41 protein-coding genes and 1 other RNA gene (2 of these 42 only partly in view) are annotated in these 57,671 nt (G+C 56.7%); 16 read left to right on the forward strand and 26 right to left on the reverse strand.

The features are described from left to right. The 7 genes from BLT00_RS20120 to BLT00_RS20150 all read left to right on the forward strand — a co-directional run. Positions 1-823: the 3' portion of a (Fe-S)-binding protein gene (locus BLT00_RS20120; protein ID WP_063322994.1), read on the forward strand. The gene continues 2 nt to the left of window position 1, outside the view; the window shows 823 of its 825 coding nt (coding positions 3-825); its start codon straddles the left edge of the window (only 1 of its three bases is visible, at position 1); its stop codon occupies positions 821-823. Continuing rightward, entirely contained in the window at positions 820-2,277 is a 1,458-nt protein-coding gene (locus tag BLT00_RS20125) for a LutB/LldF family L-lactate oxidation iron-sulfur protein (protein WP_092146126.1), read from the forward strand. Before BLT00_RS20120 ends, BLT00_RS20125 begins: the two co-directional genes overlap by 4 nt. After that, on the forward strand, positions 2,274-2,945 hold the full coding sequence (locus tag BLT00_RS20130) for a LutC/YkgG family protein (protein ID WP_092146128.1): 672 nt from the start codon (positions 2,274-2,276) through the stop codon (positions 2,943-2,945). The genes BLT00_RS20125 and BLT00_RS20130 overlap by 4 nt, the downstream gene beginning before the upstream one ends. After that, complete coding sequence (locus BLT00_RS20135; protein WP_092146130.1) at positions 2,942-5,752, forward strand: FAD-binding and (Fe-S)-binding domain-containing protein; 2,811 nt, start codon at positions 2,942-2,944, stop codon at positions 5,750-5,752. Before BLT00_RS20130 ends, BLT00_RS20135 begins: the two co-directional genes overlap by 4 nt. A gap of 128 nt (positions 5,753-5,880) precedes the next feature. Then, entirely contained in the window at positions 5,881-6,159 is a 279-nt protein-coding gene (locus tag BLT00_RS20140; RefSeq protein WP_063322997.1) for a hypothetical protein, read from the forward strand. 92 nt (positions 6,160-6,251) lie between these two features. Next, positions 6,252-6,648, forward strand: a transfer-messenger RNA (tmRNA) gene (ssrA, locus tag BLT00_RS20145). A 185-nt stretch (positions 6,649-6,833) separates the two neighbouring features. Next, positions 6,834-8,090 carry an integrase domain-containing protein gene (locus BLT00_RS20150; protein ID WP_092146132.1) on the forward strand — a complete coding sequence of 419 codons (1,257 nt, stop codon included), beginning with the start codon at positions 6,834-6,836 and terminating at the stop codon, positions 8,088-8,090. Positions 8,091-8,257: 167 nt separating this feature from the next. Here the strand turns inward: BLT00_RS20150 and BLT00_RS32195 are convergent, their stop codons facing one another. The 17 genes from BLT00_RS32195 to BLT00_RS20235 form a co-directional block, all read right to left on the reverse strand. Beyond that, positions 8,258-8,527, reverse strand: a complete 270-nt coding sequence (locus BLT00_RS32195; protein WP_092146134.1) for a hypothetical protein — start codon at positions 8,525-8,527, stop codon at positions 8,258-8,260. Then, positions 8,524-9,504: an integrase domain-containing protein gene (locus BLT00_RS20160; protein ID WP_092146136.1), complete on the reverse strand. Its 981-nt coding sequence runs from the start codon at positions 9,502-9,504 to the stop codon at positions 8,524-8,526. Before BLT00_RS20160 ends, BLT00_RS32195 begins: the two co-directional genes overlap by 4 nt. After that, positions 9,488-9,853 (reverse strand): hypothetical protein, encoded by a 366-nt coding sequence (locus BLT00_RS20165; protein ID WP_092146138.1) that lies wholly within the window; start codon positions 9,851-9,853, stop codon positions 9,488-9,490. Before BLT00_RS20165 ends, BLT00_RS20160 begins: the two co-directional genes overlap by 17 nt. Beyond that, positions 9,840-11,246, reverse strand: a complete 1,407-nt coding sequence (locus BLT00_RS20170) for a YfjI family protein (protein WP_065945472.1) — start codon at positions 11,244-11,246, stop codon at positions 9,840-9,842. The genes BLT00_RS20165 and BLT00_RS20170 overlap by 14 nt, the downstream gene beginning before the upstream one ends. 1,069 nt (positions 11,247-12,315) lie before the next feature. Beyond that, the gene (locus tag BLT00_RS20175) at positions 12,316-12,561 is read right to left on the reverse strand and encodes a LasR-specific antiactivator QslA (RefSeq protein WP_371856954.1); all 246 of its coding nucleotides are present in this window, start codon (positions 12,559-12,561) and stop codon (positions 12,316-12,318) included. Between the two features lie 76 nt (positions 12,562-12,637). Beyond that, positions 12,638-14,689 (reverse strand): protease Lon-related BREX system protein BrxL, encoded by a 2,052-nt coding sequence (gene brxL, locus BLT00_RS20180; RefSeq protein ID WP_204375879.1) that lies wholly within the window; start codon positions 14,687-14,689, stop codon positions 12,638-12,640. After that, entirely contained in the window at positions 14,686-17,007 is a 2,322-nt protein-coding gene (pglZ, locus tag BLT00_RS20185; RefSeq protein ID WP_032902477.1) for a BREX-1 system phosphatase PglZ type B, read from the reverse strand. The genes brxL and pglZ overlap by 4 nt, the downstream gene beginning before the upstream one ends. 336 nt (positions 17,008-17,343) lie before the next feature. Beyond that, positions 17,344-19,017: a DUF262 domain-containing protein gene (locus tag BLT00_RS20190; protein ID WP_092146140.1), complete on the reverse strand. Its 1,674-nt coding sequence runs from the start codon at positions 19,015-19,017 to the stop codon at positions 17,344-17,346. Between the two features lie 41 nt (positions 19,018-19,058). Then, entirely contained in the window at positions 19,059-19,841 is a 783-nt protein-coding gene (locus BLT00_RS20195; RefSeq protein ID WP_032902479.1) for a hypothetical protein, read from the reverse strand. 56 nt (positions 19,842-19,897) lie between these two features. Continuing rightward, complete coding sequence (locus BLT00_RS20200) at positions 19,898-20,332, reverse strand: hypothetical protein (protein WP_092146142.1); 435 nt, start codon at positions 20,330-20,332, stop codon at positions 19,898-19,900. Then, positions 20,325-21,002: an ADP-ribosylation factor-like protein gene (locus BLT00_RS20205; RefSeq protein WP_032902481.1), complete on the reverse strand. Its 678-nt coding sequence runs from the start codon at positions 21,000-21,002 to the stop codon at positions 20,325-20,327. Before BLT00_RS20205 ends, BLT00_RS20200 begins: the two co-directional genes overlap by 8 nt. Positions 21,003-21,063: 61 nt before the next feature. Next, complete coding sequence (locus BLT00_RS20210) at positions 21,064-24,366, reverse strand: Eco57I restriction-modification methylase domain-containing protein (RefSeq protein WP_092146144.1); 3,303 nt, start codon at positions 24,364-24,366, stop codon at positions 21,064-21,066. Positions 24,367-24,511: 145 nt separating this feature from the next. Continuing rightward, positions 24,512-27,976 carry a BREX system P-loop protein BrxC gene (gene brxC / locus BLT00_RS20215; RefSeq protein ID WP_092146146.1) on the reverse strand — a complete coding sequence of 1,155 codons (3,465 nt, stop codon included), beginning with the start codon at positions 27,974-27,976 and terminating at the stop codon, positions 24,512-24,514. 28 nt (positions 27,977-28,004) lie between these two features. After that, a complete protein-coding gene (locus BLT00_RS20220; RefSeq protein WP_032902484.1) occupies positions 28,005-28,550 on the reverse strand; it encodes a hypothetical protein in 546 nt (181 codons plus the stop codon). Beyond that, entirely contained in the window at positions 28,543-29,403 is an 861-nt protein-coding gene (locus BLT00_RS20225; protein WP_204375880.1) for a hypothetical protein, read from the reverse strand. The genes BLT00_RS20220 and BLT00_RS20225 overlap by 8 nt, the downstream gene beginning before the upstream one ends. 87 nt (positions 29,404-29,490) lie before the next feature. Further along, positions 29,491-30,540 (reverse strand): ADP-ribosylglycohydrolase family protein, encoded by a 1,050-nt coding sequence (locus BLT00_RS20230; protein ID WP_092146148.1) that lies wholly within the window; start codon positions 30,538-30,540, stop codon positions 29,491-29,493. A 10-nt stretch (positions 30,541-30,550) separates the two neighbouring features. Then, positions 30,551-30,805, reverse strand: coding sequence for a hypothetical protein (locus tag BLT00_RS20235; RefSeq protein WP_032902487.1), 255 nt, complete (start codon positions 30,803-30,805; stop codon positions 30,551-30,553). Between the two features lie 118 nt (positions 30,806-30,923). Between BLT00_RS20235 and BLT00_RS20240 the strand changes: the two genes are divergently transcribed. The 5 genes from BLT00_RS20240 to BLT00_RS20265 all read left to right on the forward strand — a co-directional run bounded on the left by BLT00_RS20240 (position 30,924) and on the right by BLT00_RS20265 (position 39,733). Beyond that, positions 30,924-31,796, forward strand: a complete 873-nt coding sequence (locus tag BLT00_RS20240; protein WP_092146150.1) for a BrxR family helix-turn-helix transcriptional regulator — start codon at positions 30,924-30,926, stop codon at positions 31,794-31,796. A gap of 1,484 nt (positions 31,797-33,280) precedes the next feature. Then, entirely contained in the window at positions 33,281-33,703 is a 423-nt protein-coding gene (locus BLT00_RS20250; RefSeq protein WP_092146152.1) for a hypothetical protein, read from the forward strand. Positions 33,704-33,774: 71 nt separating this feature from the next. Continuing rightward, complete coding sequence (locus BLT00_RS20255; protein ID WP_092146154.1) at positions 33,775-35,532, forward strand: dynamin family protein; 1,758 nt, start codon at positions 33,775-33,777, stop codon at positions 35,530-35,532. Further along, positions 35,529-37,766 carry a dynamin family protein gene (locus BLT00_RS20260; protein WP_092146156.1) on the forward strand — a complete coding sequence of 746 codons (2,238 nt, stop codon included), beginning with the start codon at positions 35,529-35,531 and terminating at the stop codon, positions 37,764-37,766. Before BLT00_RS20255 ends, BLT00_RS20260 begins: the two co-directional genes overlap by 4 nt. Further along, positions 37,763-39,733: a dynamin family protein gene (locus BLT00_RS20265; RefSeq protein ID WP_092146158.1), complete on the forward strand. Its 1,971-nt coding sequence runs from the start codon at positions 37,763-37,765 to the stop codon at positions 39,731-39,733. Before BLT00_RS20260 ends, BLT00_RS20265 begins: the two co-directional genes overlap by 4 nt. Before the next feature lie 170 nt (positions 39,734-39,903). On the opposite strand, the gene BLT00_RS31925 is transcribed toward BLT00_RS20265, so the two are convergent. Further along, on the reverse strand, positions 39,904-40,041 hold the full coding sequence (locus BLT00_RS31925; RefSeq protein WP_158265819.1) for a hypothetical protein: 138 nt from the start codon (positions 40,039-40,041) through the stop codon (positions 39,904-39,906). 151 nt (positions 40,042-40,192) lie between these two features. Here BLT00_RS31925 and BLT00_RS20270 point away from each other — a divergent pair, with 151 nt between their 5' ends. From BLT00_RS20270 to BLT00_RS20280, 3 genes are all read left to right on the forward strand, one after another. Next, entirely contained in the window at positions 40,193-42,286 is a 2,094-nt protein-coding gene (locus tag BLT00_RS20270; protein WP_092146160.1) for an AAA family ATPase, read from the forward strand. Positions 42,287-42,381: 95 nt separating this feature from the next. Continuing rightward, positions 42,382-43,395, forward strand: coding sequence for a helix-turn-helix transcriptional regulator (locus BLT00_RS20275; protein WP_072341014.1), 1,014 nt, complete (start codon positions 42,382-42,384; stop codon positions 43,393-43,395). Positions 43,396-43,451: 56 nt separating this feature from the next. Beyond that, positions 43,452-43,988, forward strand: a complete 537-nt coding sequence (locus tag BLT00_RS20280) for a GIY-YIG nuclease family protein (RefSeq protein WP_092146162.1) — start codon at positions 43,452-43,454, stop codon at positions 43,986-43,988. A 28-nt stretch (positions 43,989-44,016) separates the two neighbouring features. On the opposite strand, the gene BLT00_RS20285 is transcribed toward BLT00_RS20280, so the two are convergent. After that, positions 44,017-44,769 (reverse strand): SIR2 family NAD-dependent protein deacylase, encoded by a 753-nt coding sequence (locus tag BLT00_RS20285; protein WP_072341008.1) that lies wholly within the window; start codon positions 44,767-44,769, stop codon positions 44,017-44,019. A 305-nt stretch (positions 44,770-45,074) separates the two neighbouring features. Next, positions 45,075-45,692, reverse strand: a complete 618-nt coding sequence (locus BLT00_RS20295; RefSeq protein ID WP_139209648.1) for a tetratricopeptide repeat protein — start codon at positions 45,690-45,692, stop codon at positions 45,075-45,077. A 145-nt stretch (positions 45,693-45,837) separates the two neighbouring features. Here BLT00_RS20295 and BLT00_RS31930 point away from each other — a divergent pair, with 145 nt between their 5' ends. Then, positions 45,838-46,002, forward strand: coding sequence for a hypothetical protein (locus BLT00_RS31930; protein WP_175456232.1), 165 nt, complete (start codon positions 45,838-45,840; stop codon positions 46,000-46,002). Here BLT00_RS31930 and recD read toward each other — a convergent pair. The 6 genes from recD to BLT00_RS20325 all read right to left on the reverse strand — a co-directional run. Further along, on the reverse strand, positions 45,990-48,083 hold the full coding sequence (gene recD / locus BLT00_RS20300) for an exodeoxyribonuclease V subunit alpha (RefSeq protein ID WP_092146166.1): 2,094 nt from the start codon (positions 48,081-48,083) through the stop codon (positions 45,990-45,992). The genes BLT00_RS31930 and recD overlap by 13 nt on opposite strands. Continuing rightward, the gene (recB, locus tag BLT00_RS20305) at positions 48,080-51,754 is read right to left on the reverse strand and encodes an exodeoxyribonuclease V subunit beta (protein ID WP_092146168.1); all 3,675 of its coding nucleotides are present in this window, start codon (positions 51,752-51,754) and stop codon (positions 48,080-48,082) included. The genes recD and recB overlap by 4 nt, the downstream gene beginning before the upstream one ends. Further along, a complete protein-coding gene (recC, locus tag BLT00_RS20310) occupies positions 51,751-55,221 on the reverse strand; it encodes an exodeoxyribonuclease V subunit gamma (RefSeq protein ID WP_092146170.1) in 3,471 nt (1,156 codons plus the stop codon). Before recC ends, recB begins: the two co-directional genes overlap by 4 nt. Positions 55,222-55,421: 200 nt before the next feature. Beyond that, positions 55,422-55,790, reverse strand: a complete 369-nt coding sequence (locus BLT00_RS20315) for a RidA family protein (protein WP_092146172.1) — start codon at positions 55,788-55,790, stop codon at positions 55,422-55,424. A gap of 26 nt (positions 55,791-55,816) precedes the next feature. Continuing rightward, positions 55,817-57,049 carry a D-amino acid dehydrogenase gene (locus BLT00_RS20320; RefSeq protein ID WP_092146174.1) on the reverse strand — a complete coding sequence of 411 codons (1,233 nt, stop codon included), beginning with the start codon at positions 57,047-57,049 and terminating at the stop codon, positions 55,817-55,819. Continuing rightward, positions 57,049-57,671, reverse strand: the 3' end of a protein-coding gene (locus BLT00_RS20325; protein ID WP_256572782.1) for an amidase. Its footprint extends 739 nt past the window's final position; the window shows 623 of its 1,362 coding nt (coding positions 740-1,362); its start codon lies off the right edge, out of view — the gene reads right to left on this strand; the stop codon is at positions 57,049-57,051. Before BLT00_RS20325 ends, BLT00_RS20320 begins: the two co-directional genes overlap by 1 nt.

The raw sequence follows: 57,671 nt of genomic DNA on the forward strand, positions 1-57,671 counted from the left end.
GAGCGAGCTTTTTTATAACGCCGTGCCGAACGCGACCCGTGTCGCCCCGCCACTGCCCGAGCCTCGGCAGTACCCCAGCGAAAAACCGCAAAGGGTCTACCTGTTCGGCACTTGCGTGGTCGACCTGTTCTATCCCGAAGCCGGGATGGATGCGATTCATCTGCTGGAGCGCGAAGGAATCCGGGTGGACTACCCGCAAGGGCAAAGCTGCTGCGGCCAACCGGCCTACACCTCGGGCTACACCGAGCAGGCGCGGACGGTGGCACGGGCGCAGTTGGCCCTGTTTGCCGAAGATTATCCGGTGGTCGTGCCCTCGGGCTCCTGCGCCGGCATGCTGCGCGAGCATTACGCCGATCTGTTCAAGGATGAGCCCGACACGCTCAAACAGGTTCAGGCCCTGGCGGCCCGGACCTATGAACTGGCTGAATTCCTGCTGTTCGTCTGCAAGGTGCAGTTGAACGATAGCGGCGAACCCGTGAAAGTCGCGCTGCACACGTCCTGCTCGGCACGGCGTGAAATGAACACCCATCTGCATGGCCGTGCGTTGTTGGCGCAGCTGCGCAATGTGGAGCGAGTTGAACACAGCCATGAAAGTGAATGCTGTGGCTTTGGTGGGACGTTCAGCGTTCGCATGCCGGATATTTCCGGCGCGATGGTGGCCGACAAGACCCGAGCGCTGAAGGAATCCGGCGCGCACAAGGTCATCAGTGCCGATTGTGGCTGCCTGATGAACATCAACGGCGCACTGGAAAAACAGCAGGAAGCGTTACGCGGCCAGCATCTGGCGAGCTTTCTCTGGCAGCGTAGCGGAGGTGTTGCATGAGCACGCCAACGCTGATCCCGACTGTAGAGGTGCAGGAAGATTTTCGCGCCCGGGCCCACAAGGCTTTGGACGACACGCAACTGCGAAACAACTTTCGCAGCGCGATGGATTCACTGATGACCAAACGGGCAACGTCTTTCAGCGATGCCCACGAAAGAGAACACCTGCGAGTGCTCGGCAATGCCGTCCGCGCCCGTGCGTTATCCAAGCTGCCCGACCTGCTCGAGCAACTTGAAAGCAACCTGACCCGTAACGGTGTGAACGTGCACTGGGCGGAAACGGTGGACGAAGCCAATGGCATCGTCCTCTCGATCATCCGCGCTCACGAGGCGCGGCAAGTGATCAAGGGCAAATCGATGGTCAGCGAAGAGATGGAGATGAACCATTTCCTCGAGGCTCGGGACATTGAATGTCTCGAATCCGACATGGGGGAATACATCGTCCAGCTCGACCACGAGAAGCCTTCACACATCATTATGCCGGCGATCCACAAGAATGCCGGTCAGGTCGCGTCCTTGTTCCACGACAAACTCGGCGTGGAGTACACCAAGGACGTTGACCAACTCATTCAGATCGGTCGCAAGGTATTGCGGCAGAAATTCTTCGAGGCCGATATCGGCGTCTCCGGCGTCAACTTCGCCGTCGCTGAAACCGGCACGCTGCTGCTGGTGGAAAACGAAGGCAACGGACGCATGTCCACCACCGTGCCACCCGTGCACATCGCTGTGACCGGCATCGAAAAAGTGGTGGAGAACCTGCGCGATGTCGTGCCACTGCTCTCACTGCTGACCCGCTCGGCCCTCGGACAGCCCATCACGACCTACGTCAACATGATCTCCGGGCCACGCAAGGCCGATGAGCTGGACGGCCCCCAGGAAGTCCACCTGGTCCTGCTCGATAACGGTCGCAGCCAGGCGTTTGCCGACAGCGAACTGCGCCAGACGCTGAACTGCATTCGCTGCGGCGCCTGTATGAATCATTGCCCGGTCTATACCCGAATCGGCGGCCATGCCTACGGCGAGGTGTACCCGGGGCCTATCGGAAAAATCATCACGCCGCACATGGTCGGCCTGGCCAAGGTGCCGGACCACCCGAGCGCCTCTTCGCTATGCGGCGCCTGCGGTGAAGTGTGCCCGGTGAAGATTCCGATTCCGGCCCTGCTGCGGCGGTTGCGGGAAGAGAACGTCAAGGCGCCGGACAGCCCCCATCAGGTGATGCGCGGCCAGGGCAGCAAATACTCGCCCAAGGAACGCTTCATCTGGAATGCCTGGGCTCGGCTCAACAGTTCGCCACGGTTGTATCGACTGTTCGGGTTCCTCGCCACGCGCCTGCGCGCCCTGGTGCCCAACAACGTCGGCCCCTGGACCCAGAACCACAGCGCCCCCAAACCCGCCGCCCGCTCATTGCATGACCTGGCCCGCGACCACCTGAACCAGCAGGGAGACCGCCGATGAGCGCCAAGGACAATATCCTCGCCAAGCTGCGTAAAAGCCTGACAGGCACCACGCCGGTTGCCGACAACTTCGACGTCGAGCTAGTGACGCAGACCTACCGCTATGCGCCCGAGGAACGCATCCCGCAATTGCGCAAATTGATGGAAGCGGTGCACACCGAAATCCACCTGACGTCCGACGAAGGCTGGCCGACCCTGCTCGCGCAATTGCTGCGCGACCGTCAGTTGCCGAGTCTGCTCATCGCCCCGACCACCGCGCACGGGCAAAAAATCACACAGTTCTGGGCGAACAATCCGGACCTGCCAACCCTCAAGGCCTACGACCGCCCGATAGAAGAGTGGAAAGCCGAGTTGTTCAACGACACTCCCGCCAGCCTCACCGGCACCCTTGGCGCCATCGCCGCCACCGGCAGCCTGATTCTCTGGCCAACCCGGGAAGAACCGCGGCTGATGAGCCTGGTGCCACCGGTGCATTTCGCCCTGCTCAAGGCCAGCGAGATCCGTGACAACTTCTATGAAGTGCAGCAGGAATTCGAGTGGGCCCAAGGCATGCCCACCAACGCCCTGCTGGTATCGGGCCCGTCGAAAACCGCCGACATCGAGCAAGTCCTGGCCTACGGCGCCCATGGTCCGAAGGATCTGGTGGTTTTGATTCTGGAGGACCAATGACCCTTCCGGCCTCTTTCCTACACGACGTTCAACAACTGATCCCGCAAAAGCGCCGTTTCGACGATCCGCTGTCGACTTTGGCCTTCGGTACTGACGCCAGTTTCTATCGGCTGATTCCGAAACTGGTGGTACGCGTCGAATCCGAAGATGAAGTGATTGTCTTGCTGAAACTGGCCCAGCGCGACCAGGTGCCCGTCACCTTCCGCGCCGCCGGCACCAGCCTGTCCGGGCAAGCCATCAGCGACTCGGTGCTGATTGTGCTGGGGGATAACTGGAACGGTCGCGAGATCCGCGCGCAAGGCACGCAGATTCGCTTGCAGCCCGGCGTGATCGGCGCCCAGGCCAACGCCTGGCTGGCCCCGTTCGGGCGCAAGATCGGCCCAGATCCGGCGTCGATCAACGCCTGCAAGATCGGCGGCATCGTCGCCAACAACGCCAGCGGCATGTGCTGCGGCACGGCGCAGAACACCTATCACACCCTGGCCGGCATCCGCCTGGTACTGGCCGATGGCACACGCCTGGACACCGAAGACGACAACAGCGTGGCGGCTTTTCGTACAAGCCATGGCGAACTGCTGGAACGCCTCGCCACCCTCGGTCGCGAAACCCGCGCCAACACCGAATTGGCCGCCCGAATTCGTCACAAGTACCGTCTGAAAAATACCACCGGCCTGTCACTCAATGCCCTGGTGGATTTCGACGAGCCTGTGGATATCTTGAGCCACCTGCTGGTCGGCTCCGAAGGCACCCTCGGCTTCATCAGCGCGGTGACCTACAACACCGTTATCGACCATCCGAACAAAGCTTCGGCGCTGATCGTATTCCCGGACGTGGAAACCTGCTGCAACGCCGTCACCGTGCTGAAAAGCCAGCCAGTCTCGGCCGTGGAACTGCTGGACCGCCGCAGCCTGCGCTCGGTGCAGGACAAACCGGGCATGCCGGATTTCGTACAGCATCTGTCGATCAATGCCTGCGCCTTGCTCATCGAATCCCGCGCCGCTTCCTCGTCTTTACTGCAAGAACAACTGGTCCGGATCATGGCTTCACTGGCCGGCTTCCCGGTGGAAAAACAGGTCGACTTCACCGAAGACCCACGGGAAAACGCCCGGCTCTGGGCCATCCGCAAAGACACCTTTCCAGCGGTGGGCGCGGTCCGTAAAACCGGAACCACGGTGATCATCGAAGACGTGACCTTTCCGGTGGAACAACTCGCCATTGGCGTAAACCGCCTGATCGAGCTGTTCGACAAACATCACTACGACGAAGCGATCCTTTTCGGACACGCGCTGGAAGGTAATCTGCACTTCGTCTTCACCCAAGGCTTCAACAACCCTGAAGAAGTCGCACGCTACCAGGCGTTCATGGATGACGTGGCGCAGTTGGTGGCGGTGGAATTCGGCGGCTCGCTGAAAGCAGAGCACGGCACCGGGCGCAACATGGCGCCGTTCGTCGAGCTGGAATGGGGCAGCGATGCCTATCAACTGATGTGGCAGCTCAAACGCCTGCTCGATCCCAACGGCATCCTCAACCCGGACGTGGTGCTCAGCGAGGATCCGCAAATCCACCTCAAGCACCTCAAGCCGCTGCCGGCCGCCGATGAGATCGTGGACAAGTGCATCGAGTGTGGTTTCTGCGAACCCGTGTGCCCGTCCAAGGACCTGACCTTGAGCCCGCGCCAGCGCATCGTGATCTGGCGAGACATCCAGGCGAAGAAACGCGCCGGCACGGACACCGCCGAACTGGAACAGGCCTATCAATACCAAGGCATCGACACCTGCGCCGCGACGGGCCTGTGCGCGCAACGTTGCCCGGTAGGCATCAATACCGGCGAGCTGGTGAAAAAACTGCGCAGCCGTGACGCGACGAAGACGAAAACCGCTAACTGGATTGAAGGAAATTTCGCCACCACATTGCAAGGCGCGCGCTTCGCCCTGCACGTGGCCAATGGTGCGCGGATGCTGCTAGGCGCCCCCCGCCTGGCGAAACTGTCGGCTTCGTTGACGCGGCTGTCCAAAGGCCAGGTCCCACAGTGGACCAACGCCATGCCCCAGCCGGAAAAGGCCATCCGTTTCAGCCCCACCGTGTCGGATGAACGCCCGCGCGTGGTGTACCTGGCGGCTTGCGTATCGCGGGTCATGGGCCCGGCGGCCGGGGATAAAGAGCAGATGTCACTGTATGAAAAGACCCAACGGCTGCTGGAAAAAGCCGGCTACCAAGTCGTCTTTCCCGACAATGTGGACAGCCTTTGTTGCGGCCAACCTTTCGCGTCCAAAGGCTACGCCGAACAAGCCGAGCACAAACGCCAGGAACTGATCGGCGCACTGCTGCACGCCAGCCGCGGCGGACTCGATCCGATCTATTGCGACACCAGCCCCTGCACGTTGCGCCTGGTCCAGGACCTCGGTGAGGTGCGCCTGGACCTGTATGACCCAGTGCGCTTCATCCGCACCCATCTGGTGGACCGTCTCGACTTCACTCCCCAAGAGGCGCCCATCGCGGTGCACGTCACGTGCAGCACCCAGCACCTTGGCGAAAGCCAGGCGCTGATCGACTTGGCGCGCAAGTGCAGTAAAAACGTGGTCATCCCGGAAGGCATCCATTGTTGCGGTTTCGCCGGCGACAAGGGTTTCTCCACACCCGAGCTGAACGCCCACTCGCTGCGCTCACTGAAGGACGCGGTACAGCATTGCAGCGAAGGGATTTCCACCAGCCGCACGTGTGAGATTGGTCTTACGCAGCACGGCGCAATCGACTACCACGGGCTGGTCTACCTCATCGATCGGGTCACCCAGGCCAGGGCGACCTGAAGAAAAAATAGAACCCTGGCGCACGGGCACAGTCCACTGATCAAGTCCCGCAAACGCGGGACCTTCCAAAAACTGGTAGCCGTCCTGATGGCCAGCGATGCCTGGTCCCTCAGTTCAAGGAGAGACACATGAAACGCTCTGTACTGCTAGGTCTGTTCGTCACTGCCTCCATGCTAGCGTCGTCTTCGTTTGCCGCCGATCTCTGTGATACCAACCTGAAAGCCATCGAGAACGCGAAGAGCCAGTATCAGGGCTCGGATATCGAGGCTAAAGTCGAGGCCAGCGTCCAGCAAGCCAAGGCCCATCAAGCCCTGAACACCAAGGAAGGCACCGAGAAATGCATCTCCGAAACCACCCAGACCATCCAGGAGATCCAAAAGGTCAGCACAGACGGTAAAAGCTCCTGACCGCTGGGCCAACCTTCGGGTTGGCCTCAGACGCGGATTGGCGTACACTGCACATGCCTGCCGCTCCTACAGATTCATGGAGCGACAGGTTCGGGGCCGTTTAGGATTCGACGCCGGTTGCGAAACTTTAGGTGCATGCCGAGTTGGTAACAGAACTCGTAAATCCACTGTTGCAACTTCTATAGTTGCCAATGACGAAAACTACGGCCAGGACTACGCTATCGCTGCGTAAGCAGCCTTAACGCCTGAGCTTCTGGTACCTTCGGGTCCAGCAATCATTAGGGGATGTCTGTAAACCCAAAGTGATTGTCATATAGAACAGAATCGCCGTGCAGTACGTTGTGGACGAAGCGGCTAAAACTTACACAACTCGCCCAAAGCACCCTGCCCGTCGGGTCGCTGAGGGTTAACTTAATAGACACGGCTACGCATGTAGTACCGACAGCAGAGTACTGGCGGACGGGGGTTCAAATCCCCCCGGCTCCACCACTTCAACATCTAAAGACGTCCACGGACGTCTTTTTTTGTGCCTAAGATTCAGTGAATACGGGGGTTTCAGGGCTTTTTGGGGCTTTGGAGGTTTTTTGAGTTCCAGGCGCTTTGGTATCCCAGGTGGTATCCCGGGCTACCAGGTGCTATTTTCAGGATACCAAAACGGTGCTGGAGGTAGCCCCATGCCTACTAACGCAACCCGCCTCTCTGATCGCCAGCTCAAGGCAGTCAAGGCAACTGGTAAAGACTTCGTCCTCAGCGACGGCGATGGCTTGCAGCTTCGAGTACGCGCCAGCGGCTCGATGATGTGGAATTTCAATTACCGCGAGCCGTTAACCAGAAGCCGTATCAATATGGCGCTCGGCCCATACCCCGACCTCTCATTAGCGAATGCTCGGAAGAAAGCAGTCGAGGCGCGAGAGCTACTTGCTCAAGGCATCGATCCCAAAGCCCAGCGCGATGAGCAAAGGCAAGCCAGACTGGCTGAGACCGAACACACCTTCGAGAAGATAGCCACTGCCTGGTTCGAACTGAAGAAAGACTCAGTGACGCCAGCGTATGCCGAGGACATTTGGCGTTCACTCACGCTGCATGTTTTTCCGAGCATGAAATCGACGCCGCTCTCTGAAGTCAGTGCTCCTATGGTGATCAAGCTCCTTCGCCCGATTGAGGCCAAAGGCAGCCTCGAAACAGTGAAGCGTCTGAGCCAACGACTCAACGAGATCATGACCTACGGGGTCAATTCAGGACTGATCTTTGCGAACCCCCTCAGTGGCATTCGGGCGGTGTTCAAGAAACCCAAGAAAGAGAACATGGCCGCGCTACGACCTGACGAGCTTCCGGAGCTCATGATGGAAATCGCGAATGCCAGCATCAAGCGAGTCACGCGCTGTCTGATCGAATGGCAGTTGCACACGATGACCCGCCCTGTCGAGGCGGCCACCACTCGGTGGGCAGACATCGATTGCGACAAACGCATTTGGAGCATCCCACCGGAGCGTATGAAAAAGCGTCGCCCGCATACCATCCCGCTGACTGAACAAGCGCTCGCGCTACTGGAGACACTCAAGCCCCACAGCGGCCACAGAGAATACGTGTTCCCGGCAGATAGAAACCCGCGTACCCACGCTAATAGCCAGACAGCCAACATGGCGTTGAAACGAATGGGCTTTCAGGACCGCTTGGTCAGCCACGGCATGCGCTCCATGGCCAGCACAATCCTGAACGAGCACGGATGGGATCCGGAGCTAATCGAAGTCGCGCTGGCGCATGTCGATAAAGACGAAGTTCGAAGCGCCTACAACCGAGCGGATTACATCGAACGCCGGCGTCCGATGATGGCTTGGTGGAGTGACCATATCCAGAAGGCGGCCACCGGCAGCCTCTCGGCATCTGCCATCAATCAACCCAGGGACCGCAACGTCGTGCCTATACGCTGAGAATCCAAAGATTGGCGACGCCGACGACAATCCGTGTCGCGCAGCAAGGCGACAGAAGTGACGACTGTCGCCAAATCTGTCGTATGCCTGCGCTTCTTTGGCCAAGCCCCTGAGTATGGGAAGGCTCCGCATTCCCATACTCAGGGGCTCACGCTTAAAAGCGTCTATCAGATAACAACGAATTGCGCCTTTCTGCGGCGGATTAGCCCTGCTGTTAATTCGTAGTAGTAGACGGTCGCTGGAGCTGAGCAACGCAGAGAGTGTTCGAAAAACCATTTCACGTGCTTCTCCTTCCAGGACCAGGGAGTTGCGCAACTCCAGCGTTCACGAATTACTTCGTGCATCCTTTCTGCTTGCCTGATGTGCCGCTGCCGCGTGGCATGCGCACCTTTGAGCACGGGGCTCAGAAACAACGCCATATCGAACTCGGACGTCATCGCCGACCTCCGATGTAGGCACTCACCACATCGATGCGGTTATGTCCCAACTCGTGGCTGATCTGACGTCGTGCACGCTGATCAAGCTCTCGATTTTCTCGGTGATCACGGCCGCCATTTACCGGTGCAGGGAAGCCGGTCAGTTGCTCATAGCGCTCACAGGCGTAAGCCGCTCTCAGTTCATGAAAGCCTTTCAAACCCTGCTCATGCAGGAGGTCCCGTGCCGGCCGCACGACTTTTTGTATGAAGTCTTTGTAGCTTTCATCGGGTGCCAACAAATTCCGACTGCCACTGGGTGACGCCTCGCAGGCCCTAGCCAGGGCGCCGCGGACTTGATCAGTGACTGTAATCCAACGCGGTGCGGACGCGCCTGATCGACCGCCTTTGGTGCCGTCCTGGATATTGATCTTGCCCAGTCGTTGGGCTTCTCGTTGCAACCGTGGCAGGTCCGCCAAGATCGCTTCACGCAGGCGCATACCAGTCTCACGGGCTATGAGCACGATGGCATTCACTCTCGATTGCTGTCGCTCTGTCAGCGCTTGCGCAATCAGCCTGACCTGCACACGGTCTTGGCCTTGCGGGGCCTCACTACGCACGCTTGAGCGCTGCAAGCCCAGCGCCTTGCTCGGACTGGGGATTTTGACGCACTGATCACCGCGCAGAGCGGCCATCGTTCGGTTAACGCTGGACAGGCGGTTTTGCGCGGTGGCGATGCCGACGTTGCCCTGATCGACCTGCTCCCGCATGTGAGCGGCGTACCGCATGAGGATCTCGCGGTCGATCTGTCGCGCGTCGTTGAGTCCCGGTCCTTCATTGGATCGACACCACTGCACGAATGCCTGCCAGCGATCGCTATGGGCTTTGACGGTAGCAAAATGGCCGTCGCCAAACAGATCTTTCAGGGCTTGCGGCCCGGCATAGCTGAGCTGGCGACCGAAGCCAAAATTACACCCAGTTCGCTTACCGACCCGAGCCATTTTTCTGCTCCTGATCGACTGCAGTGAGAGCATGCAAAAGGGCTCGCCAGTGAGCACTCACGATGGCGAACTGGTCCCAATCAGTCGGGCGAAAACACAGCCTGTTGTCGGTGACGTAGAGATGCGCGCCCTCCTCTTTTAACCATTGGATGATGGCTGTCGTCGAGGCAATAGTTTTGTGGGTGGTGGCGACAGCGGCGACAGCGGCGACAACCCTTGTCCTGCCTGGCTTTAAGTGTGGCGACAAAGTGGCGACAGTAGCGGCGACGGTAGCGGCGACAAATCGCACTTTCGGCTCCTTTTGGCGCTGAGCCAGATGGTTACGCAACGCTTCATCAAGATTGAACATGGCGCACCTCGAAGGTGTGGCCGTCGGTGATCAGCCACTGATGATCAATCAACTCGACCAGCAGCTTGGCGGCGTGACGACTGCTCTTACGGGCAAAGCGGGGACCGTTGCGGTTCAGCTCCCGAATACTGAAGCGTTTCCAATCCTTGACCTGCAGCCAGCGCAGCAGCCGGTCCGCCTCCTCCTTTACCCGGCACACCGGTTCCTGTTCGGTCAGGCGCTGGATCTCGGTGAGGTAGTAGCCGACTAAAGCGGAGGCCCGTTGGATATGGTCGACCTCTACCACACCGCTCTCCTCCACGACTGCCAGGATGCCAGCGACGCGCAGCAGGTTATCGGCGGCCTTCGATCCGCTAGGCCGTACGCTGGCCAGCTCGCCAAACTCACCCAACTGGGCTTCGATGGCATCATGTAGATCAATCCAGCGACGGCGGGCCAACGGACTGAGGCTAAGCGGTGATAGCTGCAAGGCACCGTCAGTGGAAAGTGACCAGGGCTGATAAAACAGGGCCGAAAGGCGGCGGTGATATCGCTTCAGGGCGGCGTCTTTGGATAAGTCGACAGCCTGGTAGCTGCGTTGTCCGGCCAGGCTGGTGGGCCAGGTCATCAAGCAGCGACCGAGGATGCCTTGCCCCTGCAGCAACGGGTCACTGAGTAACTGCATGGCCAAGTACGGTTGCAGCATGAGGTGCAGGCTCAAGCGCCGGTCATAAGCCCGCAGGCTTTCACCGGCCATGGAGCGAGCACGATCAATCGGGCTACCGTCCCAGAGCGACGATAAGGTCGTCACGGCTTTCAAACGGTTATCCCGATTCATGGTGCTGCTGCCGAGGAACTGCCCCCCTTCATCACAGAACAGCCCCATGCTGGGCAGGTCATGGCAGAGCCCCTTAATCAGGGCCTCGATAGTCGGGTCCGTGGTGATCAGCCGAGGGGCCGAGGGCTCAGCTTCGAGCGGTATGCCGTTTGTGGGATTGGCATCGGCAGGATTGATACGCTGCGCCTGTCGCTGTGCGGCACGGTACCGGGAGAGCTGTTCGCGGTGGCGCTGCCACTGTTCACGCTCCCATTGCCGTGCTGGCAGCAACGCAAATCGGTCTGCCGCCGTTTTACGATCACCGGACGCGGCCACCGTGATCAGGTACAGCGACAGCGGATAATTTCTCCCGTCGAGCTGTAAGCCCGCATGACCTTGAGTGGCCAGCGCCGAGGCAGCCAAGATCGATTGTGCAGCCAGTGCCTGAGGCACGCCAATCACTTCGGCCATGCGCTCCACCGCAGGCCCAAGAATTCCACCCAACGCCTTAACTGGATAAGGCTCGGCCGCGGGATTCGACTCGATTAACGGTCGAGGGGATCGTGGTAGTTCAAGCTTCGGATCTAACTGCTGCATGGGCCCTCTCCTCGGTGATTGCTGGTTGTCCTCACGTACTCCCGCCACTGCTGTTGAGTGTTATCAGGGATCAAGGCCCCTGCGGCCTGTGAGGTGTTCACTGACGCGGAACGAACGGCTCCTTACGACCGGGAGCGAGGGCATGAACCCATGAATCTGGCCTCCTTAGTCGCATCCGAAGATGCGGGCGGGTGAAGGCTGTGCCGACTGACGAGTTCGGCACCTGGAGATCCTGAGCAGGAGAAGGCAACGACATGGACACCTGGGGCATGCCTGACTGTCAGTCAGGTGCAGCCTTTCCAAAGGCTGCGGCACCGGTGCCTGTGTCGATGCGGATGGCGACGAATCGGATTTGTCAGGCCGATTGTCACGAGGAGAGTTGCGGCAATGCCTTGTAAGACGTGGCTTGCAGCAGTGGTACGAGCGCCCGTCTCTTTCCAGGAGAAAGAGACGGGCGCGGTCTGGCGCAGCGAGGTGTACCGAAAGGTGAGGTTGCTGCAGCGCAGCGAGGTAGGTCCATCGTCTGCCGCAGTGGACAGATAAGTCGAGTAGGCATCCATCACTCTTGGGGAGTGACCGTGCGAGCCGCCGGACGCTGTATCGCACTTGGGGGGAACCACCACAGAAGTGGCGTAGCCTTAAAGGTTCTGGCTACCTGGGCTGGTGCTGTCAACGACAGCGATCCACGCGCCAATTGTTATACCGGCTCGAAAAGACGGTCAAGCATTCCGGGTAAAGTGGGCAAGAAGTGGCGACTGTCGCCACTTTGTCGCCACGCTCCAGACCCCGTCCTACTTGGGTTGTCGCCGGTGTCGCCAGTGTCGCCACTTCTCTGGCCATGGCCCCACGACAAGATCCGCTCTGACACAGGAACTGCACTGCGCTCGATAACGATCGCGAGTAATTTCTGACGGGTAAACGACGGTGTGACGCTAATCAAATTTGAAATGGGAGGGTGGAACGAGGCGGCTTCAAGAAAGAGCGAGTGAACCCTCCGATCGGCGCGATCAAAGATCGCTGGATCGGAGGGTTTGGCGGGAAAAGCAAATCTCAAACGTCAAATACAGCCTCAAGCATCAAAGTTGGTTGATTGGGAGATGGCGGCTTCACGCCGTGTGATTAGCGTTTGCTGCAAACGCAGCAGAAAACCGGCCTCGAACGCTTCCTGAGAATCACCTGGGCGATGACGCTTTCGGTTCTGCGCCAGTGCCCACCACAGCGGCAGTGATGAGCCGTCAAGCCAAGTCTCCGCACAACGAACGCCGTCCTCAATCATCGGGCCAAACTCATTGCCCCACGGGGTTCGGATAATCAGACTATTCGAGTCAGAAGAGCACCGCTCATTTAAACTTCATTTTTATTTGAGAGAGCAAACTCGTCCATCCACGCAACTACTCGACTATGGCCTTTAAGAAAGCATCTCGCGCGTCCTGATAAAACTGAATGTCGATTTTGGTCGCCATATCATCAGAAAGATCGTGCAGTTGGCGACGACAGGTGACAGGCATAAGCAGTGTGCTTGCGCCCTTTTCAACCGCCAACTCAGCAATAGTCACCGGGTTATGGACAGGCTCGATGGATCCACCCAGATTGATCTCGCCAACCACAATAAGCCCGCCACGCACGGACTTTTTCAGCAGCCCGCTACACATGGCAATCAGTGCCGCGACGCCCAACTTTGATCCGCGCTTTGCAGCATCGAAGGCACGTAGCTGGATGGTAAACTCGTGAGCACGAGGATCACGATCACCTATTAACTGAGCAGCCCTAGCGTACAAGTTCTGCTCTGCGTAACGCACCGACTCCTTAAAAGGCGCGGGCACCGGGTTATTGAGAATTTTTACTCCTGAACCAGGCCCTTCATTGACTTCAATTCGATAGAGTCCCACGTTATCGTCAACGTCGGCACCACCTTCGCTGATGGTCCAGATCTGACCAGGCTCTAGGGGATCACCGCCAATCTCGTTATCGGCGCGCAGTTCTGGAGTGGCCACAAACTTCTCTACACCATCGTCACCGATGAAATAGCTGAAGTGGGTGTTCCTAAATTCGGCCGAACCTATACGTTTTTGCTGCTCCTTGACCCGGCGACGCACCTCAAGCGCCAGCCGAACGGCCCACTCAAGATCTTCATCCGAAACCTCCATGGAGGCATCAGGATAGAGCAGCTTGAGCAGACCGGAGACCGTCTTGTTCACTGCATTGGTGTCGCGGCCGCTAAGCGCCCCGCCCAAGTGCACTCGGTTTTGCATGACACTGACCCGGCTCTCATAGCGCAAACGGCTCAGGCACTCGGAGAAGAAATCGCTGACCAGGCCGAAATGGTCGGTGGTCAACTCACGATTCATCTTCGGTACGTCCCAACCTGGCAGAAAGCAATGAATCCGGTCCATCCAGGCGGTATCGTCACGCATCTCCGGAGGCAACGGGCCGAACAGGTGTCCGACACGTTGCTGATGCTCCACATCGACATCGAAGTTGCCCACGAACACCAGTGAACCATCAGCGCGAATGCTTTCCTTGCCGCGGCTGAACTCACCAGACTCCATATAGCCCTTCATGATATTGATACCTTCCTTCGAGTCGAAGGAAATACCGCTGATCTCGTCAAAGCAGACTACGTCGTATTGGCAAACCAGGCCGCGCTGGCCGCTAGCATTGTTGACGAACATCTTGGCAATGGTCGCCTTCCCCCCAGAGATCAGGTGTGCGTAAGGCGAAACCTGTTGAAACAGGTGGCTTTTACCCGTTCCACGAGGACCCAGCTCAACCAAGTTGTAATTGCGCTCTACAAAAGGAACCATGCGCAATAACAAAGCATCCTTCGCCCGCGGATTCAGATTATCCGGCTCAAGACCAATGGAGCGTAAAAGGAAATCTTTCCACTCAGCACTGCTGAATACCTTGCGCGCCTCACCCAGGCTGTCCAACACATCACGCTTGGAGAGCTGAATTGGCCGCAGATCCTGAACACCGAATGGATTGCCTCGCTCTTCTGCAATGGCTGCGTCGTACTCCAGCGTGATTTCAGCGTAAAAGCCACCGGTCAACAGACGCTCATTGTCATCCACCAGCTTGTCTGCGATACGCACATTGTTAAGTTGTACGCTGGGCAGACTTACCAGATAGCCATTGTCCTTCTGACTAAAGCGGGCACTCACCAAGTCAATCAGCTTAACCGTACCATTCTTATAGGCACGAGCTTTGAACAGCTCCTCTTCGCCAGCCTTGACGGTACGCGAGGAGAGTTGGCGTTCAACGATTTCGATGCCTTCCTCGATCTCCTCCGGATCGGTACTGGCGCAATAACGCCCCAGCAGAAATTCAACCACGTAAGTAGGCACCGGAAATTGGCGGGCAAAGGTACGGACGAGGTCTTTGCGCACGATATAACCCTCGAAAGCTGTCGCGGCCTTCGAGTCGAGGACATCTAGTTCAATCACGCTTCATCTCCCACCAAAGTCGCCTGTCGTGCCAATACATTACCGGCCTCATCCAGAACCACCACCACAGATGCTGCACCTACCTGCTCATCGTCCTCCACCAGTAAGCTGCATTTACCCCCCTTCAGAGCCTTGGACCGCACAATCGAGCTCGCCGCATCAGCGGGACTGCTGCGCAAATCCACTTGGAGATTTTCAGCGCTACTCTGCGCTTCAACTCGGCAAGTCAGCCCCAACCACTGAACCTTGGTAATCGTCGCCAGAGCGAGGTTCTTGGCTGGGGCTACGGTGTTGATCACTTCCAGGATTGGGGTCAGACACTCCTGTAGGCTCAGACCGCCATGGTCGTAGTAACGACCAGCCAGGAATGCACTGGCGCCAGGCGCCACTGCAATCGTTTGTGCAGGACTCCAATACCAATTGACCGTAGGCAGACCTGTCTGCACGGTATCTTTGATTTCCGCGCAACGTGCCCAGCGGATCTCTGTGAGATGCTTGGGCAGGTCAACTTTGCTCATAGGCAGGGGTGTCAGCAACCACCCATGGTCAGTAACGATCCGTACTTTTCGCCAACCTGCTTGCAACAACTCCTGCACCCGCAAGTACACATCCTGCAGGAGTGAATCAATGCGGCCAGCCAAACGCAGCTTATCTGTGTGTCCAGCCTCGTCGATATTGCCAGTCTGTACCCAAGCACGCCCTTTAGGATCACCGTTTTCATCAGCTGCAAGCACCTGCCAACCACTCTCTTCCATCAGCTTGCGCAAGTAATATCCACTAAAGGGCTTGTCTTCGTTTTTCAGGCTGGGCTGAAAATCGCTGTCAGTATCGCGCCCTGTAAGCTGTTGGTGAATTGGCAAGATCGCTGCTTTTGCTGTAGCCGTGACCGAGGGCAATGCCGACCAGTTATAGCCGTGCCTAACCTCTCCCAGCGCCTGTAACTGCAAGGCAAAGCGCTGTGCCACGTCGTAGCGCAGACCATCAACGAAGAACACAACCTCACCAGCAGTCTGGTAGGCCGCAACTGCTTCGTTAACTCCTCGACTACCGGGATACCCTTTAAGCCTCACTAATTGCTGAAAGTTGAGCGCTGTCTCATGCAACCAAGGGGTATATAGGTTATTCAGCAACTCTTGCACCACAGCCTGCAACGAAGGCTCACGAGCCATTGCCAAGGCGCGTAGCAACGCATCATCAACCTTCCAGTAATTGTGACGGTAATGCTCAGCCATCTCTTCAGGACTTGTTCCTGAGAGACCGCTATCGCCAACCAGCCCGGCAATCAACACCAGAGGCTCAAGCAGCCGAGCCACAGGCGCTAAACCCATTTCTGCCCACACCCAACTCCGGCGCACGCCATGATGCTGTTCAAGCGTGATTAGGCGCTGACGTATCAAGGACGATCCTTGCCCAACTAGAGACTTGAGCTGCTTCAACAACTCAGCTTCTTGCTGGTGGTTGTAGTTTGGGAAACTCGACACATCAGCTGCCAAATCAGGCTGACAGCGCATTAATAAGGCTGGCAAACGAGAATAAGCCGCAGTATTTTCGGCAAAGCGTTCCCAAACCCTCGCCCAAGCCCCCAGCCGACCACAGAAATTTTCTGCAGCGACGAGGTCTCCGTCGCGCTCAGGGTGGACCTGAAACTCGCTATGACAAATCCCTACAAATGCTTCCCAACGCGGCCCAGCCCAGTTCTCTTGTACGGCCTTGGAGTCGGACATCCAGGTCAAGACGTCTCGCACCGCATCGGTACTGAGCAACTGATTGAAATCACTTGCCTCAAGTCGATGATTCTGTAATTGAGCTATCTCACTGTCCAGTAACGGCTCTAAAGCACGCAACAAAGCTGCTTGGGTCTTGCTATCTTGAGCCACATCCAACGCCAGACCGCCACTGCGAGAAACAAGAAATGCATTAAGCGTCCAGTCCTTGGCATTTACCTGGCTCCATAAGGTTCCGCGATATTGCAATTCGGCCAAAGGCTGCAAATCGGCTGGACAGGCTGAAATTGCTCGAAGATCCTGACGACTAACGCCAGGTAAATAGATAATTGGAATGAGACCAGTAGGCAATGAAACTTCAGGCAAGGCATCGGCAAGCACGCATTTGAGCCAGATGGCCGGACCTTGCCGACGCTCTGGTTTAAAGCTACCAAGACAGAAAAGCTCGGGTAATGCACTCTGCAACTGAGTCATTACCGGTAGCCACTCACGCTCCTTGTCAGTCCAAAGGATTGCCGCTGGTGCAACCTGAGCACTCGCGTTGTACTGCGCTGCTGAACGCAGGCTTTTAATCAGGGCTTCAATTACTTTCATTACTGTTGCTCGCAATCCATATGTACTGGCCGGTCGTCAGCATCGTCAGATCCTGAGGGATGATCCATTGCGCTTCAAGCTTTCAAAACACCAGTTATCCTCGGGGCAAGCGCCACATCTACAAGCCAAGACCCAAAATCTGAAGCGGAGCCAGGCGATCAAAACACTTCCACCAGCCACCTTTAATGACTCGAAGTATACCGTTAGCTTTTTCTCGTGAAGTTTGCATTCCAGAGCGAGTACGTTGCTCACCAACCCACATTGAACGTGACCGTATTCAACGTCACCAGGGTTCGGAATCCGCCCCCTATTCGATCTGGATGAGGATGACTCCCATTACACCAATCGCCAGTCCCGCTTGAGCACCTCAAGCATGCTTTTCTGACGACGTTCCGCAACCACAGGAGTCCACTCAGCCTCGTGCAGTACCTGACTGGTCAAGGCATAAGCGTTAACACCACTATTGCCGGCAAAATATGCCGACTTTTTCCTGTCGAAGTCATAGTTTAATGCTTTTGAGTTACGTGCCCGCGTTAGTGGTACTAGGTTGGCCAGGCGATGCAGCCAGCGCGCTCGCTCATCAACATCGGGCCATGCCCGTGCCCACTCACTGTTCGCATCGACCGTCTGCGGCAACACGTGTTCGATAGTCAGTACGTTGGGCGTGTAGTTGGCCGACATCGCAGAAACAAAGGAATCCAGACGCAGAATCAAGTAATTCCTCCTACGAGCTGTCAACTCGTAGACATTGCCATCCAGCTCCCTGAGCATCGAGACACACTCCCCCGGGGTCAGCTCGATACGATCGAAAAGCACGCCTTTAAAGATGTCCTCCAGAACGTGGGCGTAGCGCTCGATACGCTGGTTCACATTCCGCGCCGTGATATGCAGATAGGCCGCTAATCGTTCCAGACGGGTGACGAAATCCAAAACTGTATTCGCATCGCTACCATGACGGGCCAAGAAGGCAATCGCGACCGGCACCCAATCGGAATTGTCGATCCTGTTCAGCCAGGTAAACAGCTCATTAATCTTCCCGGCATTAGTAGACGACACGTACTGTGCGTTCTTCGCTACCAGATACGCCTGAGCGTAGGGAGTAACTATCTTATCGATCAGTGCCTCGGACGACTCCACCTTGTTCAGCACATGCTCCCGAAACTCCTCTAGCAGCATCCGCCGCGCCTTGAAGCGTGCGTAAATCATGCGAATATGACCGAACAATTCGTTGAAGCCATCACGACCGGTGGCGACCTCCAATTCCTCCCAACGATCATTGAAATCATCGCGCTTATCCTCAGCCAGCTTGCCGATCACCTCCGCCTTGATAATGTCCGTGGGCAATAGATCCAGCCCGCGATTGTTCAGCACGGAAAACACCCGGAACGCCGACTGCTGACTCGGCGTCGTCACGGCCACCAAAAAGCAGCGCATGAGCAGGAAGGAGCCAAAATCGACCAGGCTTGACTCGTTGCCTGTAAATTTTGTCGCCAAACGCTCCAGTAGCAACCGGGCATTGCCCTGGATGTTGCGCTGAGACTCGTTTTCCAACTGCGCTGGATCGATCTTCGTCAAGTCATCGAACTTCAGCCCCTGGACATGTTGGGCAAAGAAGGCTCGATCGCGCTCGCGCAGGGCCAGCCGCGGCTTGGGATTCAACTTCAAGGCTACATTTCCAGGCTCTCGGATGAAGCTGTAAAACGACGAGAAATTGTCTCCGGTAAGTTGCGCGGTAAGCGTAGCCAGCAGAATAGTCAGCGTGGTCAGGCGCTGCTGACCATCTATAACCTCGGCCAACGGTTTACCCTCATCCTTGATCAGGACCACGGAGCCCAAAAAGTAACTGTCCTCGACTTCCTTCTCGAAGAAATCATAAAGATCGTCAAACAGCTCTCCCGCCTGATCCCTAGTCCAGGCGTAAGGCCGTTGGTACGGCGGGATCACATAGTCGAATTCGGAACTGAATATCTTCGCCAACGGGTACTCGGCACCACTGATTTTTTTACTCATTCCGGAACACCTTTAGCAAATGCCAAAACCATGAAAAACCGTCAGCTTTCAAATTTAACTAGCAATGTCAGCGAATACTCTTCGCTACTAGTAGCAATTTTCTTGCAGTCTGCCGAAATACCAAATTTAGTAGGCAGGTTGAGCTTACCCACAACGCCGAGAGTGCTCTTCGTTTCGCTTGAAAGACTGATAGTCACCTGCTGCTCCAGAAGGCGATTGGAGTCATCCGAACATTGTTCTAGCAACTGCCGCATCACGGTATCGCCAAAGAGATTTTTGCTGCGCAAGAATTTTTCAGCCCCTTCTCCATCTGGCGCCTTTCCCGGGAAAATACTTCTGATTGAAAATTTCCGGCTCAGACTCTGCTCTTCGTCAGTAGAAACCTTACCCTCCGCCTTTAAAGGCCCGGCACTTCCTTTGACGCTGTAGACCGCAGATTCGGTTCCTCTTTTAACTTCAACCTGCTCAGCCTCAACAAAACTGGCCCCTAGCAGCTGACATAATCTGGAAAAATGACGCATTTTTTCGATAGCAAACGCCTCAGCAGCCTTTTCCAGTTCAACATACGCATCGCGATCATAAGGACTTTGAACCAACACCAGCCCAGGTCGAGCCAGATCAGAGTCGATGATATTCATCAATGCTCGCGGCAAAGCCGGACTATCTGAAGGTGGCGGGTAACTAAGTACGAATGCTTCATCATCAAAAAGAAACTGCTTTTCCTCATACGAAAGGTCATTACGGCTGCTTCGAATGTCGTTTTGTTTAAGTACGACTACGGCTCGGCGCGCGCCGTGAAAGCCCGGGAAAACGCTGTCATTCATAACAACCTCGTAAGATGAATTAACGAAAGTCTCTTGCTTCATGCCTGACGGCAAGCTTAAAGAAACGGTAACAGGCAGCCTCTGGGTCGCTTTTTTTTTGCTAGCGTATCCAAGGCTATCTTCACTGAATTCATGCGATCAGCCGTAATAGTCCGCCCTATCGACTCTGCAAAACTCTGGACGACGTCTACGATCGTCGTAGCAGTGTCGTCGTCATCCCGCTCAATACAAATAGCAATTGGTGCAGCGCGATTAGCAACATCGCGTTCTTGAGGCATCACCTCAAGCACAAATAGAGGCCCTGCCAAAAACAAGCGAACACCCTCCACCTCATAGAGTTTTTCGCCCGTCATACTCACCGACGAGACTAATGTACAGGCTAGGCTACGCTCCCGCTCTGACTGAACCGGTAACGTTTGACCATCCCAGACAATATGATCCGGAGCAGAGTTATCCAACGCCTGGGCAAAACAAACCTTCACCCTAGGCATGATTCATCCAACCAATAATCTCACTCACCAACTTTTCCGTATGTTTCTGGCTTTCCAAACTTCCAAGAATCACCGCCGGCGGAGTTTTGAATGGGGCCAGACAGCGTCCCAGATCGTTTACAAATCGATCGAAAAAGTCGCCACACTCTTGAGGCTTCAGTGCCATATAAGCTCTGTCTAGATCCATGTGCGTAGCTACTATTAAGAATTTAGATTTGCATTTCTCAGCCGACCGCCACTCGTTGATTTTTTTTAAATCATAAGCAATACGATCCTTGTCGAGCCCTGCGGACTTAATCAGATAGATCACATAGTCTGATTCATCGTGAAGTTTCTTCCAATCATCAAAAGCTCCTTCACCTCCGGGTAAATCTCTGGTCTCTTTAAGATCAAGATTGAGGTCCTTCAGGGAGAATCTACGAGCAGAAACAGAAGACGCCATAATGGTCTGGGCGGTTTCTGCGGGAAGCTCTCCTTTCGACAAAAAGGTCAGCAAGGTTGTTTTTCCAGAGCCTCGCGCGCCAAGAACTGCAATTTTTTTGCCTTTCAATCTAAGAATCAGAGAGTCCCAAAGATCACTTGTCATCTCTACAATTTCGTCTCTTTTCATCCAGCCATAAACGCCAGCCACCGCGAAACCTGCTATCCCGGCCACAACTCGCCAGACCATAAAATCTCCCTATTAAGAATTGGTGCATAAAAAATAACCAACAGCATGCTTACTGCGGCTATCACGCTTTTTTCTTTTCAGCCAAATTCAAGTGGTGGTCGTTAATACGGGCGCCTTCTTTTTCGTCGTACTGCAGGCCCAAGGTAAACCAGGGGGCGCTAGGGACGTCGTTGCCGCGGTCTTTCTTCCACTCTATGTTGAGTTTTGGCTTTTTATTGTGGCGCAGGACCTCGGCGGTCATGAAGGGACGGATGTTGAGGCGCACCCCATCGTTAAAGTCAGGGTTCCACCCGATAGATTGTTCGGTCAGAGGTTTCCAGCGCACAAAAATGTCGTACGGGGCTTCGCCTTCGAGGATTAGCTCGAGCCGAGCTTTGAGGTTTTGCGCAGCAGCAAGCCGTGCATCTGCACCGTCGAGTTTCTGTTCTAAACCATGCTGCTGTGTACGGATCCAGTCGCCAAGATAGGTATAGATCAGGCGTTCGAGAGTAGCGCGATTAAGCTTTTGGTAGTTGACAAGAGCACTGAAACCATCCTTCAGTCCGTCCCATACATGCCAGATAAAGGGGCGATGATGGAACAGCTTGCAATGCTGCTCGAAAAACTTATCACGCAACCAAGCGTCGATACTTTTAGCTCCCACTTTTTCCAGCAATTGGTTGCGGCGCTGAGGTGTCCAGTCATTTCCAAGGGCTACTTCTAGTATATTTTCCAGGCGGTCGCCAGCTGCTTTTTCTCCACGCACTGACGGCAGGCAGACGATCCCATCGTCATCGGCAAGTTGGTCCAAGGTTCTGCTGCGCTCGATCCAGGTACAGGCTTCGTCGGAGAGATCCATCTCAGAATCTGACTCGGCCGGCCAGTGGTAACCGAGCAGGCGAGCGACGGCTACGTGAAACGGCTCGGTGGCAGGCTTCGGATGACCGTGAAAAATCCATTGAGTGGGATCGTCGGAGTATGGTCTTGGCAGGCCGTTGGGGTAGCGTTCTGCTGCTATTTGCTGCCAATGTGGAAGGTCGAACGGGACGTTTAACAACGCTCCTCGAACTTTCAATGCCTGATCAATTTCTCTAACTTTGTCATGATAGTCAGGTGACGAACAAAAACACCAAACGGCATCGAAATCACTTTCAGACTTAGGGGTAATAACTACAACATTATCATCATAAAGCTGTCCTGAGTAGCGTGTTACAGGCAACCGCCCCATCGCACTTACTGCGACACCACTCTTGTTCCACGCAGCTGTACCGCGAATCACCGAGCTCGCATGATTAGAGAGTTCACCATTACCTCCTTGCCAATAGACAACGCCTTCATAACCAAAAAACTCTTGGGTATCTCGGACCGTTGACTGAAAAAACTGCCAGTCTTTTCGCTGCAACAACTCCTGCTCCCAAAATGATCGACCAAAACGTGGATAATCTCCTGTTTGCAAACCATTACTGAAGCTCGCCACATTGGAAAGTAACAACGTCTGCTCAAGTTTTTGAATCCCTATAACTGACCCAGGATTATCTAGCTGCAGATCCTGCCTAACAGACGTTAACTCTGTCAGCCGTAAACTATCAGCCTTTTCTTGCGTCGACTTTAAAAAACTGACATCTATACCTCGTAACTGTACATCTGCAGGAGGCTTTTCATTAAGAAGGGTCAACAATTGAACATTAAAGTCCCACATAGGCGTCTGGAATGCTTTAGATCCAAGAAGGGCTACAAGCCCCCAAGTCACTTTATTCAGCAAATGCCTACGTTGATGCCTGTAAGTAGGTAGGAATAGCCAATTCTGCGGCATGACAACTTGCACGACACCCTCGCAAGTAGCCAACTCCAGGCAGCGCTCCAGAAAGACGTTAGCCAGATCGCTCTTGGCCAGATCGTAATGGAGCTCACAAAAATCCTTTAGTTGGTCGGACTGCTTTCCGCGAGTCAGATAGGGTACGTTGGTGATTACCAGCTGATAGCGCAGACCCAACATTTCAGCTGCTCGCGCCAAGCCCTGTGCTGTAATGGCTGCTTCGTATAGATCATCTTCCCCTACCTCCCGCACCGTCATGGCCTTAGCCAACAGCGGCTGCATCTGCGCCCAGTCGGCAGTCAGCAGATCACCCTTGAGGCTGCGGGCCGGATCAATCAGCGAGCCGAAAACAGGCGCCTCACTGAAGGTGTCGTGAAGGCGGGCCATGCCGGTCTTGAGTTCGGGATTATCACCAGCCAGAGCCAGCCATTGTTCTCGCGGAGTCTGGATGCGCTGGCCGACGCAAGCGATATTCAGCTCCGGCAGACTGCGATAGCCACTGGACTGAGGATAGCGCCAAGCTTCCAAAGCTACCGCGAAGGCAGCCAATTCGACGCAGCGCTGATCCAACTCCAGACCATGTAGGTTCTGTTTGAGCACAGCATCGATGGCTTGATTGGCACTGAGGTCTTCAGCTGCCATTCGCATGGGGACCAGCATGAGGAAGGTTGCTACTAAGAAATGCCCTGAGCCGCAGCATGGATCAAGCATCTTGAAGTCAGCAAGGCTATCAGGCCAACCATCGAAGGTTCCGGCGGCGGGGAGCTCATCGCAGGCATTGTTGGTCAGCAAGCTCTTCCCTTCAGAGGCAGGAACGGTGCGTAGATAAAGGAGCGGAAGCAGGTGACGGTGCTGTGGGTAACGAATGCTCCACCAGGCACCAAGGCTGTTATCCAGCAGGAACTGCACCATGTATGGCTCGGTGAACAACTGGGTAACCGGCGCGAGCTCTTCGGCACCGATCTTTACCCCAGAGGCATTGACCTCATCTTTCTTCTTCGCTTGCCAGTACTGATAGACCCAGCCCAAGCTATCGCTGGCCTGGAAAGTTTCGCTAGCAAGGCCAGAAATTAGTTTTTCCAAGTCACGCACATGATTAAAGGCCAGAGATACGGATAGTGCTGGGGAACCTTCGCGGAAAACCTGAGGCAACATCCGGGATGCCAACCTACCGGCCAGTTCCCAGCCATTAGCGCAACCTTCGTCGGGAGCTAGTTCCTGGCATTCGTCGAGGGTCAGAGCAGTGTGCTGGTCATACATCAGCAGATGGCTCTGCTCAAGAAAGCGAGCGAACAGCATTCGGTGCCAGTGTTCATAAGCGATTTCAACGCACAGGCGCCCGATCTGCTGCTGACCGTTAGTGTTGCGCTCGTCCCCTAGCTGGCGACCATGGGCTCGCAGGCGGTTGCGCAGAGCACGCTGTTGATCATCGAGGTAGTCGGCTGCTTTGGCCTCGCCGACACTCAGGCGAGTCAAAGCCTCGATCGCGGCCTGCTCGGCGATTTCCCGTGCCTTGATCACGGTGATTTCCAGTTGTTTACGGAGCTTCTTTTCGAGGGCGTGGCGCATGTGAAGGTACTTCCTTGCCGCAGCAGGGTGCGGGGTATCAGCTGGGTTAGCCGATCAGCTACTAACCCAACCTACGGGGTCTATTCGGTGGATAAGCCGCTATGCGGTGTTACCGTCTTGGAGCCAGTTGATATTACTTGGCGAGTTACACCATCACTGGGCCTTCAGCCAGCTTGGCCAGTAGCTCGGTTTCAACTTCAACCAGCCACTGGCGAATCTGAGCTTCGCTGTCGAAGGTACGCTTGGGTAAGGACACATGCTGCACCTTGGGTTGCAGCAGCTTGACGGCCTCCTGGCGGGCACTTTCAAATTTCGCAGCCAGCCCATCCTTACGATCGCTCCACTGTTCCAGGCTGGCGCTTTCAAGACTGTCGACCACTTCCTCACGGCTACCGAGTATTAGTTCAGAGGGCTCAACCAAATTGCGACGGATCAGCAAATCTTGTTGCTGGCTAACGGGCAACTGTTGCCAGTGACTGTCAGCAACGAGTTCGGCATGACGCTTTCGATACTCGGCCAGGTAGGCACGAAAATGGTGGCTAATGGCGTCGCGCAACTGGTTAACGGTGTTGGTAATCAAGTTGTCGAGCGGACTGGGGTCAGCCAGCAAACTGCGGTTACTCTTAATGGCTTCGACTTCGGTTTGCAGCTTGTCGTGGAAAGCAAGCCCCTTGCTCAGACGCACCAAGGTTTGTAGCAGATCCCAGTCACTGCGACGGGCACGCAATTGCTCGCCCTGGGCACGCCAGGCATCAAGCAAGGGTTTGATCTGGTCTTTGTGGTCGATCACCAGCTTGAGCTGGGTGTTGCCACTTTCTTTCGCGATGTCATCTATCAGCTTCGCGTCCGGACGGGTAGGAGCCGGGGCTTCTCCGCCAGCGGCGTTATGCAGCTCGCGCGCCAGATTGATAAGTAACGGCAGACGGCCCTGTTCTTCACCTGGAGGACAGTCGATCCCCAGAGAGCTTATCAGGCCGCGAATTTTGATTAGATCCACAGGGCGGATAGTGACCGTTTCTGGGCGAAAGGTACTCTGGGTTAGTTTCTGCCGCTCCAGGGTCTGGGCGGTTTGCTGTTTACCACTGGCATCAGTGGCGCGCAATACACCCGCGGCAACCAAAGCGAAGAGCGCACCGTCGATGGTGTCCTGCTGCCAACCACAAGGGGCAGCGAGGAAATTGTCTCGGATTTCGTTGCCTTTCTTGGAGTTTCCGATGTAACGCAGGATTGCGGCGCAAACTGGATGCTTTTCGGTGTCACCACTGAAGCCAACAACTTCCATGGCGTTCTGTCCGCCATCCTTGCGTGCCCGCTCGTAGACCTTGCTCCAGTGTGGACTGTCGGCGAGATCAAACTCGCGATACAGTCGCACGACAGAGGCCTGAGCGGCGTTCTGAATACGCTCTGCAATGGCATTGCCGTCTACTTCCGCACCGCCAGCCTGCAACACCTGCACACCCGAGAGGATTTCCCTCAGCAGTTGCTCGACCTGTTTTTGCGCATCGCGCTGACGGGTCTCCATTGCCCTACGCGCGTCGGTCCCTGCTTCAGTATTGGGGATACCTCGCAGACTTAGGGTCGCATCGGCAGCCTGCTGATGAATAATGGCGTTGTTCAGCTCAGAACGGTTGCGAGCGGGGATGTAAAGGTAAATGGTCGGCAGATCCGGATTGGCCTTACGTGCTTCAGCAAGAAACGAAGCTTCGTTGAGGCTCCAGCCATCTTGCACCCAGAGGTAAATCTTCTGGCTAGCATCGTTGGGTACTTCAGCATCAAAACAGGCAATGACCTGGCGGGTTTCTTTACTCACGCCCTGAGTAACGCGCACCTTGGCCAACTCGGATTTTATCTGTTTATGCAGCAGGTCGATGCGATAGTTCTCAACGCGCTGCATATTGCCGCGCAGATCTGCTTCCTGCTGACGGAAGGTGTCGTACCACTGGGCGCTTTCCTGAGTCTGCAAGCGATACTCAACACCAGCACTGGTATTCATCGCCATTAACTGACCAGCTTTGTCCATGACTTCCAGTTGGCCAGGAATGCGCGCACGGAGTTCGTCCTTACCTTGGTTGAGATCGTCCACCAGTAGGTCGGCGAGCATGTCAGGCGTCGCACGCACGCCACTGTCGGCCACTGAATCAGTTGGCAACTTGCCAATCAGCAGAATAAGCGAGAGTAGTCGCGACTGCAGTTGCTGATCGGCCGAACCGGCAGAGAGCTCGGCAATCCGCTCGTAGTCTTCCTTGGAGATGACCCCGGTTTGCAACAAATTGGGTGCAATCTGCTGATAAATGAAGTCACCAGGCACGATATTTCCCAGTGCCTTGTCGGCGGTGGCTTTAGCCGCCTCATGGATGACCTTGAGTTGATTGCGCAACTGAGAAACGGTGCCTGTGGTGTCAACGATCCGCAGCACTTTCTCCCAAAAACGCCGGCGAACTGGCAACAGTGGGTAGTCGGCGAGCATGACTTTTTCGTCATCCTGATGGTACTCGACCTTGGTACCTCGCAGATGCCGAGAGATTTCGCCTAGGTGTTTGGTAAGTAAACTCTGCAGCTCCGCACGAGCGGACTCTTTCTTTTGCAGAATGACCTTGCGGATCACTGACTCTACGTCGGTATCACTGAGCATAATGGGAATCTGGAAGCGGCCCATTAAACGTTGCAGGTTTGCCATACCGGACAGAGCGTTCTGGCCAGTAGAAACAAATAGCAGTCGGTTGCCGAAAGCAGAATGTTTACAGCAGGTCTCCACTACCTCCTGCACCATATGCGCACGATCGACATCGCTGCCAACGTATTGCTGTACTTCGTCGAGCACAACCAAAGTCAGCGGGAACTCACCGTTCTGCTCCAACGAATCGGCAACAGCCTGAACCATCTGGTCATTGGTGACGTCTGTGACCGTGGGGAACTGGCCTTTGAGCAACTGGTGTACGCCCTGAGCATCGCTTGCCATACCGGGATAGGCCTTGAGCAGAGCGTTGGCGATCAAAGGCGAAACGTAGAGTTTGCTCAGCTCGCGCTCCCAGGGCTTGCCGGCTTCTTCCACTGCCTGTTTGACTATGCCGTAGTAGCCCTGTTCCTGGAGCCAGAGCACGAAGCGCGCTTGGTGATATTGCTCAGGCAAGCCGGCTGACTTAAAGATAATGCCGAGTAAGGCTAATCGAACATTGTTGTTGGCACCTGCACCGAGAGTGCCAGAGGCGGCATGCAATCCACCGTAGCGACGTGACTGGACACTGAGCTCTTTAAAGTAATCAGAGACATTCTGCGGCAGATTAGCGATATGCCTCGCGGTGACGCCATCGGGGAAGTTCTGATCGATCCAAAGTGTGCGCAGCATTTTCGCCATATGCGACTTACCGGAACCAAAAAACCCGCTGATCCATACGCCCGGCTGTTCGTGGTTACTACCAAGGTTGCGCAGGTAGGTAGAGAGGATCTTGTCCATGCCAGCCTGGTATTCACCTTCGCAAACGAAAGTTTTCAACTCGTAGCGCAGGGTGTTGAGCGCCTGCTCGGACAGATCGTCCTTAACCTCAGCGACACCATTGTTGGCCAGATCGTTTTCCAGCGGGTCGTTCAAGTAAATATCGCGGTTCAACATGGTTAATCCCTTAAAGCAAAACAGCTATTCAGTTGTCGGCGGTCAGCGGTGTGGCGTGGTAGCCCCAGCCGTCGCGGGCATCCAGCAGGCGGTATGTGTTATCGATGTACTCGCCCGGAAAGAGCACCAGCAAGCGACCTGGAACATGTACGGAGAGCTCTTTGACAAATCCGGCGACCGAGCCAAAACCAAACAAGGTGCCACAGCCGATAAGGGCTACCAGGGTGTTGGCATCAGCCTGCTCGACGATCTGCTGCTGAAGGCATTCGAGCTGGTCATAGATGAAGTCCGGGTAGTTGCCGATGAGGTCATTGGGGTCGGCAAAGTAAGAGTCCCGGTACTCTTCGGCAGCCATCCAATTGGCAAAGGCATTGGTGATATCAAGCGGCAGCCAGAGGTGCCGAGCCCCTTCAGTAGCGACCTTGAATTCTTCGATACGCGCACGCAGTTTTAGCTCGTCCTCTTTGTGGTAGACGGCAAACAACACCCGTTGCTCATGGGACAAACCGGCCTGCCAGGGCAATCCGATATGATGGGCAAAGTTCTTGACCAGTTTGTTCAGGCGACTACTCATGGAGCCAGGCCTTTTCGGTTGAAGTGAGGAAATCGGGAAAGTCCACTTCGATGACCTCACTAGAGTGTTTGAGAGTGATCAGTCCACGCTGGGAGGCAAGGCGTGACAACTCCAGCAGTCGTTCAAAACGGCAATCGAGCAATTTGCACCACTCATTACTGAACAGCCGTTGTCCGCTTAGGCCATTGAGGTAGGCTTGGAACAGAGCGAAGGCGACATTGATTTCTGTGACTATCGGCTCGGCTCGGCTCTTCTTGATTCGCCCTTGCAGAAAACCCGCCTGGGTCCAGCTGCCATTGATGTTCTGGGCAAAGGATTTGAGCGACGAAGGACTGAAGCGATTGGGATCCTGGGCCATCAGTACTGCTTCGGTTTGTTCACGCTGCAACGGCTCACCCGGTTGCAACTCCAGTATCAGTGGCACGGACAGACGAAACAGAGGGTCACGAGCCGCCGCTAATTGTAGGGCCAGCAAGGGTTGGCCCTCAGGACGTAGCTCCCAGAGACGCCGAAAAATCCGGAACATTGGGATGTCTTCGGCCAAGCCATAGAGATCAACTAAGTGACCGGCGGTGAGTTTTCGGGCGCTGCTGGTGGGCTTGTCCAGGCAGTTAAGATCAACGATATGTTCGCGATACTGCTGCCGACTTGTATTGATATCGGTACGAGAAAAAAGCGCTCGCAACTCAGGCAGCATCATGGTGCGCGAGTCGTGCGCCCCACTTTTGCCGAATTTAAAGCCGAAATTGGTCAGAGACTGCTGGGTAGTCATGGCATCACTTGTTGCTACACGCCACTGATCTTCCTGTTTTTCGAACACAAAGAAGAAGGGGCTAATTGGGGAAAATGCCATTATCACTTACTGTCCTTAGCAGGTCTTGCACACTTTCTTTCTTAGGAGACGTGATGTCAAATCGACATAAGCCGCATGTGGCAATGATCATCCCGGATAACGCCTCCACATTTCATCGTATTTCGCGCTGACACCGCCGGAGTTGCGACGTGGCACTTCATCGATATCCTCGGAAATCTGGGTGATCACCGCTCTCAGTTCCACCCCTTCAAACCACCGCGCCGGGATAGCGGCGGAACCGTATTGGATCCCCAAAAAATGACCTGCAATCATTCCGGTGCTGTCGCTGTCACCGCTATGGTTCACGGCGCTGATGATGCCTTGCTCGAATGAAGTGGCGGTAAGGGCGCACCAGATACCAATGGCGAGTGCTTCTTCAGCGACCCAACCGCCACCGAGCTCATCGATGCGTTGTGGCGTGGGGAGATAGCCTTCGTAGTAATAGAACAACACGCGTTCAAGGATGGTGCGGGTTTCTTCCAGGCCTGTTTTGTGGCCGTGGGTGGCAAGGCTTTCTGTGAGGGCGCGTTCGAGGCTGTCCTGCCGGTCAGCCATGCGCTGTAGAATGTCGGCGAACAGGCCTGCCGCAAGGTAGCCCGTTGGGTGACCGTGGGTTAGGCGACCGGATTCTGCGGCGTAATCGAACGCGTTGCCGAAGAAGGCGCAGGGTGCGACGCGCATGACCGCTCCACAGCCCTTACTGTTATTTTCAGCGAGAACACCTAGGCACTTGCTCGCTTTTAATGCGCTGAGACAAGTGTTGCCCGGCGCTCTTCTCGACCACAACAAGCGCTCTTTGATAAGCCAACCATCCTGGCTGACTGACGTTGCCGGCCGGTAGCCTTGGGTGAGCAGCCAGCGCAGTAGCGAGTGATGGATGCTGCTGGGCACATGACAGATGCCACGTGAGCTGCCGCGAACGTAAGCGCGCAGAAGGCCTTCGGCAGTGAAGAGCATCATTTGCGTGTCGTCGGTGATCGCACCGGTGATGCCGTAGACAGGAACAAAATCGACGATCCCGGACGGACCGAATTCCGCTTCGATGGCCGACCATTCGAGAAACTCGACGGGTGCGCCCAGAGCATCACCGACAGCGCCGCCCAGCAAACAGCCTTTGATTCGTTCGAGCCTATTCATGTCTGCTTCCTTACGGTGCGGGAATCAATGCTTGCAGCAGCACCATCTTTCTTTTCAGCTGCTCGACATGTGCTTTTTCTGCTCTGAGAGCAGAGCGCAGTTCCTTGTTTTCCATTTCCCAGGTTCGGGCCCAGCGAGTTGCAGTCCGACAGACAAGCATCATCTGCCAGATGCCACGCAGCCGCAGGTACTGGAACAACAAGATCAAAAGGATCAGCCCGAGCAACGCCAGCGCACCTGCCGAAACCATATCCAACGTGTTCATATCCATTTCCTTAGTGAGTTCGAACGACTTCGAAGACAGATAAAATATATGTAGTGATAAGCGACAGGTCTAGAATGTAGACTTATACAGGTAAACAAAACGAGCAGATGGAGTGGTCATGAAACGCACACAAGACATCAAACAAGTCCGATGGGATCTGGCACTTCGCTATCGTTTAATCGAAACCGTTGCATGGTGGGAGGGCCGCCTGACCACAGGGCACTTGATCCAGAGCTTCGGGATCAGTCGTCAGCAGGCGTCGAAGGACATCAACACCTACATAACGGACCATGCGCCTAAAAATCTTACATATGACAAGCATCTCAAGGGCTATGTACCAAGCAAGCAGTTCAAGCTGCGGTTCATTGACGACAGTGCCAACGCCTATCTGCACCTGCTGAACCAGACCCATTCTCGCGCACCGCATGTGGAAGGCCTGGCACTGGCCTACGCACACACCATGGTCCTGGAAGTGCCGGACCGGACGATTCGACCCGAAGTGTTGCGCCCGCTGCTCAAGGCTTGCCGCGATAGCGAGGTGATTGAAATCGAGTACGTTTCGCTCGCCAACCCGAACCCGGAAATTCGCCTGATCGCGCCGCACACGCTGATTTACACCGGCATGCGCTGGCATGTGCGGGCGTACTGCGAGAAGAATCGTGAGTACCGGGATTTTGTATTAAGTCGTTTGCGCGGCCAACCGGAGTTCGAGCGCAAGACCGAGAACCTCATAGGAGACGATGAAGACTGGAACACCGAAGTGGCCGTGATCATCGAGCCCGACTCACGCCTCAAGCCGGAACAGAAGGCGATCATCGAAGCCGACTTCGGGATGATGGATGGTGTGCTGGTCATTCCAACACGCAGGGCGTTGGTCAAGTACGTGTTACAACGCTTTCAGATCGATCCGAAGAAACTCGACCCCAAACCCGCCGCACAGCAGATCGTGGTGAAGAACCTGGATGAGTTGAAGCCTTGGTTGTATGAGTGATCTAACAGCTACTGACTCAATGCGTGACACAGCGCGTCACGCATTGAGTCAGTTCCGGAAACGGGTTGCGAGAGGGCGACACTGAGCCCCCTTTGCCCCTTGCGTAAGATTTCACACTCCGCCTCCATTGACTTGTACTGCCGATACACCTCATACCCTTTCTTTGCGATAACAACGATTCCGACAGCAGCCAGAATATCTTTCAGCACGTGACGCCCTCCATTGTTCGATGGCTGGTGCATGCTCATGGGGGAACGACAGATTGCGTCGCACTGAACTACAACTGCAGATGACTCACTTACAGGTAACCTCATTTGCAGTGCAAACCGGTGGAGTCCTCAGCCGATGGCATTCCAAACAGTATTCCACTACAAAAGTCAGTAATATATTTTTATTTTAAATCAATAACATACAGAACCTGTTCAAATTACCCCGGCCCACCATTTCATCATCTAAAGGCGTCCACGGACGTCTTTTTTTGTGCCTGGAATTCAGTAAATACGGGGTTTCAGGGCTATTGGCTTCCACAGAAGCTTTTTGAGTTCCAGGCGTTTTGGTATCCCGAGCCCACTGGTGCTATTTTTGGGATACCAAAACGGTGTCAAAGGTAGCTCTCATGCCTACTAATGCAGCCCGCCTATCAGACCGCCAACTCAAGGCAGTCAAGGCAACAGGAAAAGACTTCGTTCTCACTGACGGCGACGGCCTTCAACTCAGGGTCAGAGCTAGTAGCACATCGAAAGACGCCCACGAACGCCTTTTTTGTGCCTGAAACCCAGTAAATACAAAACCTTAAGCCCCATCAAGCTCCATAGCACCTCACACAGATCCATTCTGAAAAATGTACTCCAAGCCTGTGACTTGTGAATTTTGTAATCCACGAACAGCGTTGAAGTACCCATCGATACGACGAGACAACAGTGCACCGGCCTGTGCGGGTAATGGCTTACCACACGCCGCTCGTCTTACTCACGCCTTGCGGCGCCAACATCAAGCGTGCGGGTGCGTCTCTCGCCGTCCAATTGTTCAGGACCAGAAATCCCCAGGTCACGTTGATAAAGGCGTCCTTGCGTTTGCAGCGAGTCAGCATTTGAGCTGGCGCATCGCCAACAACGGTAGCAAAATGCCACAATCTCGCTAATATCGCTTCGAAGAGATCTCCATGAACGACTTGACAAGTCCCAATTAAAGCTTGTCTGCCCCATGCCGATATCGTGCAGTAGATCTGATCTCAGGCACTCACGCCTACACGCACAAGGAAGTTGCGAATGTCTGTGGCCCTCCTGACTTATCCCCGTCTCATCGCTCTTCTTGTATCCCTCGGCCTTGCCGCTGAACGACTGTCCGCAACCCGGCTGACGTCGCGGTGAGTGCCTCCACGCCGCTGCTTATACGATCCAGATGTCATGTGCGACACAATTTGTCGTGTGCATGTTCGACATTGACTCGTCTTGTTTTACATCTAACCAGCGAGAGATATCCCCATGCATGAGTCCTTCTGTCCGTCGCAGAAACGCTCGAAGAAACCCACTCTGTTTTTGGCCATCGACATGTGGGGGATTGAGGGTGAGTACGCCGACGGAAACTGGCATGTCCTGCTTCACAGGTTCGCTCTGGACTGGAGCAAGAAACATCCGGACCAGGCACCAGCAACGCTATGGTCAAGTGTTCAACCCTGCAGCCTTTTCGCCAATGGATCGTCTTGCTATGTCTCCGGCAGTTCTAGGTTGCCCGATGCGTTTTTTCAGCAACTAGAGAGCTTTCTACGCTCAGAGTTCGGTAACTGCGCCCGTATTGGTGGAGAAATCCAGGTCAATCCGGATGAGTGGCGGGTGTACCTGCACTTTGAGAACGGCGCAGTCTGGGAGAAATACAACGGCTATGAATGGAGGGAGCTCAAGTTGTGAAACGACTGGAGCCCCTCCCCCACAACGATGCCCATAAACGTTTTTGATATACGTAAGGATTCGTACTGATCATGTTGAAAACCCAAAGCACTTATCTCAACTATCTGAAATCCATTCTGCCGCTCATTGTAGAAACCTCGATCCAGCCCGATGAGGTGACTCGGCTGCAGAACGATATCGAACATACCGAATTGCTCGTCCCCGTCATTGGTGCGTTCAGCGCCGGCAAGAGCAGCTTGCTGAATGCTTTCCTTGGCGAAAACGTCCTAGGTATTGGCCTGACTCCCGAAACCGAGTTAGCCACTGAGTTGCGATACAGCAATGACCCGCATCTCCTGGCCATTCGCCTGGATGGCAGTAGTGAACGCCTGGACGTCAGCGCTCTTGCCGGTATCAAGACACGCGCCAACGAGTTCACTCACCTTCAGTTGTATCTGGATAACCCGCGACTCAAAGCCTCGCCCTCACTGGTGCTGGTTGACATGCCCGGGTTCGGCTCCTCATTGGCCAACCACAACAAAGCGATCGCGTACTACCTGCCCCGTGGCGTGCACTTCATCGTGGTGACCAGCGTGGAAGACGGCAACATCACTCAGTCGATGTTGCGTCAACTGGATGACCTGCAGACTTACGGGCGTGATTTCACGTTCCTGCTGAACAAGGTCAACCTGCGCTCGGACGAGCAAGTGCAAGAAGTCGCGGAGTTGGTCGACGAGCAGATCCGGATCAACTTTGTCGACACGCGCCCCCTGGTCAAGGTGGGGCTCGACGGTGAAGTCCAGCTGGGCGAAGTGCTTGCACGCCTTCAACCCGAACAAATCGTTCGCCAGGTGTTTGAAGATCGATTGAAAGATCTGACCCATTCACTGCTTAGCCAGATCAACCTTGCGCTGACCTCACTGAAAAAAAACCAGGCCGAAAATCAACATGCCTTGAGCGAGCTGGCCAATGGTATTCGGCAGATCGAGCGTAAACGCGACGGCATTCTTGAAGACCTGCGCGACAAGCAGCTGGACCGTGCCGTAGACAGCTGCCTCAATGCGGTCGGCCGTGAACTTGATAACGCTCAGTCGGAATTGGTCAGTGCCGGCCTGGCGGGTAATCAGGACGCTTTCTCGCGGATCGTATCTGAAGTGGTCCGAAGCTCGATGACCCGTACCATCAAGGAGCAGATGGACATTCTCAGCCGCTCCGTCGTCACCGACTTTGCGCAAGCCGTGGGTGACCTGGGCAAAAGCATGGGCCAGTTCAGCAATGATCCTAACTGGCTGGGTCAGATCACCGACAGGATCAACCGAACCCTGCACAAAACCGGAGAGACCCTGGGCCACTGGAGCAAATCGCTGGCCGAGCGCAATACACACGAACTGGAAAGACTGAAAAAAGAAAGCGGCTGGAAGGAAGGAAACCCGCTACCAAAAGTGAGCTATCAAGGCCTGGCCACCGTGCTGGCAGTCACTACGTCGGTAGTCAATCCGCTGCTCGAGCTGGCCATCATCTTCCTTCCGCAAATTCTGGCCTTCTTCAATGAGGGACGTCAGCGCGAGCAACTCCGGCAAAAAGTGATCAATGAAATCATTCCTTCGGTTAAACGGGAATTGCGTGATCGTCTGCCCGTTTTGCTCGCCGAACAGATGGAAGTGCTGGTAACCCAAGTCAGCGTGGAGTTCGAGCGCGAAATCGGTGAAAAGCAGAAGCTCATTGATGAACTGGTCGCCAGCCGCAATCACGATGCCGAGGCGGCTGAGCATCAGATCGCGCTGCTAACCCGCGCCAGAGAACAACTGCAACAACTCGCCAAACAAGCCCTCTACGAGTCGCAGCAATGAACGCACAGCACGTCCTGGATCTGAACCAACGCCTCCATCAATGGATGGAAAAGTACAGCCCGGAGCTGGAAAAAGACATCGCTCAATGGCTACGCAAGCATGCCATCGACCGGACCGAGGACCTGAAAAAGGCCTTCAGCAAACTGGCCGAAGAGAATCGTTTGCTGCAGATCGGCGTCGTGGGTCGAGTCAAGGCCGGCAAGTCTTCATTGCTCAACGCCCTGATCTTCGACGGTCATGCGATTCTGCCCAGGGCTGCCACCCCGATGACAGCCGCGCTGACCACCCTGACCCATGGCGACACCTTTGGTGCCGAGGTTCAGTTCTACAGCGCGGCTGACCGGGAAAATATCGAGCAAAACGCCCTGCGTTACGAGCAACGACTTCGCGAAGAAAAGTCTCGCGCCTACGAAACGCTAAGCCAGCGTCGTCAGCGCAGTGGCGGACACGTAGAAGACGAACAGTTCCATGCCGACGTCGAGAAAACTGCCCGGCGAGCCCTGCAAGGCGAACATGCGCTGGCGGCCGCCCATGACCAGTGGCAGAGCATTCGCAGCTCCAGTGTCGATTTCAAATCCCTCGACAGTCTGGGCCGCCTGCAGGCAACTGATGCTCAGGCATTGGCCGACAAGTTGCTGGAGTATGTTGGCGTCGGAGGCAACTACATGCCGTTGACCAAAAGCGTAGATATCTTCCTGCCGCTGGACTCCTTGCGTAACGTGCGCATCATCGACACCCCGGGATTAAACGACCCTGTGCAGTCTCGCGAGGAGCGCACGACCGCCCTGCTCAAGAACTGCGATGTGGTCTTTATCGTCAGCCCTGCCGGCCAGTTTCTCAGTGAGCAGGACATCGAGATGATGAGCCGGATCACCCAGAAAGAGGGCGTCCAGGAACTGGTGTTGATCGCCAGCCAGGTCGACAATCAACTGTATGGCAGCGACACCCGCCAGCCTACGCTTCAGGGATCGCTGGACAAGATCACTCAGACGCTCAGCGCGCACATGGTCGATACCCTGCAACGCTTGAAGGTCCAGCATCCGGAGATCGGTGCGACTTTCGACAACCTGATCGATAACGGTGCTGGCAAGGTCCTGCACACCTCGGGCATGTGTCACAGCCTTTCGGTACGTTTTGACCAACAAGGCGAATGGGACAGCGGCGAGCAAAAGGCGTGGGAAAACCTTCAAGCAAATTACCCTGACTTCTTTACGCCAGAGCATACCGAACGTTGCCGAGGCAATCTCGACCTGCTGGCCAACACCGAAGCGCTGCGGGCGGTGCTAGACAGCGTCCGCGCGCAGAAAGATCGCATTATCGAAGATCGACGCGCGGAACTCATTCGTGCCAAATCCTCGGCAATGGAAGCGTTCCGGGCCGACTTGCTGAACTTTACCCAGGCCAAGTATCAGGAAGTCCGCAATGCCGATATCGAGGACCTGAAGGCTCAGCGGCGCAAGCTGTCCAGCTTGATGACAGTGGGTTCCTATGAGCTCGATGGGGTCTTGAACAAATGCGTCGAAGAGTTCCGCGAACAATTGGAAGCGGTTCTGTTCAAAAAACTGGAAAAAGCCTATGGCCTCACGCAGACGGCGGTAGATGCGTCGGTGGAAGAAAAAGAAGATAAGAGGGAGGTGGTGCGCGACAGTCTCGCCGCCAAAACAGCGAATTGGTTGTGGGGGGGCGGTCTTGAAACTCGTTATTACACGGTATTCAAACTGTTCTGGGGCAAGGTCTATACAGCACTCGAGGATTTCGTCGAAGGCCTGGCAGATACGCTCAGAGCCTCGAGTAAATCACTGACTGACGAGTTCCGCGAAAAGCTCGTCAGGGAGTCGACCAAAGCAGCCAGGCAGCATCTTGGCGAAGACATGGACCCGGCACTGATCATCCATACCAGCCAAGGTCTGGTGTCAAATTTCACGATTCCGGCGTTTGAGCTAAACAGCCAAGAACTGCGCAAGCTCAAACGCAGCGGTACGTGTTTGCGAGATGACGAAGCGCGAGACTTTCTCGATGAGGCCAACCATCTCTTGGACAAACTCAAGAGACAGGCCAAACAGCAAATACGTTTTTTCAAGAAAGACGTCACTGAAAACCTGCCTCCTTCCTATGGCAAAGCCTTCTTCCAGGACATGCAAGACCGTATCGAACAGCTGGAAGAACAGGTCGGCAATGCGTTGCTTACCCTGGACCGCCTGCAACGCATGGCCAAGGAACTGGAGGCGGCATGAAGACTGAATTGTTTCCTTCGGAGCTGACCACCCAACTGGATAAATTAGGCCAATTGTTCATTCGGCGTCGCAAGCGGCTGCGTGACAGCGTGGTCGAAACGCTCCTGGCTGCGGATAATCAGCACGATGTGTTGACCCGAGAATACCAGGGTACCGTGGCGCGTCTTGAGGCCCTGACTGCCGACCATGGACAACTGATCGAGCGCCAGGCCAACACCGCCGCCGAGCTGAACGACACCCGGCAAGCCTTGCATGAGGTGCAGCAGTCGCTGGAGCAGGCCAATACTGAGCATAAACAGACTCAGCAGACGGCGCGGCTGCGCTTCGACAGCTTGTCGACGCGGCATGCGGAACTGGTGCAGGAACGTAACAGCATCGAAGACGCTCGCCAGATCCTCGAACACAACCTCGAGCAAACACGCCTTGAACTGAAAGCCCGTACCGAAGCACTCAAAGCGTCGGATCAGCGGAACGAGGCACTGACCCAAGAGCACCGAAACACCCTGGAGCATCTTGGCACCCTGACAGCGGAACATGGGCAACTGACCGAGCGCCAAGCCCGAACCACTGCCGAGCTGACCAGCACCCGGCAGGCACTCGAAGGCGAACAACAAGCGCTGGAACAGACTCGCCAGGAACTGCAAGCCAGCATCGGGGCGCACGAAACACTGCGACAGATCCATGAAGAGGAACAGCAACAGCACGCTCAGCTCGCGGAAGAATTTCAGGCATTGAATCAGCGGCACGGGGATACCTGGACGCGCTTTCAGCTCATTTCCCGGCTACTCGCCGCTCGTCCTCGAGAAAGTGCTGGACTGGCCCGTTTCAGAGAGTTGCTGGCGAACGATTACATGGTGTTCGCAGACGGTGAGTCGTCCCTGGCCGCCGAAGCCAAAGCCCTCACGATGTTGCAGTCGATCCAGCAGGAACTGGCCTTGCTCGTAGGCTTCCCAGACGTTCATGAGCGCACCATCGTCGGCATTGTCGGTGGTTTCAGCAGTGGCAAGTCCGAGTTCATCAACAGTTTCATCCGTGACCCCGAGGTGCGCCTGGCGGTCGGTATGCAGCCAGTCACCGCTATCCCCAGCTACGTGCTGGCGACAGATGAGCGGATGATTCGCGGATACTCCGCGAACGGTGGTCATATCAAACTGGACGTGGATTTCTACAAAAGCATCTCCCATGCCTTCATCAACTCGTTCAGTTTCGACTTGAAGAGCCTGATGCCGTTCATGTGCGTGGGTGTTCAGATGAACCCAGAGTACTTCAGCAACATTTGCTTCATCGACACGCCCGGCTATAACCCGCCGGCGACGGCGGCCGAACACAGCCAGGGAGACAAACGCACCGCCATCCAGTTTGCCCAGCAGTCCGACGCGATCGTCTGGCTGATCGGCCTCGACTCCAACGGCACAGTACCTGACTCAGACCTGGAGTTTATCCATCAGATCGGCGTCGATCAGCGGTCGGTCTATATCGTTCTGACCAAGGCTGACCTCAAATCCGAAGACGACATCGAATACGTCATGGATGAGGTCCAGGACATTCTACAATCGGAGGGAATTGCTGTCGCCGGGATCAGCGCGTATAGCTCCACCCTGCGCACCGAAGTGGCTTATCGGGACGTGCCACTGCTGGAATATTTCTCCCGGATCAACCTGCAAGGGGATGCACGTCAGCACCTGGATGGGCGCCTGCGCGAAGTGTTCTCGATGTATGACGAGGCCATTCAGGCCGATATCAGCGCGATGCGCGCGCAAAAAACAGCCATCAATGGACTGCGGCTCGACAGCCTGGAAATCGGGGGCAAGGATGTTTATGAGCGAATGCTCGGCCCCATCGACAAACTCGACAGCAAGCTGGATACGGCACCATTGGAGCGCTGGCTCAAGGAGTCACGGCGCCTGTTCGAGGCCTTCAACGATGCCGTCCGGCTGACCGCGCAAGTGCCTGAAACCGAGGTGTAGGAGCGGATGTGGCGCCAGCCCTTTCGCTGCGCGAACCGATCATAGAATCATCACTCACACTCACCATTCGTAGAGAGCACACCGTGCCGGATAAATGCATTTGAAAAGGATGACTCATCATCCAATTCCGACGCCTGCTATCCGGCCGTGCAGGCTTGGGGGCGCGCCCCTCAATCCCTGCCACTGGCGGCCTTGCGCCAAACATCATTCTCCCGCTCCATTCGCTTGTACTTCTGGTAAAGATCGACGCTCTTTTTGAGCACCACGACCAAACCCACGGTTGCCAGTACATTTTTCAGCATTGCCATTCCTCTGCGGTCCATGTTGTGGGCCCCAGACTGAGACACAGGCACGACAGATTGTGTCGGGCCTGAATGTTCACGACCTCCCTGTCACCACGACACATTCTGACCAGCCCTCATCCCATCCTGCCTTCTTCATAGCAACAGGATAGTCAGCATGGGAACCCGACTCACCCCCTTCGCCCACGACAGCCGCCGCGCTGCCGATACTTGCGCACTCTCGCTGAAGTGGAGTTTCCAACTGCTGCTGGATCTGGGAGGGCATCGAAACTTAATAAGTCGACACGGGCTCAACGATGATGATCTGGCTCGTGAGCTTGGTCTGGCCAAATGGGTAGACCATGTCGACGAGTACAATCCGGCCCTTGTCTTGTCTGCCTTGCGCCGAAGCGCGCGTTCGTTCCAGACAAGTCATCCGGATACGCCATACCCGGACCGCCTGGGGAGCAACCTCGAGGCATTGGGAGAACTATTGGGGCTGGCAGACGCAGAATTGCGAATACTGGGATTTTGCGTGCTGATGCATATCGACCCAGTGCTCAGCGATGCCACCGATCAGTTGGGCATGGTGGGATTGAACCGTGCCATGAAAGTCCTGGCGGTTTTGTTGGGCCTGCAACTGACCGACGTCGAGGCCTGTTTGGCGAACAACAGCCCATTGATCCAAGCAGGCTTGTTGGAGCTGGGAAGCAACTCCCGCGCGTCGACGGCACTGAACTCGATGTTGACGGTGAGCAATCAGGCACTTCCCGGGCTGCTGCGGTTCAGCAAAGGCACATCGCTGGATTTGTTTGCGTATGCCTTCCGCCCAAGCCCGCCAGGCAGCTTGAGCCTGGCGCACTACCGACACATCAAACAGCCACTGAACATCGCTGAACGCTACTTGGCCAAAGCGTTGGCTCAAGGCCGTCAAGGCGTGAATATTCTGCTTTATGGTCCGCCGGGCACCGGCAAGACCCAGCTCAGTCGATTGCTCGCCAAGCGCTTGAACAGCGCGCTTTATGAAGTGGCCTGCACGGACAGCGATGGTGACCCCGTGCAGGCCAAACAGCGCCTGTGCTCGTTACGTGCAGCCAACAGCGTGCTGCGCTCGCAACGGGCCCTGCTCGTACTGGACGAGATCGAAGACATTTTTCAAACGGCCAGCACCGACGCTCATAATCGTTCGCAAAAGGGCTGGATCAATCGCATGCTGGAGGAGAATGCGCTGCCCTGTTTCTGGTTGAGCAACAGCATTGAAGCGATCGACGCGGCACATTTACGTCGCTTCGACCTGGTGATCGAGATCCCCAACCCACCTCTGGCGCAGCGCAAGCAGATGCTGCGTGAGTGTGGCGAGGGTAAGTTGAGTGAAGCATTGATCGAGCATCTCAGTGCCCATGAACAAGTGACTCCGGCCGTGCTGGAGCGAGCCGTGCGAGTAGGCCGCAACGCAGGAAACCGTGCCGGCAAGACGCTGGATACGACGATCCGTTGCATCGTCGACGGTACACTCAAAGCACAAGGCCTGGAGAAACTGCACAATGACGGCGGCAGCGGCTTGCCGACTTTCTATTCTCCGCAATGGATCAACGCCGACCAGGCGCTTGATGGCCTGGTTGAAGGCCTGCGTATCCATCCCCAGGCACGCCTGTGCTTCTACGGTCCGCCCGGCACGGGTAAAACGGCGTTTGGCCAATGGTTGGCGCAAGAATTGGGCAAGCCACTGATAATCAAGCGTGTCTCCGACCTGGTTTCACCCTATGTCGGAATGACAGAGCAGAATCTGGCGGGCGCCTTCGAACGCGCGCAACAGGAAGACGCGGTGCTGCTGCTCGATGAGGTTGACAGTTTTTTGCAGGACCGGCGCAAGGCACGACAGAGCTGGGAAGTCACCGCGGTCAATGAAATGCTCACGCAAATGGAAAGCTATCAAGGGCTGTTCATTGCCTCGACCAACCTGATGCTCGATCTGGACGAAGCCTCCTTGCGGCGCTTTGATCTAAAGGTTCATTTCGGCTACCTGGCCCCCGCCCAGGCACAGGCATTGTTTGCCGCGCACTTGAAGGCGCTGGCACTGAAAGACCCGCAGCACACCGCAGCCAATCGCTTGCGAGGCGAGCGGCACCTGACCCCAGGTGACTTTGCGGCAGTCGCGCGCCGAGGACGTTTCAAGCCATTCGCCACTGCCGACGAGCTGGCCGGGGCGTTGCTGGCGGAGTGCCGACTCAAGTCCGCCGGCCAGCAGCGCCCAATCGGTTTCATACATTAACCGGACTAAAGGTTGCCCGGTTGTCGCCGATAGGCAGACAACCCGGCAAATTCGCTAGCCGCAGGCCCGCCTCACTATTACAAGGATGATTTCTCTTGCCATCAGCCAAGAACCATACCGCGTTGAGTCGTCAATGGGAGTTGCTGCAACAGTTGCCCAAGCGCGCCCCGGGTATCACGGTGAGTGAATTGCTGACCCGCCTGACGACCGCGGGCTACTCCATCAGTCGCCGCAGTATCGAGCGCGACCTGCGTGACCTGTCCCTGGTGTTTCCGTTGCAGTGCAACGATGGTGGAACGCCCTTCGGTTGGTATTGGAAGCCGGGCGTGAGCGTCGAGTTGCAGGGCATCACCCTGACTGAAGCCGTCAGTCTGGCGCTGGTCGAAGATGCGGTGCGCCCGCTCCTTCCAGCCAGCATGTTGAGCGTGCTGGAACCGCGCTTCGAGCATGCCCGGCAAAAACTCAAAGGCCTCGAAGATGGCAACCCCGCCGCCCGCTGGCCCGACAAAGTTGCGAGCGTTCGGCCGGATTTCAATCTTCGAGCGCCGGACATCCAGGCGGAAATCCTGGAGGCCCTGCAACATGCCCTGATCAGCGAGCAGCAAGTTCATTGTCAGTATTACTCGGCACACACCAACAAACTCAGTGAGCTGACGCTCAACCCCCTGGCGATTGTCCAGCGAGGGCTGATCACCTATCTGATCGCTACCGCCGCGCCGTATACCGATGTCCGTCAGTTCGCGGTTCATCGCTTTCGAGCGGTAACGGTGCTCGACACGCCATGCCAGGGTCTGGAGACATTTGAACTGCAAACGTACCTGGCCACCGACGCTTTGCAGTTTGGCAAACCGGAGAAGATCCAACTCAAGGCCTGGGTGAGCGAACACCAGGCCAGGTTGATTCGAGAAACGCCGTTGAGCACGGACATGGTGCTGGAAGAACGGCCAGAGGGTTTTCAGATGCAAGCTACCGTCAACAATACATGGCAATTGCACTGGTGGATTCTATCGTTGGGCGACTCGTTGGTCGTGCAGGAACCTGCGGCCCTGCGTCAGCAGGTAGGCGATACATTACGCCGCGCAGCGGCGGCTTACGCACCAGAAATCTAGCGCAACCGACGCGACTAGCCCATTTTTTGCTCGACGGCTCAACAAGGCAGGAACACATGCTCACACCCGCCACCCTGAACGACATCGCCTGCCATCTGCGTGATCTGGCCGGCTACGTCGAACGTACACCTATCGATAGCCTCCACGAGGTGTTCATTCCGTTCAGTGAAATCCGCAAAGGCTATCCTGCTCAAGCGTTGGAAACACTTAAGACCTGGTCCTCTTCCAAAGCGCGCTACATCTATCAGATGTCAGTCGACGACGCTGTCTGCGAAGACCTCTATCTGGCATTTGCAGAGGCCAAGGACACGCGCAAGAATGATCGAGCCTATTGCCGCCTGAATCCTGTATCACGCCTGCTGTATGTCGGAAGCTCCGCCAATCTGGATGCGCGGATCAAGCAGCACTTGGGCTTCGGCAATAAAGGCACCTACGCCTTGCAACTGTCCCACTGGCTGCCGGAACGCGAGGGAATGTTGCGCATTCAAGCCTGGCGATTCAGCAAAGAGGTCGACGTTGCCGTGGTCCAGGCGATAGAAGATGGCTTATGGGCCTCGAACCGGCCCATGTTCGGCAGACAGGGCGCTCGTTAAGCCGTGCGCTGACCGTTGAGGACGTCCGCTACGCGCTAGCCTGAGCAAGTAATCGCGGCAGTATTTCTGCCGCTTTACCGACGAGACTGAACTCCCTCTCGCCCTGGATCGATTCTCGCTGCAGGTTGACATGCACCACGAGAGCACCATGCTCCCTGGCGATCAAAGGAATTTTCGCTGCGGGCTGCACCAGTCCCGAAGTGCCCACCGAAAGCAGCAGATCGCAATCTTCGGCAGCGGCCAGCGCTTCACGCCATGCCTGCTCCGGTAGCGCCTCGCCGAACCAGACCACACCCGGCCGGACCTTGCCATTGCAATGCCGACAGCGAGGAGGCTCGACCCTGCGTCCATCTCCAGGTTCATTCAATGGATCGGTAGCCTGCTCATATGGCCGGGCACACGCAAAACAGCGCGGCGAGTGGAGGCTACCGTGCAAATGAATCACGTCATGACAACCCGCACGCTCGTGCAGATCGTCGACATTCTGGGTAACGACCGTCAGCCTGGTGACTCGCCGGGCGAGCTCGGCAATGGCCAAATGGGCGGGATTGGGTTTGGCGGCGAGAACCCTCGAGCGTCGCCATTCATACCATCCCCATACCAGCGCCGGGTCGTTACGAAAGGCATTCGCCGTGGCCAGCGCAGCAGGATCAAAACGCTCCCACAATCCGGTCATGGCGTCGCGGAACGTCGGGATGCCGCTCTCGGCGGAAACACCCGCGCCAGTGAAGACAACCACATGGGACGCATCGCGCAAACGCGGGCCCAGAAACTCGATCATGACCGCCTCCTAGTGTCGTAACCGGCCAAACCATTCAGCCAGCGCACGATCGATTCTATTGGCCGGTCGCAAGGTCAGCGCTTCGTTTCCACACCTCTCGCATCGCTCGAACCAGTCTCCCGGTACAAGGGCATCACTGAGCGGCGCGACCGTTTTCTTCCAGCCACAAGTATCGCAGACAAAGGTGAAAGGTCTTGGTCTTATGGGCATGTCATGACGCCTTCGTCCCGCTTGGTTTACGCCCTAGGCAGCAAGGCCAACAGCATTTCCACCGTGCCTTGTAACCGTCCATCGATACCCGACTCTCAAAACCCATGGTATTTATCTCCTGAGGCAAACGCAGCCCCGGCAGCCAGTCGGTACCAGTGTGTGGCCTTGGCAAAATCTGGCGCCTGGCCATCCATGCCTTTTTCATGCAAACGCCCAAGCGCTTGCGCCGCACACAGGATGTCGCGCTCATAGGCCTGCTCGTAGTAACTGGCCGCCAGGTCCTGGTTAATGCCCATGCCCCGCCCGTACCAGGCTTGCTCGCCAAGATTGAACGCCGCCTCACCCGACCCCAGCACATACGCAAGTTTGAAACATCGGCGAGCGAGGACACTATCGAAAGGGACGCAACGACCGTTGATCCAGAGCCAGCCGAGATCATTGAGCGCATCAGGATCCGAAGCGAGGGCGTCATCGCGTAGCGAACGGTACAGAATGCGTAGCAACGCAGGATCGGCCATAGTAGCCAGGGGGGGCGCGGCCTTGATCGTGAGGTACGCAAGCTTGCCGTCGACCGGCGCTTTCAACAGTCTCAAGGACGGCATGCCAATGTCTGCATCCGCAACGCATGGCGACCGCGACTCGACAAACCGCATGCGCTCGGCATCGGGCAACAGGGCGTCCAAAAGCTGGAATATTTTTTCGTCTGGGCTCATTCGTATAGCCTTCCGGTTGATCATCTCGATAAGCCCCATTATCGAAATGCCGACGTCATTTTGTGTCGCAACCGCATCTCGACACATCCTGTCGTGCCCGATCATCACAATGAAGGCTCATTACCGTTAACCAGAGCCTGAACCTATGAAAACCTACCGAGCCTTCATGCAGCGCGTGGTCGCTACCGCCGGCCCTCAAGCCAACTTCACCATCACCGTTCAGGCGGTGACCTCTGCCATGGCAAAGGTCACCGCTGAAGCGCAGTACCCAGGCTACAAATGCTTGAACGCCCCCACTCAAGTGCGTTGAAGCGTTGCCAGTTCATCTTGCAGTTGCAGCGCCAGTCCACTGGTTCGCTGCACGTTGCGACTCACTGCCCCTTCAAATACGCCCGGACTGGCTTCGACCAAGCTGAACCATTGCTTGGCACGCGTGATGGCGGTGTACAACAGCTCCTTGGTCAGCACAGGGTTCAGCGCATCGGGCAATACCAGGGCCGTATGGTTGAACTCCGAGCCCTGGGACTTGTGCACCGTCATGGCGAAGACCGTCTCGACCTCCACCAGCCGGCTCGGCATCACGAAACGAACACCGCCGCTGCCATCGTTTCGCGGGAAGGCCACACGAAGACCCCGCTCTGCAGAGGGACCCGGTACCCAGAAAGCAATGCCGATGTCACCATTCATCAAGTTCAGGCTGTAATCATTGCGGGTGACCAGTACCGGTCGCCCTTCGTACCAACCCTGGTCCCCCGACAACCACTCACAGCGGCGCAGTTCGGCGGCCACTCGTTGATTCAGTCCCTCGACACCCCAAGGCCCGCGACGCAGCGCACAGAGCAGACGGAACTCATCAAACGCGCCCAATACTTTGCCAGCCCAACCGGCCCAGAGGGCACTGTCCCAGGGAGTGTCTTTCGCAGGACGCTGGTCTCGTAGCTGCTCAAGGTAATGGCGATAACCAGGAGCATCGCCTTTGCCGTTGATAATCAACTCGGTGAGTGCGGCATCATGCTCGCCTCGCAACTTGAGGTTGAACAGCTGAGGCAATTGCTGATCAAGCAGGCTTCGTGCTTCGGCGGCATTTTTCTCATTGACCAGTTTGGCCAGACGCCCAATGCCCTGCTGAGCGTCGAAGCGTCGGGAGTAGCGCAGCATGACGGTTTGCTGGGCCAGCGGATCGCCAGCACCGACTGCCGTTTGCAACCCCGGAGCACTGACCGACTCACCACTGTGGGCCTCCAGCCAGGCCACTGTTTGCTCGCTATAGACGCCGGCTTCAGCGTTGCGACAAAGGTCGCCCAACACGGAGCCTGCATCCACCGATGCCAGCTGATCCTTGTCACCCAACAGAATCAAGCGCGCCTGCCGAGGCAAGGCATCGAGCAAGCAAGCCATCATTTCCAGGTCAATCATCGACGCTTCATCGACCACCAATACATCCAGCTCCAGTGGCTTGTCCCGGTGGTGAATGAAGTTGCGCGAATCCGGTCGACTGCCCAACAGACGGTGCAATGTGGAAACATCCGTCGGGATCGCCTCCTGCACCGGGGCGCTGACCGGCAACTCACGGACGGCCTTGCCAATGGACTCGGACAAGCGTGCTGCTGCCTTGCCGGTGGGGGCGGCGAGACGAATTCGCAGCGGCTTGCCTTCCTCCACGGCCGGTGTTTGCAACAGCCCCAGTAAGCGCACGACCGAGGTGGTCTTGCCGGTGCCGGGGCCACCAGTGATGACACTGAAGTTACCTCGTGCCGCCAGCGCACAGGCAATTTTTTGCCAGTCGCTACGCACTTCACCGTTAACTTCGAAGGTGTCAGGGAACAAGGCATCGAGCCGACTGGAAAGTTTCTCCGGTGTTACCGCGACCACGCTCAAACGGGCGCTCAGCGCCTGAGCAATGCTGCGCTCATGGTTCCAGTAACGACGCAGGTACAGACGCTGTCCGGTCAACACCAGCGGCCGCTCCGGGAATCGCTGCGGCTCGTCCCGATCCTCCACCATCGAGCTCAAGCACAACGCCCGGCGCCATTGCGCGACATCCAGGCCCAGCAACCATTGCGATGGTAATTGGCCGCCCTCCTCCCCTTCGGGAGGTAACGACAACACAAAGTCAGGCGCTTGCAGGGTAGCAACCAAATCCAGGCAGGAATGCCCTCGACCCAGTTGATGACTGGTCATCGCGGCGGCCAGCAACACACTGGCCTGGGCCTGGGGATCCTGTTCAAGTATGAAGGTGGCGAATGAGCGATCCAGTGCTCGCAACCAGCCTCGGTTCACCCAATTGTCGAGTAGATGCAGCAGCTCGCTGCTGTCGGCATCGCCAACGAACAACAGCGGGTGATCAACGTTGCGCTGGCTGTTGCTCAGTTGCTTAAGGGTCTGGCTCATGCGCTGGCCTCCGGGTGCTGGCCCATGAAGAGTTGGTCCAGTTGTTCAATCAACTGCCGTGGCGGTCGCTCGAAATGCACACCATGGGTGGGCGCCTGGTGTCCACGGACGAACAGGTACACCGCCCCGCCCATGTGCTGTTCGTAGTCATACCCGGCAAGGCGCAGCTTGAGCTGGCGATGCAAGGCCAGCAGGTACAGACACAGCTGCAGGTCGTAACGCTTGTCCAGCATGGTTTCGGCCATCGCCTCGGCGTCGTAGGCCTGGTCGTTGCTGCCCAGCCAGTTGGATTTGTAGTCCGCCACGTAGTAGCGACCCTGATGTTCAAACGTCAGGTCGATGAAGCCTTTGAACATGCCGTTCAACTCGTTGGCGGCCAGTACCGGACGCGGTGCACCACCCAACGTGTATTGGCGCACCAGTGCATCGAGGCGCTGAACGTTCACCGACCGGCTGGAAAACCAGAACTCCATCTCCACCTGATAGGTGCTCAGGTTCGAGAGTTTGCACTGGGTACCATTGAATCGCAGGGGCGCATCCAGATAGCTGCCCAACCAGGCGGAAAGTGGCTCGATCCAGTTTTCCCAATCGCGCAGATTGCAGCGACGGGCCACCGTGTTGTGCAGGGTTTGCGGATCGCCGGCGGCCTTGGCGAAGCCTTCTCGGCCGGCCCACTCGAACAAGCCGTGCAAAAAGGTGCCTGGGCCCGCGCCCCGAGGAAAACCATGAATCCCGACTCCTGCGGGCAAGGCTTCAACTTCGCCTTCCTCCTGCAAATTGGCTTCCAGCGCAGTTGCCGGCTCAAGGCTGAAGCCCGGTTCCGCCCCCAGCAGGACATTGCCGTCGGCAATGGCCAAGGCCGAGTAACTGGCAATCCACCAGTTCGCCGCGAGCTTGTGCAAGGGGCGCAAGGCTGGCCCCACCGACGGTGGAGCGGGCGCCGTATTGACATTATCCGATGGTACTGGCGCTGCGCACACCGTAATGTCCGGGCAGCCGCTGGCCAGTGCCTCGACCACGCCGAGCAGACTCTCCGCGGCTATCGGCTTCTCGCCCCCCAGCATGTAACCCAGGCCTGCCTTATGCAAATCTGTCGATTTTCCTCCAGCCTTGGCCCCCTGAGGCGCCACACATATCCAGGTGGCGTAACGGGCTCGCGTCAGGGCAACGTAGAGCAGGCGCATCTCTTCGCCCATGCGCTCATCGTTGGCAAGCGCCTGTGCCGGTTTGGCCAGATCCCCCTTGATCAGCTCGATCACCAGACCCTTGTCGTCGTGGAACATAGGCGGTGTTGTGCTTCGGCCATCGATCGCCCTGGCGCTACAGGCAAATGGCAGCAACACCAATGGGTATTCCAGGCCCTTGGACTTGTGCACGGTGATGACCTTGATCAGGTCTGAATCGCTTTCCAGCCGCAGAATTTCTTCTTCGCTCTGGCCGCCGACCTGCTCGGCGAGGTGGCGGATCAACGCATGTTCGCCATCGAGTTCGGCGGCGCTGCGTTGCAACCATTCGGCCAGATGCAACAGGTTGGTCAAGCGGCGCTCGCCCTGTTCTTCCAGAAGCAAACGGGCCGGTACATTGAACGTGGCAAGCAGCTTGCGCAGCATCGGCAGCACGCCTTGTTGCTGCCACAACACACGAAAATCCCTGAACAGCAGGACCTGTTGCTCCCAGAACAATTCATCCTGGTTCAATTGCTCCAGGTTCTGCCATGACAACCCGACGCTGCGGGTCGCCATTGCAGCACGCACCAGCCGATCGCTGGTGGGTTGAGCGCACGCCCGCAGGATATACAGAAGGTCTTTGGCCTCTTCGCTTTCGAAGACCGAGTCCCTGTCGGAGAGATAAACGCTGGCCAGTTGCCGATGCGCCAGGGCTTTGCGTATGGCTTCAGCCTCCTTGCGATTGCGCACCAGAATGGCGATATCGGCGGGCCGCAAGGCGACGAATTCACCATTGCCTTTCAGCAAACCGGAACGCTCGGTTGCAGCGGGATCAAGCCAAGCCTGAATCGCCGATGCCGAAGCTTCAGCTGCGTTACGCAAATAGGTGGCGTTATTGACCACACCCTCGGTTTTCAGTTGCCAGAACGTCAAGGCAGGTTGATCCGCCCCCTTGATCTGCAACACATCGTCACGCCCATTGGCCTGGACGGTGTTGAACGGCACCGGGTTGCCCTGATCTTCTGTGGCGAACCGAAACGCGCCCCGAGGCTGGGCTTCGGCGTATCGGAAGCAGTGGTTGGCCGCGTCGACCATCGCCTTGGTGGAACGATAGTTGGTCCCCAGTGTGTAATGACGACCAGCCGTTGCCTCGCGCGCCTGGAGGTAGGTGTAGATGTCCGCACCACGGAAGGAATAGATCGCCTGTTTCGGGTCACCGATCATGAACAGGCCGCAGTCATTCAGGTTGTCGGGAATGCGGTAAATGGTTTCGAAGATCCGGTATTGAACCGGATCGGTGTCCTGGAATTCATCGATCAAGGCGACCGGGTACTGCTTGCGAATGGTCTCAGCCAGACGTGGGCCCGACGGGCCTTGCAAGGCCTGGTCAAGTCGATTGAGCAAGTCGTCGAAGCCGATTTCGGCGCGACGGCGCTTTTCTTCATCAAAACGCTCGCGCACTTCATGCAAGGCGTGCAGCAGCAGTTGAGCGCGGATATCAACTTTGGCATCGCGCTGTTCGATCCACAGATCAATCGCCTTGAACGCCTGATGTTCAGGTGCCACGGCCTTTCCATTCAGTGTTATGCCTGTCTGACCGAAGGCGTGCACGTTATGCGGTGCCGGTTGCCCCCTGGACCACTGCGCCAGTTTGTTCAGGAGACCGTTGAAGACGTCATCTTGTTTGATTTTTCTGTAGGTATTGCCACTCATGTGAGGACGAATGCTGCGCAACACCTCCTCAAGTTCGTTCTGATGCTCAAGCCAAAGCTTGCGAGCGTTACGCTCCAGTTCGCCGACTGTTCCGTACCATTCACCCGGTTCTTGAAGTAACGCCTGCAACGAGCCAGGGGTTTCAAGGGGCTGGGTGTTGTATTGATAGGTCGCATCCCGTCGCGTCAGCAACGAACCGAGTGCATCCCCCAGATCCTGTGGGCTTTTGAAACAATCACTGATGGCTCGGGCCTGCTCCACCGGTAACTCATAGAAATGCCGACGCCAATAATCCCTGACCACCTCGGCCAGCAATTCGCTCTGATCGGTCTCCAGTGTCTGAGTGAACAGGCTACCACTGTCGAAGGCATGCTCACGCAACATCCGATAGCACCAACCATGGATGGTCGAGACAGCCGCTTCATCCATCCACTCACCCGCCAGTTGCAGCCGACGCGCGCAATCAGGCCATTCCTGCGGCGGGTACTCGGCACGCAGTTGCTGCAGCAGCTTGTCGTGTTCGCGCTCAGGTTCCAGAAAGCACTGTGCCGCTTCGGTCAAACGCGCACGAATACGGTCGCGCAGTTCTTGAGTCGCGGCATCAGTGAAGGTTACGACCAGAATCTGCGGTGGTGTCAGCAGGTCCTTGAAGGCGGCTTCACCTCCATGACCAAGCACAAGACGCACGTACAACAAGGCGATGGTGAAGGTTTTGCCAGTACCGGCACTCGCCTCGATCAATCGGCTGCCATGCAAGGGAAAGTCGAGGGGGTTGAGATTCAACGGTTTCATTGGTCGCTCCCTGCGCGGCTCGACGAAAGATGATTGAACAGTCCGCCATACAGGCGCGTGGCCCACGAGGCGAAATGACCGGAGGCGCACAGCTGATCGAAGTCAGCGTAGGCACGGCGCAAGGCGAAAGAGCTGTCCACCTCTCCAGTGCGCATGTAGCCCCCGTCGAATGTCTCGCGGGCTTTCTCGGAAGTCGCGTCGTTGTCTTCCCCGCCTTCCCCCACTTCCTCGAGCCAGGCGAATGCGCTTTTGCAGGCGACTGGCAGCGGTTCACGCATGCCCGCCACCCAGGCGTCGAGCAGCGACTGCAACTGTTCTTGTGCCTGTTGCATTGGCATTGGCCGGAACACTACATCCCCGTTCAAGCTGACCAGAATCGTGGTGCAGCCCGGTTCACTCAGTTGCAATGCCAGATGGCGCACCCAGGGACGAACCAGGTTGTGCCAGCGCCAACTGTCGTCGTTGCATAGCTTCTTGCTGTCCAGCTGCAAGTAGGCTCGCTCACCTTGGGCATTGCGGCGAATGCCACCCAGCCAGTCACTCAATCCTGGGGTCGGTTCGTGCGCCGCGATCGTTGCGGCGGTCTGGCCCTCCTCGATTTCCGGCCACGCCTGCAACTGCGCGTGATAACGCTCCAGCATGTCCGGCAGTGGCTCGGCCAATGCCGATGCGCTCAACGTGCCGAAGCCGCTCAGCGGCAACTTGCCTTCACGCTGTAAACGCTGCACATGCAGATCAAGCTCGGCCATCGCGTCCTCAGGTCGGTAGTCCTCTTCTACCCAACGCTTGAGCGCCTGGCTGAGTCGATCCTGGTGTTGCCAGTTCTCAAGGCCGTCGAGCTGAAAGTTTTCATCGTCGCGGCTGGTCAATTCGTCATTGTCGAAATTGACCTTGAGCCGCTGCTGAAAGAACGCCCCGACCGGATCACGCACAAACCCGGCCAGTTGGCGCAGGGTCAATGGCGTGTCTTGCGCGAGCCCGGGCAGCAGGTCGACCGATAGGTTCTCGGCCTGGGAATCATGCACCTCACGCCACTCATGGGAGTAAGTGAATAGCCCATCAGGCCCTGGCTGGTCGGCAAAGTAAGCCGCACTGAAAGGCTGTAGCGGATGTTCCTGAGTCAAGGCGTGCAGCAACGCCTCGGGCGTTGCCGACCGCCAGCCGCTGGCCAGATGATCACGCAGTTGCCCGATTAGCACCGAGGGCACGCGCTCACTGTTGTCGCGGATATTGCGGCCGACCCAACTCACGTACAACTGCTCTCGGGCAGACAACAACGCCTCCAGCAACAGATAGCGATCATCCTCGCGACGCGAGCGATCTCCTGGGCGGTAATCGTTGCGCATCAGGTCGAAATCGACTGGCGACTGTTGGCGCGGATAATCGCCATCGTTCATGCCCAGCAGGCACACCACTTTGAAAGGGATCGCGCGCATCGGCATCAACGTGCAGAAGTTCACTGCACCGGCGAGAAACCGCTGCGACAAGCCGCCCTCCTCTATGCCGGAAAGCCAGGCTTCATGCATCACGCTTAACGGCAAGGGCTCGGCAAACTGCGCGGACTCGCAAGTGCGCAGCCAGTCATCGAGCAGCTTGAGCAATTGGTTGACCAGCAACTCTTCGGCATCCCCCACCGGGCGGAAAAACACCTTCAACAGCGATTGCAGGCGCTCGACCCAGAGTATTGGCGTGGCCGGCTGCTGCAGGTCGTCCCGGGCAATTTCCAGGTGATCGAGCAAGGTCAACAGAGGCCCCGCCAGTGCGGCTTCCAGGCCGGAAACCTCGTCATAGGGCTCGATTCCATTCAGTTCAGGCCCTTGGGCGGCCGCGTAGCCCAACAGCATGCGGCGCATACCAAAGCGCCAAGTGTTTTGCTCCAGGCCCGCAGGCATGTCCAGGCTTTCGCGCTGCTGCGCATCGAGGCCCCAGCGCACACCGGCACCGTCGATCCAGCGCTGCAGGATCGGCACATCCGCTTCCTTGATACCGAAACGCGCCCGCAATGCCGGCACATCTAGCAGGTCGAGAATATCGCTGACGGCAAAACGGCTATGGGGCAGTTTGAGCAAGTGTTCGAGGGCGATCAGCAATGGCTGGCGCCCACGCCGCCCCTGGTCGGCCAGGGTAAACGGCAGATAACGAGGATCATGACGCGGTACCTGGCCGAACACCGCCTCGATATGCGGTGCGTAGGCGTTGATGTCCGGCACCATCACGATCACATCCCGAGGGCTAAGCGCCGGATTGGCACTGAAGCGGGCGAGCAACTGATCATGCAGCACTTCCACTTCACGCTGCGCGCTGTGGACCACGTGGAAGCGCACCGAGCGATCCAGGGCCACGTCGACGGGGCCCCATACTTCGCGGGTTTCCGCCAGAGGACGCAATTCAAGAATGTCGCTTTGCAATTGGCTCAGCAGGCTTGAAGGCTGCTCTGCATTGAACAGATCGATACGTCCGCCGTTCAGGCCCTCGAACAGGTATCGATAACTCGCCGGCTCGTCATAGTGGTCGAGCACATTGATGTAGTCGCGACCTTGCTTACCCCACGCGGCGAGTAAAGGCTGGCCATGTTGGCTCGTCGCCATAGAGGCACTTCTGTTTGGCTGACGGCGATAGGCATGGCCCAACAAGTCTTTGTCAGCGACGATATCGCCCCAGTGATGGCGACAAGGGTTGTGCACACACAGCAACACCTGGCTGTAGCGCGAGAGTATCGCCAGGGCTTCCAGAACCTGTGCCGGCATAGATGAAATGCCAAACACCACCACACGCCGAGGTAACCCATTCGGGGGCGGCCCTGGTTCACGCAGGCGTGCGACAAAACGCTTGTGAACACCGGCACGGCTCTGCTCAAGAGCACCCTCGCCAACATCCGCCAATACTTCACGCCACAGCTCCGCTTGCCACAGATTGTCGGGCTCCAGCGGCTTCACACCGCCTTTGATGTGCTTTAGCTGATCACGCCCAGCCGCCCAGTCCTCCAGCCAGTCGGCCCGATAGACCTGATACTGGTCAAACAGGTCCGCCAGCCGCTCGGAGAGTTGGTAGAGTTTGCGCTGATCGTCATCCTCCTGAAGAAATCGCCGCAAGCTGCTGAAATTGGTTTTACTTAGCAATTGCGGCAGCAAGCGCATGAGTCGCCAACTCAGTGCCGCCTTGTCCAGCGGGGAGGACTCTGGTGTCGTCTCCACCCCCAATACAGACCTGTAGGCCTGCCAAAGGAAACGCGCAGGAAGTTGCACATCCAACGCTGCGGCGATACCGCAGCCACCGTTATCAGGATCTTCAGCCAGCGCCAGCTTCAACCATTGAGCAATGCCGTTGCTGTGCACCAGCACGACTTCGTTTTCCAAAGGAGCCAACGGGTAGCGCTGCATCCAGTTCACAACTAGCTCACGCAAGTCATCCAAGCGATTGCCGTGAATAATCATGAAGCCGGGCTTCAACGAGTCCGCATCCTGCATAAACGCTTCCCTCAGGCATGAACGCTCAGCTCCGCGATACAGAGCAGCAAAAGGCCATCACTTTAATCCGATATGGCTATGTATCACCACCTGTACGAAGGTCTGCACCACCATCCATGGGAACCGAGGATAGGCTCCTCAATGTAACTAGAAGTCGCAAATACCTTTTTGTGCCTGAAAAGAAAACCTCAGCCCCGCCTTCACCCCCCCGAAGCAAGTTTCCCAGCCACAACCATAATCTCCACCAGCACCTCAGGCCGCGCCAGACGTGCCTGAACAGTGGCCCGTGCCGGAGCACTATCAGTTGGCAACCAGGCGTCCCACACCGAATTCATCAGCGCGAAATCACGATCAATGTCTTTGAGCCAGATCTGTGCGCTCACAAGCTGGCCCTTGTCGCTGCCCGCCAGCGATAGCAAGGCTTCTATCTTGGCCAGCACCTGCTGCGTCTGCTCTTCGATGCCAACCTGTAGATCAGTGGGCACTTGGCCGGAGAGGTAAAGCAGGTCACCGTGACTGACCACACCGGACATCCGCGCGTTGCTCTGAAAACGTTGAATCGTTGCCATCGGGTTTATTCCATGAATTGAGGAAGTTAAAGCGCCGTGCCTCCGATCAATCGGACCAGACGTTGGGCGCTGCCAAATGCCAAGGTCATGCCCAGGGCACCCTGGCCGCAATTGACGTACAGGTTGTCACAACCACTGGTGGCCAGAATCGGCCGTCCGGTGGGGGTCGCCGGACGCCAACCGGTCCAGGGCTGGCAATCATCGGCGTTCCATTCCAGACCGAACAATGCTTGCGTCGAGGCTTTCAGTTGCTCGATACGCTTAACGGGAATCGACGCATCCAGCCCACACAGCTCGACCATCCCAGCAACGCGCAAGCGATCACCGATCCGGGCGAACACTGTTTTACGCCGCATGTCCGTCACGCTGACCGTCGGTGCATTCATCGAATCAGTGATCGGCAACGTAATGCTGTATCCCTTGAGCGGGTAGACCGGCATGCGCACACCGAACGCAGATAACAACCCCGCGCTGTAAGCGCCAGCCGCCAGCACGACCGCTTGCGTCCCTAAAAGACCAGGGCCTTCGATGGCATGGTGAATCTCCAACGCGGTGATGCGCCCGCGTTCACGTCGGAAAGCGGCAACCTCACTGTCGAACAGAAAACGCACCCCCTGCGTGCTCAACAACCTCGCAAGCTCCTGACAAAGCTTGCGCCCATCGACCGCGCATTCGCTGTCGGTATGGATCGCACCGTGAAACGCCTTCTTATAGCCCTCAAGTGCAGGCTCGATCGACAAGGCTTCGGCGGGGCTGACGATTTTTTGTTGCCTGGCGCCTTGGGCGGCCTGGAATTTCACCTGATCGCCGGCCTTGCGCAGGCTTTCAGCATCGGGGTACAGAACCAGTTTTCCGGTCCGGGCGAAATCGCATTGCACCTTTTCCTGACTGATGAAGGCGTCCAGCGCCAGCCGACTTTCATGCGCCAGTTCCAGCAACTCGACAGTCGTCTGGCGCGAAACGGACGTACGGCAGGCCGCGAGAAACTCCACACACCAGCGCCATTGTTCCAAGCTCCATTGCGGCGAAAACTTCAGCGGGCCGTTGCGCGCCAACAGCATTTTCGGAATGCCCGGCAACAGGGAGGGATCAGCCAGCGGTTGCACATAGCTGTAGCTCAATTGCGCCCCATTGGCGGCACTGGCCCCCATGCCCGCCTCCCCCGCACGATCGATAACGGTGACGGTATGACCGGCCTTGTGTAGAAACCAGGCACTGCTCAAGCCAACGATTCCAGCGCCGACGACACAGATTTCCATTACGCCACCACCCTGTCCGACAGGTCCCAACCCACAGGTCGCCGTTGGTGCCAATCACTGACTTGCTGATAGGCATGGGCGATCCGCAGCACCAACGGCTCGGCGAAGGCACGTCCGACAATTTGCATCGAGACCGGCATGCGTTGCTCGTCGAAGCCCACCGGCAGCGCCACTGAACAGAGATTGAGCAGGTTGGCGAAACGGCCGAGCAAGGCCAGCGGCGTACCGTACTCATCGACCTGATTCAACGGCACACTGCCAATGGCGTTGGTTGGAAACGCACAGGCATCGACCTGGGACATGGCTTCGTCCATGGCTTGACGGGCAGCACGTCGCTGGTTGTGCAAATGGATGTAAGCCGCCGCGTCGATGGCGCGCCCGCTCAGCACCCGACGCTGCACATGAGGATCGAAGCGTAGATCGTCGCGCTCGAACAAACTGCCAAGGCTGGCGTAGCCTTCGGCGCTCATGAGACCACCGGCAACGCGCATGCACTGCTCCAGTGAAGTCGGTAGCGGCTGTTCGACTAGATGCATGCCCAGTGCGGCCAATTGCTCAAGCCCCTGGTCGTAGGCTGCCAATACGCCAGGCGCGATGTGTACGCGTTCGGTCTGAGGCAGCA

It is taken from the genome of Pseudomonas sp. NFACC51 (genome assembly GCF_900103575.1).
GTDB classification, from domain to species: Bacteria; Pseudomonadota; Gammaproteobacteria; order Pseudomonadales; family Pseudomonadaceae; genus Aquipseudomonas; species Aquipseudomonas fluorescens_Q.

Bases quoted from the DNA above. Each gene is read 5' to 3' on its own strand.
- BLT00_RS20250 (WP_092146152.1), top strand. From the start codon at position 33,281: ATGCATGAGTCCTTCTGTCCGTCGCAGAAACGCTCGAAGAAACCCACT.
- BLT00_RS20225 (WP_204375880.1), bottom strand. From the start codon at position 29,403: ATGGCATTTTCCCCAATTAGCCCCTTCTTCTTTGTGTTCGAAAAACAG.
- BLT00_RS20200 (WP_092146142.1), bottom strand. From the start codon at position 20,332: ATGCCTAGGGTGAAGGTTTGTTTTGCCCAGGCGTTGGATAACTCTGCT.
- recB (WP_092146168.1), bottom strand. From the start codon at position 51,754: ATGAAACCGTTGAATCTCAACCCCCTCGACTTTCCCTTGCATGGCAGC.
- BLT00_RS20295 (WP_139209648.1), bottom strand. From the start codon at position 45,692: ATGAGCCCAGACGAAAAAATATTCCAGCTTTTGGACGCCCTGTTGCCC.
- BLT00_RS31930 (WP_175456232.1), top strand. From the start codon at position 45,838: ATGAAAACCTACCGAGCCTTCATGCAGCGCGTGGTCGCTACCGCCGGC.
- BLT00_RS20165 (WP_092146138.1), bottom strand. From the start codon at position 9,853: ATGTTCAATCTTGATGAAGCGTTGCGTAACCATCTGGCTCAGCGCCAA.
- BLT00_RS20315 (WP_092146172.1), bottom strand. From the start codon at position 55,790: ATGGCAACGATTCAACGTTTTCAGAGCAACGCGCGGATGTCCGGTGTG.
- BLT00_RS20130 (WP_092146128.1), top strand. From the start codon at position 2,274: ATGAGCGCCAAGGACAATATCCTCGCCAAGCTGCGTAAAAGCCTGACA.
- BLT00_RS20270 (WP_092146160.1), top strand. From the start codon at position 40,193: ATGGGAACCCGACTCACCCCCTTCGCCCACGACAGCCGCCGCGCTGCC.
- BLT00_RS20230 (WP_092146148.1), bottom strand. From the start codon at position 30,540: ATGAATAGGCTCGAACGAATCAAAGGCTGTTTGCTGGGCGGCGCTGTC.
- BLT00_RS31925 (WP_158265819.1), bottom strand. From the start codon at position 40,041: ATGGCAATGCTGAAAAATGTACTGGCAACCGTGGGTTTGGTCGTGGTG.
- pglZ (WP_032902477.1), bottom strand. From the start codon at position 17,007: ATGAAAGTAATTGAAGCCCTGATTAAAAGCCTGCGTTCAGCAGCGCAG.
- BLT00_RS20260 (WP_092146156.1), top strand. From the start codon at position 35,529: ATGAACGCACAGCACGTCCTGGATCTGAACCAACGCCTCCATCAATGG.
- BLT00_RS20320 (WP_092146174.1), bottom strand. From the start codon at position 57,049: ATGGAAATCTGTGTCGTCGGCGCTGGAATCGTTGGCTTGAGCAGTGCC.
- BLT00_RS20190 (WP_092146140.1), bottom strand. From the start codon at position 19,017: ATGAGTAAAAAAATCAGTGGTGCCGAGTACCCGTTGGCGAAGATATTC.
- recC (WP_092146170.1), bottom strand. From the start codon at position 55,221: ATGCAGGATGCGGACTCGTTGAAGCCCGGCTTCATGATTATTCACGGC.
- BLT00_RS20160 (WP_092146136.1), bottom strand. From the start codon at position 9,504: ATGGCTCGGGTCGGTAAGCGAACTGGGTGTAATTTTGGCTTCGGTCGC.
- BLT00_RS20220 (WP_032902484.1), bottom strand. From the start codon at position 28,550: ATGAGTAGTCGCCTGAACAAACTGGTCAAGAACTTTGCCCATCATATC.
- BLT00_RS20240 (WP_092146150.1), top strand. From the start codon at position 30,924: ATGAAACGCACACAAGACATCAAACAAGTCCGATGGGATCTGGCACTT.
- BLT00_RS20205 (WP_032902481.1), bottom strand. From the start codon at position 21,002: ATGGTCTGGCGAGTTGTGGCCGGGATAGCAGGTTTCGCGGTGGCTGGC.
- BLT00_RS20135 (WP_092146130.1), top strand. From the start codon at position 2,942: ATGACCCTTCCGGCCTCTTTCCTACACGACGTTCAACAACTGATCCCG.
- BLT00_RS20210 (WP_092146144.1), bottom strand. From the start codon at position 24,366: ATGCGCCACGCCCTCGAAAAGAAGCTCCGTAAACAACTGGAAATCACC.
- BLT00_RS20265 (WP_092146158.1), top strand. From the start codon at position 37,763: ATGAAGACTGAATTGTTTCCTTCGGAGCTGACCACCCAACTGGATAAA.
- recD (WP_092146166.1), bottom strand. From the start codon at position 48,083: ATGAGCCAGACCCTTAAGCAACTGAGCAACAGCCAGCGCAACGTTGAT.
- BLT00_RS32195 (WP_092146134.1), bottom strand. From the start codon at position 8,527: ATGACGTCCGAGTTCGATATGGCGTTGTTTCTGAGCCCCGTGCTCAAA.
- BLT00_RS20195 (WP_032902479.1), bottom strand. From the start codon at position 19,841: ATGAATGACAGCGTTTTCCCGGGCTTTCACGGCGCGCGCCGAGCCGTA.
- BLT00_RS20285 (WP_072341008.1), bottom strand. From the start codon at position 44,769: ATGATCGAGTTTCTGGGCCCGCGTTTGCGCGATGCGTCCCATGTGGTT.
- BLT00_RS20235 (WP_032902487.1), bottom strand. From the start codon at position 30,805: ATGAACACGTTGGATATGGTTTCGGCAGGTGCGCTGGCGTTGCTCGGG.
- BLT00_RS20255 (WP_092146154.1), top strand. From the start codon at position 33,775: ATGTTGAAAACCCAAAGCACTTATCTCAACTATCTGAAATCCATTCTG.
- BLT00_RS20125 (WP_092146126.1), top strand. From the start codon at position 820: ATGAGCACGCCAACGCTGATCCCGACTGTAGAGGTGCAGGAAGATTTT.
- brxC (WP_092146146.1), bottom strand. From the start codon at position 27,976: ATGTTGAACCGCGATATTTACTTGAACGACCCGCTGGAAAACGATCTG.
- BLT00_RS20140 (WP_063322997.1), top strand. From the start codon at position 5,881: ATGAAACGCTCTGTACTGCTAGGTCTGTTCGTCACTGCCTCCATGCTA.
- BLT00_RS20170 (WP_065945472.1), bottom strand. From the start codon at position 11,246: ATGCAGCAGTTAGATCCGAAGCTTGAACTACCACGATCCCCTCGACCG.
- BLT00_RS20280 (WP_092146162.1), top strand. From the start codon at position 43,452: ATGCTCACACCCGCCACCCTGAACGACATCGCCTGCCATCTGCGTGAT.
- BLT00_RS20150 (WP_092146132.1), top strand. From the start codon at position 6,834: ATGCCTACTAACGCAACCCGCCTCTCTGATCGCCAGCTCAAGGCAGTC.